Origin of the sequence: Negativicoccus succinicivorans, assembly GCF_014207605.1 — a bacterium.
Classification (GTDB): domain Bacteria; phylum Bacillota; class Negativicutes; order Veillonellales; family Negativicoccaceae; genus Negativicoccus; species Negativicoccus succinicivorans.
Genome location: NZ_JACHHI010000004.1, coordinates 87,384 through 142,714, shown reverse-complemented (window position 1 = coordinate 142,714; position 55,331 = coordinate 87,384). Strand labels below are relative to the sequence as shown.

At 50.0% G+C, this 55,331-nt stretch carries 50 protein-coding genes, 1 tRNA gene and 2 riboswitches; of the genes, 9 read left to right on the top strand and 42 right to left on the bottom strand.

The window, feature by feature from the left end; genetic code table 11:
* The 12 genes from HNR45_RS05460 to HNR45_RS07410 form a co-directional block, all read right to left on the bottom strand.
* Positions 1–635: PriCT-2 domain-containing protein (locus HNR45_RS05460; RefSeq protein WP_184327569.1), on the bottom strand; the 635-nt coding region annotated here is incomplete at its 3' end.
* A complete protein-coding gene (locus HNR45_RS05455) occupies positions 632–2,215 on the bottom strand; it encodes a DEAD/DEAH box helicase (protein ID WP_159822206.1) in 1,584 nt (527 codons plus the stop codon). The genes HNR45_RS05460 and HNR45_RS05455, both read right to left, overlap by 4 nt.
* 2 nt (positions 2,216–2,217) lie before the next feature.
* Positions 2,218–2,733, bottom strand: coding sequence for a hypothetical protein (locus HNR45_RS05450; RefSeq protein WP_159822208.1), 516 nt, complete (start codon positions 2,731–2,733; stop codon positions 2,218–2,220).
* A gap of 3 nt (positions 2,734–2,736) precedes the next feature.
* Positions 2,737–3,681, bottom strand: coding sequence for an ATP-binding protein (locus HNR45_RS05445; RefSeq protein WP_159822210.1), 945 nt, complete (start codon positions 3,679–3,681; stop codon positions 2,737–2,739).
* Positions 3,682–3,726: 45 nt separating this feature from the next.
* Positions 3,727–4,215, bottom strand: coding sequence for a siphovirus Gp157 family protein (locus HNR45_RS05440; protein WP_159822212.1), 489 nt, complete (start codon positions 4,213–4,215; stop codon positions 3,727–3,729).
* Positions 4,212–4,508, bottom strand: a complete 297-nt coding sequence (locus HNR45_RS05435) for a hypothetical protein (RefSeq protein WP_159822214.1) — start codon at positions 4,506–4,508, stop codon at positions 4,212–4,214. The genes HNR45_RS05440 and HNR45_RS05435 overlap by 4 nt, the downstream gene beginning before the upstream one ends.
* A complete protein-coding gene (locus tag HNR45_RS05430; protein WP_159822216.1) occupies positions 4,501–4,743 on the bottom strand; it encodes a hypothetical protein in 243 nt (80 codons plus the stop codon). Before HNR45_RS05430 ends, HNR45_RS05435 begins: the two co-directional genes overlap by 8 nt.
* The gene (locus tag HNR45_RS05425) at positions 4,740–5,000 is read right to left on the bottom strand and encodes a hypothetical protein (protein WP_159822218.1); all 261 of its coding nucleotides are present in this window, start codon (positions 4,998–5,000) and stop codon (positions 4,740–4,742) included. Before HNR45_RS05425 ends, HNR45_RS05430 begins: the two co-directional genes overlap by 4 nt.
* Positions 4,997–5,149, bottom strand: coding sequence for a hypothetical protein (locus tag HNR45_RS05420; RefSeq protein WP_159822220.1), 153 nt, complete (start codon positions 5,147–5,149; stop codon positions 4,997–4,999). The genes HNR45_RS05425 and HNR45_RS05420 overlap by 4 nt, the downstream gene beginning before the upstream one ends.
* Positions 5,146–5,403 carry a hypothetical protein gene (locus HNR45_RS05415; RefSeq protein ID WP_159822222.1) on the bottom strand — a complete coding sequence of 86 codons (258 nt, stop codon included), beginning with the start codon at positions 5,401–5,403 and terminating at the stop codon, positions 5,146–5,148. Before HNR45_RS05415 ends, HNR45_RS05420 begins: the two co-directional genes overlap by 4 nt.
* Positions 5,404–5,406: 3 nt before the next feature.
* Positions 5,407–5,784 (bottom strand): hypothetical protein, encoded by a 378-nt coding sequence (locus HNR45_RS05410; protein ID WP_159822224.1) that lies wholly within the window; start codon positions 5,782–5,784, stop codon positions 5,407–5,409.
* Positions 5,785–5,799: 15 nt separating this feature from the next.
* The gene (locus tag HNR45_RS07410; RefSeq protein WP_420892096.1) at positions 5,800–5,976 is read right to left on the bottom strand and encodes a helix-turn-helix domain-containing protein; all 177 of its coding nucleotides are present in this window, start codon (positions 5,974–5,976) and stop codon (positions 5,800–5,802) included.
* A gap of 137 nt (positions 5,977–6,113) precedes the next feature.
* On the opposite strand from HNR45_RS07410, the gene HNR45_RS05400 reads away from it, so the two are divergent.
* Positions 6,114–6,488 (top strand): DUF6173 family protein, encoded by a 375-nt coding sequence (locus HNR45_RS05400; RefSeq protein ID WP_159822227.1) that lies wholly within the window; start codon positions 6,114–6,116, stop codon positions 6,486–6,488.
* Positions 6,489–6,607: 119 nt separating this feature from the next.
* Here the strand turns inward: HNR45_RS05400 and HNR45_RS05395 are convergent, their stop codons facing one another.
* Entirely contained in the window at positions 6,608–6,823 is a 216-nt protein-coding gene (locus HNR45_RS05395; protein WP_060803343.1) for a helix-turn-helix domain-containing protein, read from the bottom strand.
* Positions 6,824–6,966: 143 nt separating this feature from the next.
* On the opposite strand from HNR45_RS05395, the gene HNR45_RS05390 reads away from it, so the two are divergent.
* From HNR45_RS05390 to HNR45_RS05380, 3 genes are all read left to right on the top strand, one after another.
* The gene (locus tag HNR45_RS05390) at positions 6,967–7,614 is read left to right on the top strand and encodes an XRE family transcriptional regulator (RefSeq protein WP_159822229.1); all 648 of its coding nucleotides are present in this window, start codon (positions 6,967–6,969) and stop codon (positions 7,612–7,614) included.
* 214 nt (positions 7,615–7,828) lie between these two features.
* Positions 7,829–8,803: an Abi family protein gene (locus HNR45_RS05385; protein ID WP_200841484.1), complete on the top strand. Its 975-nt coding sequence runs from the start codon at positions 7,829–7,831 to the stop codon at positions 8,801–8,803.
* A 206-nt stretch (positions 8,804–9,009) separates the two neighbouring features.
* On the top strand, positions 9,010–10,152 hold the full coding sequence (locus tag HNR45_RS05380) for a tyrosine-type recombinase/integrase (protein ID WP_159822233.1): 1,143 nt from the start codon (positions 9,010–9,012) through the stop codon (positions 10,150–10,152).
* Between the two features lie 639 nt (positions 10,153–10,791).
* On the opposite strand, the gene HNR45_RS05375 is transcribed toward HNR45_RS05380, so the two are convergent.
* The 14 genes from HNR45_RS05375 to HNR45_RS05310 all read right to left on the bottom strand — a co-directional run bounded on the left by HNR45_RS05375 (position 10,792) and on the right by HNR45_RS05310 (position 23,921).
* Positions 10,792–11,910 carry a metal ABC transporter permease gene (locus HNR45_RS05375; protein ID WP_159822235.1) on the bottom strand — a complete coding sequence of 373 codons (1,119 nt, stop codon included), beginning with the start codon at positions 11,908–11,910 and terminating at the stop codon, positions 10,792–10,794.
* On the bottom strand, positions 11,894–12,799 hold the full coding sequence (locus HNR45_RS05370; protein ID WP_159822427.1) for a metal ABC transporter permease: 906 nt from the start codon (positions 12,797–12,799) through the stop codon (positions 11,894–11,896). The genes HNR45_RS05375 and HNR45_RS05370 overlap by 17 nt, the downstream gene beginning before the upstream one ends.
* Positions 12,783–13,547: a metal ABC transporter ATP-binding protein gene (locus HNR45_RS05365; RefSeq protein ID WP_052098525.1), complete on the bottom strand. Its 765-nt coding sequence runs from the start codon at positions 13,545–13,547 to the stop codon at positions 12,783–12,785. Before HNR45_RS05365 ends, HNR45_RS05370 begins: the two co-directional genes overlap by 17 nt.
* A gap of 66 nt (positions 13,548–13,613) precedes the next feature.
* Positions 13,614–14,564 (bottom strand): metal ABC transporter solute-binding protein, Zn/Mn family, encoded by a 951-nt coding sequence (locus HNR45_RS05360; protein ID WP_184327565.1) that lies wholly within the window; start codon positions 14,562–14,564, stop codon positions 13,614–13,616.
* Between the two features lie 675 nt (positions 14,565–15,239).
* The gene (locus HNR45_RS05355) at positions 15,240–15,980 is read right to left on the bottom strand and encodes a YebC/PmpR family DNA-binding transcriptional regulator (RefSeq protein ID WP_159822237.1); all 741 of its coding nucleotides are present in this window, start codon (positions 15,978–15,980) and stop codon (positions 15,240–15,242) included.
* 12 nt (positions 15,981–15,992) lie between these two features.
* Positions 15,993–16,565: an RNA methyltransferase gene (locus HNR45_RS05350; protein WP_024048660.1), complete on the bottom strand. Its 573-nt coding sequence runs from the start codon at positions 16,563–16,565 to the stop codon at positions 15,993–15,995.
* Positions 16,565–17,293 carry a tRNA (guanosine(37)-N1)-methyltransferase TrmD gene (gene trmD, locus HNR45_RS05345; RefSeq protein WP_159822239.1) on the bottom strand — a complete coding sequence of 243 codons (729 nt, stop codon included), beginning with the start codon at positions 17,291–17,293 and terminating at the stop codon, positions 16,565–16,567. Before trmD ends, HNR45_RS05350 begins: the two co-directional genes overlap by 1 nt.
* Entirely contained in the window at positions 17,283–17,789 is a 507-nt protein-coding gene (gene rimM / locus HNR45_RS05340; RefSeq protein WP_159822241.1) for a ribosome maturation factor RimM, read from the bottom strand. Before rimM ends, trmD begins: the two co-directional genes overlap by 11 nt.
* Positions 17,789–18,196, bottom strand: coding sequence for a YlqD family protein (locus tag HNR45_RS05335; RefSeq protein WP_024048657.1), 408 nt, complete (start codon positions 18,194–18,196; stop codon positions 17,789–17,791). Before HNR45_RS05335 ends, rimM begins: the two co-directional genes overlap by 1 nt.
* Before the next feature lie 8 nt (positions 18,197–18,204).
* Positions 18,205–18,432, bottom strand: coding sequence for a KH domain-containing protein (locus HNR45_RS05330; RefSeq protein ID WP_024048656.1), 228 nt, complete (start codon positions 18,430–18,432; stop codon positions 18,205–18,207).
* Positions 18,433–18,446: 14 nt separating this feature from the next.
* Complete coding sequence (gene rpsP, locus HNR45_RS05325) at positions 18,447–18,710, bottom strand: 30S ribosomal protein S16 (protein WP_159822243.1); 264 nt, start codon at positions 18,708–18,710, stop codon at positions 18,447–18,449.
* 29 nt (positions 18,711–18,739) lie between these two features.
* Positions 18,740–20,095: a signal recognition particle protein gene (gene ffh, locus HNR45_RS05320; protein WP_075938602.1), complete on the bottom strand. Its 1,356-nt coding sequence runs from the start codon at positions 20,093–20,095 to the stop codon at positions 18,740–18,742.
* Complete coding sequence (gene ylxM / locus HNR45_RS05315) at positions 20,077–20,427, bottom strand: YlxM family DNA-binding protein (protein WP_159822245.1); 351 nt, start codon at positions 20,425–20,427, stop codon at positions 20,077–20,079. Before ylxM ends, ffh begins: the two co-directional genes overlap by 19 nt.
* A 74-nt stretch (positions 20,428–20,501) precedes the next feature.
* Complete coding sequence (locus tag HNR45_RS05310) at positions 20,502–23,921, bottom strand: pyruvate carboxylase (RefSeq protein WP_159822431.1); 3,420 nt, start codon at positions 23,919–23,921, stop codon at positions 20,502–20,504.
* A 270-nt stretch (positions 23,922–24,191) separates the two neighbouring features.
* Between HNR45_RS05310 and HNR45_RS05305 the strand changes: the two genes are divergently transcribed.
* Positions 24,192–24,653 carry a hypothetical protein gene (locus tag HNR45_RS05305; RefSeq protein WP_159822247.1) on the top strand — a complete coding sequence of 154 codons (462 nt, stop codon included), beginning with the start codon at positions 24,192–24,194 and terminating at the stop codon, positions 24,651–24,653.
* A 226-nt stretch (positions 24,654–24,879) separates the two neighbouring features.
* Here the strand turns inward: HNR45_RS05305 and HNR45_RS05300 are convergent, their stop codons facing one another.
* On the bottom strand, positions 24,880–25,065 hold the full coding sequence (locus HNR45_RS05300; RefSeq protein WP_159822249.1) for a helix-turn-helix domain-containing protein: 186 nt from the start codon (positions 25,063–25,065) through the stop codon (positions 24,880–24,882).
* 152 nt (positions 25,066–25,217) lie between these two features.
* Between HNR45_RS05300 and HNR45_RS05295 the strand changes: the two genes are divergently transcribed.
* The 4 genes from HNR45_RS05295 to HNR45_RS05280 all read left to right on the top strand — a co-directional run bounded on the left by HNR45_RS05295 (position 25,218) and on the right by HNR45_RS05280 (position 29,361).
* A complete protein-coding gene (locus tag HNR45_RS05295; protein ID WP_159822251.1) occupies positions 25,218–25,640 on the top strand; it encodes a helix-turn-helix domain-containing protein in 423 nt (140 codons plus the stop codon).
* Positions 25,618–26,421 (top strand): ImmA/IrrE family metallo-endopeptidase, encoded by an 804-nt coding sequence (locus tag HNR45_RS05290; RefSeq protein ID WP_159822253.1) that lies wholly within the window; start codon positions 25,618–25,620, stop codon positions 26,419–26,421. Before HNR45_RS05295 ends, HNR45_RS05290 begins: the two co-directional genes overlap by 23 nt.
* Before the next feature lie 49 nt (positions 26,422–26,470).
* The gene (locus HNR45_RS05285) at positions 26,471–27,901 is read left to right on the top strand and encodes an ATP-binding protein (protein ID WP_159822255.1); all 1,431 of its coding nucleotides are present in this window, start codon (positions 26,471–26,473) and stop codon (positions 27,899–27,901) included.
* Positions 27,902–28,203: 302 nt separating this feature from the next.
* Positions 28,204–29,361 (top strand): tyrosine-type recombinase/integrase, encoded by a 1,158-nt coding sequence (locus HNR45_RS05280; protein ID WP_159822257.1) that lies wholly within the window; start codon positions 28,204–28,206, stop codon positions 29,359–29,361.
* 187 nt (positions 29,362–29,548) lie between these two features.
* Here the strand turns inward: HNR45_RS05280 and HNR45_RS05275 are convergent.
* From HNR45_RS05275 to HNR45_RS05175, 14 genes are all read right to left on the bottom strand, one after another.
* Positions 29,549–29,632, bottom strand: a tRNA-Leu gene (locus HNR45_RS05275).
* A gap of 448 nt (positions 29,633–30,080) precedes the next feature.
* Positions 30,081–30,249: riboswitch (cobalamin riboswitch) on the bottom strand.
* A 75-nt stretch (positions 30,250–30,324) separates the two neighbouring features.
* Positions 30,325–30,494: riboswitch (cobalamin riboswitch) on the bottom strand.
* A 159-nt stretch (positions 30,495–30,653) separates the two neighbouring features.
* Positions 30,654–30,959, bottom strand: a complete 306-nt coding sequence (locus tag HNR45_RS05270; protein WP_024048012.1) for an HU family DNA-binding protein — start codon at positions 30,957–30,959, stop codon at positions 30,654–30,656.
* Between the two features lie 38 nt (positions 30,960–30,997).
* A complete protein-coding gene (gene mazG / locus HNR45_RS05265) occupies positions 30,998–32,041 on the bottom strand; it encodes a nucleoside triphosphate pyrophosphohydrolase (RefSeq protein WP_159822259.1) in 1,044 nt (347 codons plus the stop codon).
* Positions 32,041–33,639, bottom strand: coding sequence for a putative polysaccharide biosynthesis protein (locus HNR45_RS05260; protein WP_159822261.1), 1,599 nt, complete (start codon positions 33,637–33,639; stop codon positions 32,041–32,043). The genes mazG and HNR45_RS05260 overlap by 1 nt, the downstream gene beginning before the upstream one ends.
* Positions 33,640–33,642: 3 nt before the next feature.
* The gene (gene mfd / locus HNR45_RS05255; RefSeq protein ID WP_159822263.1) at positions 33,643–36,921 is read right to left on the bottom strand and encodes a transcription-repair coupling factor; all 3,279 of its coding nucleotides are present in this window, start codon (positions 36,919–36,921) and stop codon (positions 33,643–33,645) included.
* A gap of 70 nt (positions 36,922–36,991) precedes the next feature.
* Positions 36,992–37,474: a 2-amino-4-hydroxy-6-hydroxymethyldihydropteridine diphosphokinase gene (gene folK / locus HNR45_RS05250; protein ID WP_159822265.1), complete on the bottom strand. Its 483-nt coding sequence runs from the start codon at positions 37,472–37,474 to the stop codon at positions 36,992–36,994.
* Entirely contained in the window at positions 37,471–37,830 is a 360-nt protein-coding gene (gene folB / locus HNR45_RS05245; RefSeq protein ID WP_159822267.1) for a dihydroneopterin aldolase, read from the bottom strand. Before folB ends, folK begins: the two co-directional genes overlap by 4 nt.
* A complete protein-coding gene (folP, locus tag HNR45_RS05240; protein ID WP_159822269.1) occupies positions 37,817–38,668 on the bottom strand; it encodes a dihydropteroate synthase in 852 nt (283 codons plus the stop codon). The genes folB and folP overlap by 14 nt, the downstream gene beginning before the upstream one ends.
* Positions 38,634–39,224: a GTP cyclohydrolase I gene (gene folE, locus HNR45_RS05235; RefSeq protein WP_159822271.1), complete on the bottom strand. Its 591-nt coding sequence runs from the start codon at positions 39,222–39,224 to the stop codon at positions 38,634–38,636. Before folE ends, folP begins: the two co-directional genes overlap by 35 nt.
* A gap of 531 nt (positions 39,225–39,755) precedes the next feature.
* The gene (locus HNR45_RS05230) at positions 39,756–42,143 is read right to left on the bottom strand and encodes an ESPR-type extended signal peptide-containing protein (RefSeq protein WP_159822273.1); all 2,388 of its coding nucleotides are present in this window, start codon (positions 42,141–42,143) and stop codon (positions 39,756–39,758) included.
* A gap of 574 nt (positions 42,144–42,717) precedes the next feature.
* A complete protein-coding gene (locus HNR45_RS07310; RefSeq protein ID WP_235020580.1) occupies positions 42,718–49,482 on the bottom strand; it encodes an ESPR-type extended signal peptide-containing protein in 6,765 nt (2,254 codons plus the stop codon).
* Positions 49,483–49,589: 107 nt separating this feature from the next.
* Positions 49,590–49,751 carry a hypothetical protein gene (locus HNR45_RS05185; RefSeq protein WP_159822275.1) on the bottom strand — a complete coding sequence of 54 codons (162 nt, stop codon included), beginning with the start codon at positions 49,749–49,751 and terminating at the stop codon, positions 49,590–49,592.
* Positions 49,752–50,092: 341 nt separating this feature from the next.
* A complete protein-coding gene (locus HNR45_RS05180) occupies positions 50,093–54,331 on the bottom strand; it encodes an ESPR-type extended signal peptide-containing protein (RefSeq protein WP_159822277.1) in 4,239 nt (1,412 codons plus the stop codon).
* Between the two features lie 354 nt (positions 54,332–54,685).
* On the bottom strand, positions 54,686–55,331 hold a 646-nt coding region (locus HNR45_RS05175), incomplete at its 5' end, for a YadA-like family protein (RefSeq protein ID WP_184327564.1).

Genomic DNA, 55,331 nt, shown 5'->3' with positions numbered 1-55,331 from the left:
GTAACGTTGGCGTTCTTGCAGCCTTGTCCGTCCAGCGGATTAAATCGAATCCACGCGCCCGCTTCCGTGTTGTACGTTCCGATGGTGTCCGTGATATCGTCCGGGCTTCGGCGCAACGATTCAATCAGTTGTCCTGCCGTTCTGTCCCAAAATCCCATGCTTGGCAAATATCGGCCGTTTTTCGCATGGTAGCTTTCCGACACGTAGCCGACATGTTCGTCCGCCTCAAATAACGTTTCAAGGTAGGTAATTAATTGTTGCGCCGGATCCCAAGTGGAAGGCTCAACCAGTTCCCGCCCTTCCAGCCATTCTGTTTGGATGATCTTGTAGTCTTGCGTTATTTCGGCGTCCCATGCCAATTCATGTACATCTTTAGCCGCCGGCTTCCAGCCGTGTTGTTTGGCAAGCATGAACACAGTCCCCGCCGTGACGGGTGTCGCGTTGCCGTTAAATCCCGCCCACTTGCGCGCGCATTCTCCTTCATGGAAACGCGCCGTGTCGTTCCGGCTCCAATCTTCCCAAATATGCACGGGGTAACCTTCCAACTTTAACGCCATGCCGACATTCAGCCATTCTTGGTAATCAAGCGCGGCGGGGTCGATGCAGTCAAGCGCCTGTAATAAGTCACGGTTCATGCTCGAATCCCCCTAATCTGCTCTTTTACTGTGGCGCTCATTTTCCATTTGTTTTGGGCAATGAAACCGATCGCCCGTGTCGCTTGGTCTTTTGTCCAGTCGCCGACGTCTTCCATGCCGTATCGTTCCAGCGTCCGCATCTGTAACGGCGTTGCCAGTCCTGCTTTCCTACGCTTTAATAAGCGACTAATAATAATGACTGCCGCGCCCTTACATGAAATACTATCCGGATCAACGCCCATTTTTCGTAATGTCTGTGCCTGCTTTTCCGTAACCGGCTCACGTTCCCATGCAAAGTCGGGTTCATAATCGAGCAGCATGCCGCCGCCGATAGAAAATTCAAATTGCATAACATTGACCGTCTTGCCTTTTTTTGTGCTGTTTTTTTTCAGCAGATCTTTCATTGCCTGCTCGCGCTCTTTGACAATATCGCGGTCAACTTCATCGGCAAGTTCCAACAGGTCAAGCTGTTCTCCGTCCGCATCGGTAAGTTTTTGCGTGATTCGCGCCAGTTTTTCTTCTTTGTCGGCGACAATGTCAGCCGGTCGGCATAGTTCCATTCGCCCCGACTGCCACAAAAAGTCCAGCAATAATAAATCTTTTTTACCTTCTGCCGGACGTGTTCCCCGGCCTACCATTTGCACGTAAAGGCTTCGGACTTTAGTCGGTCGCAAAATGACGATACAATCCACGGCCGGACAGTCCCAACCTTCCGTCAATAACATGGCGTTACAAAGTACGGAATATTTGCCGCGTTCAAAATCGCGGATAATCTCCGCACGGTCAGCCGATTCGCCGTTCACTTCCGCCGCGGATATGCCGATGTCCTGTAATGCTTTTACCATCTTTCGGCTGGTATCAATGAGTGGCAAAAACATGACTATTTTGCGGTCAGGGCAAAGCGGTTTGACTTCCCGCGCAATCTCCGATAAATACGGTTCAATCGCATGTCCGCTATCGCCGGCCGCATAATCGCCGCCGGATCTGCCAACTTGACTGATGTCAATTTTTAGCGGTATTTGTTTTGCGATAATCGGCACGAGATAACCTTGATTGATCGCCGTAATGGTCGAATATTCAAAGGCTAACGAATCAAATATTTCGCCCAATTTCTTTTTGTCGCCGCGGTCAGGTGTCGCCGTTACGCCTAAATATTTCGCTTGGAAATGGTCAATAATACGTCGATATGTGGGACTTAGCGCATGATGCGCTTCATCAATAATGACCGTGTCGAAATGGTCGGGTTCAAATGCTTGCAAACGGCTTTCTCTTGATAGCGTCTGCACGCTTGCAATGGTGATCGGCGCCATACTGTGAAGGCTGGTTTGCGTGCCTTTTTCGAGCGCCGTCATGCATCCGGTCAGCGTTTCAATCTTTTCCGCCGCTTGGTTCAATAATTCTTCACGATGCGCAAGTACCAGCACCCGCTTGCCGGCTGTTACAATGCGCCGTACAATTTCGGAAAAGATGACTGTTTTGCCTGTTCCGGTCGGGCAAACGAGCAACGTTTTCTGTCGCCCGTCTGCCCACTCCGCGAACACTGCTTTCACCGCTTGTTCTTGGTAGTCGCGTAGTTGCATAATCAGAACGGCGTGTTATCGGTGGCCGCCTTAACAAACGCCAATAATTCCTTGTCGTTCGGCGCGAGATAGCGGGTAATCTCATTGCGATACCGTGTTTGTCCGTCGCGGTTTGTGTATGCCTTTTTCTCTACCTTCACATAGCCGCTTTTACCAATCGCACCGTCAAAATCAATGCGCGCCCGTTCGTTTTCTTTCTTCATGCCGATAGACAGGAAGAATTGCCCGATTTTCCACTCTAAATCGTTACGCAACACGAGATTATCGAAGGCGCGCACGTTGCGTTGCCCGTCGGATAATTCGAGTGTTAATTTAGCCATGTTGCATGGCGGAAATTTTTCATTGCCGCGCGTCCGCGTCTTTTCGTATTCTTTGACGGTGAACATGTAAATACCGTTTTCAAACGGATCAAAATTATTGCTGTCTTGCGTGATTTCATCTCCCCAACCTAACTCACGTACTTGCGGTTCTCCGTTCGGAGTGTTGGCGAATTGTTTCCAGTTAGCTGCTTGTTCCATTTGTTATTCTCCTTTGGCTTCTTTAATGACGGACACAACGCCGTCCCAATTTTTAATCAAGTTGTTTTCTACAAATTCGGTCGGATATATTTCCAGCCGTTTTGATGCCGGATAATATCCTGCTTTTTCAACGGCCGCACGTACCTGCTCATCGGTTACATCAAAGTCGATCATCAGCTTTACCAGCCGCGGGTCGATTTCCCGCTTAAATCGGTTCGGAATAATGTTCTCCAGCGGTTCATATGAAAGCGGGAATGATGGCGGTAAATCGTGCCGATTTTTCGCGTCATAGGCAGGTGTGTGTGTGGTATACACGGTTCGTTTTCCGCCGGTCGCTCTGTACTTTTCCGTACCATTTACGTTGTACACTTTTGTTTCATAGTTAATGAATAAAAGCATGTCCGCCCATTCTTTGATGATTGGCGCTGTTTGTGATGCGGTACGTTTGCCCAGCTTCAATTCGTAACGATCATACGCGCCCGCCTCTCCCGGTTGCTCGAATTTACGAATTTGCGCGTGCGCCGTGAGTACCACATTCAGACCGGCCGCAATAATCTCGTTTAGCGACTTAATAAATTGTTCAAATTCTTCCCGGACATAGGTGTAGCCGGTACCGTAGCCAAACGATTCAATGTTGGTTTTATCGTGCTTTTTGCATACGTACTCAATGCATAGCATTTCCGCCCAGTCGACGGTATCAATAACGATGGTGCTAAAGTCATCAATAGCCGGATCTTTCGGTATGCGCGCAATCATTTCTTTCAGCTCTTCCCATGTGTCCGGTACGGGCAAACGCGCGACATCCATGTGCGCCGTGCCGCCCTCCGTGTCAATGAACAAAGGCGCGGGAAATTGCGACGCTAATGTGGATTTGCCGATGCCTTCAATACCGTAAATCACAATGCGCTGCGCCCGTTCTTGTTTGCCGCGTGTAATTTGAAATGACAAGTTGTTTTCTCCCTTCTTAAATACCTAACGCGTCTCTTATTTTGTTTACTCAAACACCACGCTCTCCCCCTGTTCCAGAAATGCGCCGGTAACGGCTTGTCCTGCGTTCAGTGCTTTTTTGATGGCCGTTTTGTCGACGCTCGTCGTAACTTCCTCTCGAATAAATTCACGCGGAATAGCCGTCTCATCACTTACGATGACGCACGCGGGATTCTTCCGGCGCTTAATGGTGAATAAATCACCTGCCGCTTGTCGCTTGTCGGTTAAGGTTAAATACGTTAAACACAAACCTTTCAGCCGTTCCATCGCGCGTTCTTTGCGCTTGCGCATTTGCGCAAATTCAGCTTCTTGCGCTTTTAGTGCTTCCGCCATGCGCATTTGGTTACGGAAAAGCCAACCGATAGCGTCAATTTTTGCCCCCGCCGCATCTTCAATCGCGGTGAATGTGTCGGCGACTTCTTCCGGTGTTACTTCTTCACTTTCAAGAAGTTCCGCCAATGCGCGGTAATTTTCGCCGATTTCATATAGTGTCATATATGCACCTCTACATTTCTGTCGATTATCTTTTGGATAATCTCTTTCATGCCGTCAACTACTTTCAACATGCCTTCGCCTTGCCCGTGAATATAATCCAGTGAACGTTCGTCAAGAATATCCGTCTCATCAATGAAATTGGCAAGATGTTCGCCGATGGCTTCAAACGCTCTCAATTCGCTTGTAACCGATTTCCCCATCACTTTTTGATGGAAGAGACTTGTCGTGCTATAATTTATGTGTATAGTTCTTTGTGCGTCCGTTGCCGCGGACGCATTTTTTATTTCAGTCATAATATTCTTCCTCCGCGTCTTCAACACTTATTACTTCCCAGTCATCTATTTCGCAGTTGTCCATCTCCGCTATGACGCTATCCGTATAATCGTCGATGATGAGGTCGATATACTCTTCATCATCTGCCGTGACTTCAATAGTAGCCTCAACAGTAGCCGTCACTTTCAGCTTGTAAACGTGCGGAGTTGGAATTGTCGGACGGTCAATGACCATTGGGTTCTCGGCTTCTTTCATCTCGTTACCTCCTCAAAGTCAACGCATAGGCTCATCAGCACGCCGCCACCGATTATTGCGCCCCAACTCTTGGCTAAATACTTCAGCGCCACCGAATAATCAACATATAACTCCACGTCGGCCGTGATTAAGTTTGCCGCACCTATTAACATAAGCGCCCCGCCGATAGCCGCGCCAATAGTCCGCCAATGCTCATGAATGAAAATCAGCGCTAATACCAGCCTTTGAACGGCGGTCAGTTTTCTGCGCCTTTTCATTTCTTTTCACCTCTTTCATCGCTTTTATACGTGATCCCCCGGCGCTCGCATTCGCTTTTTATTACCAGCATTACAGAAGTCACCGCGCCGATGAAAAACGCGCCGAACAGAAGCAGGATAAAAATCAGATCCAGTAATGACAGCGTCATTTTTCCAACCTCTTTTTCGCCTTGAGGCTTTGCGTCGCTACAAGATAATCAATGAACGCGCCCGCGTTGATAAGCCGCATGCCCGGATAGCTGATGATTTTATCGTCATATTTTCCGCTGGCTTCCATCATTGCCGCATGTTCGCGGATCTTTGTGTCGCCAAGGCCTACGAATTTTTTTAGCCCGCTTGTTTTGCACCATGTATCGCCGGCGCAAATGAGTACCGGACCGTCTATCAGTTGAACGTCTGCCATGTTTTACGCCTCCTTTCTATCGCGAATGTACGCGCCGATCACCTTTGAAAAGTAATCGGAAAGACGGATTGCAAATCTCCACCCACCGTGCGCGTGATATAATCCCACCCCGTCGAACAGACTTTGAACAGTAAGCCAGTTTAGGGCGCTAATATCAACATTTCCCAACTCGATCAAAAAACGCCGATTTTCGAGCGGGAAATATTCTCCCCCGCGCAAATCGTTCACATGGTCATTAAAAACAACAACTTCTGCGAGCGTAACTCCCGGTTCCGTGTTCGCCGCGCGCCCCTCAATTTCTGATAGTACGTTTTGTTGATCCGGCTCGAGCGACGCTTTCACGGCTTGATACATCTTCCATTGTTCGGCTGCTGCCGTCATTTGTTTTTCGCCCCCTCAACTCTTTTTCTTAAACACAATCTCAATCCCCAGTGCTGAACATATCCGCTCTACCGTGCTGATCATAGGAGAGTGCATTTCCAGCTCCAACTTTGAAATCATCTCCCTTGATAGGCCGCATTCTTTCGCCAGCCTGTACTGTGTCCACCCTTTTTCATTTCGCGTCTTTTTCATCACGTCTACAAAATGTTGACCCATATACACCCCTACCTCCTATATCTTGTGAAATATGTTTGACCCATAAACTGTTTGGCGCTATAATCGCCTTGGATAGATTTACAAATCATTTTTTCAGAAAGGGTGCGCAAACTATGAGTGAAAATGTTGAAAAATCGCCCGTTGACCTATTCGCACGGATTCGTGACTATCAATTAGCTGATTGGACTTATGAATGCTTAGTTAAGACCATCAATGAATTTGAAGCAGAATTGAATGATGATGAAATTTCAGCCTTAACAGTTGCCATGTTTTCAAATAAACCTATCATCGTAGACTCTATAGGATTTAAAAATCCAAACATCATTGTTTTTTATGGGCATTTTGAAAACGGCTCAAAAGTTGATCTCGTTGTGCATCAATCTCAGCTAAATCTTTGTTTAATCCCGGTAAAGCGCCAGGATACATCTGTTCCACGACGTAAAATAGGATTCGTTCCAGACACAAGTTCGCCGCAAGATTCTGTATGAGTAGTTTCTCTATTTGAGCCCCGTTATCGCGTGGCTCTTTTTTAATGAGTTCTTTCCATTCCTCGACTGTACACTTGATCTTCATGTTTGCCTCACCCCCCCTTTTGCTTTGTTACTTGTTAAGTGACAAGTTGCGGAAAAAAAATATTTGCCGCATCTGATTTGTTAAGATTCAAAATCACAGATAGTTGCAACATTTCGTCTGAATCAAACTTACCGCGCTTCATCTTGTTATAAAAAGTCTTCGGCGTAATGCCCAATTCATCAGCAACATCTTTTTGCGTCAAATTATGCTCAGCGATTTTGCCGCGCAACGCGTTTGTATTGATTGCCATGTGTTCACCCCCCTTCTCGCTCTTGTTACTTGTTATGTTACAACAGTTGCTGGTACTTGTCAAGTAACTTTTTACTATTTTTGTGAATTTTATGTTGCTTAACATGTAATTTGATGGTACAATGAGCCCACAAGGAGGATTATATGATGATTAATGAAAATATCCGCCGCATTCGACAGCAGCGACAAATGACATTGCAGGAAGTGGCTGATGCCGTTAATGTTAGTCGACAAACAATCCAGCGTTATGAATCAGGCGTAATTGGAAATATTCCATATGACAATATAAAAAAGATTGCCGGTGCACTGAATGTGTCGCCTGCCGACATCATGGGTTGGAGCGAAGAAGAAAACAACATGCCGTCACTTTCCGCCTTTTCGTATTCCTATGTTCCTGAGCCTATATCGGCGGGTTTACCGATTGAAGTTTCCGCTCTTAGTGAATTACCGCAAGTCACTGTGCCAGACGCACTGTTAGGCAAATACGCTCGCAACAAGGATATTATTATCATGCCCATTAATGGCCGATCCATGGACAAGATCATACCTGACGGTTCATATATCGCCGTTAAAACAAATATAGAAATTCTCGACTTGGCCAACAAGGATATTGTTGTATTCGCCCACAACGGGGAGTACGCCGTCAAGCAGTTTTTTAACATTGACGGAAAGCTCGTTTTCCGTCCCGCAAGCACTGATCCCTCCTTTCTTGACTTAGTCATTCCGAAAGCTGATGCCGACAACGTGCTGATCATCGGAAAAGTGATCATGTATAACATCATCTTAGATTAAGCCCCACTGCGGATAAATTTACATAAATTAAAAGCGGAGCGCTACCAACGCCCCGCAGAGAGACGCGCCAACCGTGGCAACAAACTTCCATGTACTGTACTTGACAACAGCATCTTATAATTCTATAATGGAGACACTTAAGTAAGAGTGCTGCCATCTCTACGGGGACCAGCGCGGCTAAGAGCCTCTCCATTATATGGGGAGGTTCTTTTCTTTGAACGATAAAAAATTTACGACACTAGATGAGCAAGTTGCATTATTAAAAACACGAAAACTTATTATTTCTGATGAGCAGAATGCTAAACGGTATCTTCTGACAAATAATTACTACAATATTATTAATGGATATAGTAAATTTTTCCCACATAAAGGAGATGAATACACGAAACACACGACATTTGAGGAGATTACTCGATTATATTTATTTGATAAAGAATTAAAACAAGCCTTTTTAAAAGCGATTTTAGAAATTGAAGCCCATTTGAAAGCAGTATTCGCATATAGGTTCGCTGAAGCCTATCCTAATATCCCTTATGCATATCTCCACACCTCAAGTTATGATTCAACAAAAATATTAATCGTTGGGGAAATGATATCACGCCTATCCAAAACGATTAAAAAACAAAAGCGTTTCACAAATACAAGTATTTGTCATTATATTAAAAAATATAATGATGTACCCATTTGGGTTTTAGTCAATTATTTAAACTTCGGGGAATTGCGACATATGATTTTATGTTCTCCGGTAAGTATTCAAAATAAAATTGCGAAAGATATGTTCCGTTTTATAAAACCGCAGATTCCGAAAGCAAGTATATTCCCACCAGAAACAATGTTAAGTTTTCTTGCGAATATAAATGATGTGCGAAATGTGTGCGCACATAATAACAGACTTATAAATTTTAATTGTCGCGCGCCGGTAAAATACTGGCCGGAATTGCATGATACTTTTAATATCAATCTTTTAGTCAAGCAACCCCGCCGTGATGTATACACCGTTTTTTTATCTACCAAATGCTTCTTAAGCGTCATGGAACATGCTGCGCTTCACAATAAAATCAGGAAATTAATAAATGGTCACTTAAGAAATCATTTGTATTCCGTGCAGGTAAACGACATATTAGCGACACTCGGGTTCCCGCCGAATTGGAATTTACATACGCCTAAAATAGACACTACGAAAGCATAAGAGAAGGTCTTGCTTGTAAAACGTCGTATTGATATTTGTATATTAAAAACAAACGCATATTAAAAGCGGGACGCTACCAACGCCCCGCAGAGAGACGCGCTCGTCGTGCATTAGGAGATGCCATAGCGACGGCGCGGACAGTAAAACGCGCCCGAAAAGGGCTGTTTTCTGTATGTTTAATTATATCATAATAAGGAGGAAAAGCCATGTATATCGAGGAACGGAAGTCAAAAAGCGGCCGGATCTCTTATCGCGCCATTGAAACGTACGTCGACCGCCTAACCGGGAAGCGTCGGCGCGTGTCGGTTACGATGGATAAAAAGACGAACGCGACCATGAAATGGGCAACCGCCGAATTGCAGCGGAAGATTGACGAGGCGCAAGAGACGAAAACGGCAAAGAATATCACGCTTGCGGAGTTATTAAAAGAGCATGCGGAGTACCGCCGCCCCGATGTTAGACCGTCAACACAGCGCGCGCATGCGGATTCGATTAAGCGGCTTGTTAAGATATTTCCGGATGGTCTTTTAATATCAGCCATTACCCTGCCCGTTGTGCAAAGGTCTTTTCTTAAAATGCGCGACCTGTCCGGCGTCACTGTCAGCATGACCGCCTCATTTTTTAAGCAGTCCATGAAGTACGCTAAGCGAATGAAATATATTGAAGACATAAGTTTTATCCATGAAATGACGGTTTCCGGACGCGCTAAAACCGTTGACGATGTAAAGCGCGCGCGCGAAAAGTTTTTGACACGCGAAGAGCTGGCGGAAGTCCTTCAAAAAGTACACGAAATAAAGCCGAGATACGCCCTCATGCTTGAATTTATAGCGCTTACCGGCTTACGCGCCGGCGAATGTTCCGGTTTGCGTTATCAAGATTTTGACGGACAAAACATTGATATTAACGGCACGATCACCCACTCCGTCCCGTTTTCTGCCAAAGAAATAAAAACGCCGCCGAAAACACTGTCATCTTTCCGGACGGTAGCGCTCAACAGTCGCGCTATTGAAATTTTGAACCAGATCCGGATTGAAAACATGAAGGACGCCGCATGGAATAAGGGCAAATATACGGAAAAAGGCTACTTCTTTACATCGTCGACGGGCAACCCTATCCGCTTTTCCGACATAAATCACACGCTTCGCTCGCTTAAATTGCCGCGCCACATCACGACGCACGTATTTCGCCATACTCATATATTTTTACTTGCGGAGTTAGGCGTTCCACTAAAAACGATCATGGAACGCGTCGGGCATATCAATCCGAAAACGACGCTAGCCGTTTATTCGCACGCAAGCGAACAGATGCATCGTGACGCTGCCGATAAACTCGATGAGATATCAATGTAAGCCGTGGGGGAACGATGGGGGAAAATTTAACGATGAAAACGAAAACGCTACGATGAAAGCGAAAACACAAAATCCTATAACGGCGGGCTTTGCGACGGTTATAGATCTTGTACGATGAGAACAAAAACGGTAGTGTTTATATATTAAATATAGCATACGGAATCATTAGATTCCAGATGTAAAAAGCGTCGCAATGCGTTATGCGCTAAAATGATCGCATTAAATTTTATGGATGATTTTCGAGTGAAATAAACTTGACAGGATGATTTTTAAGCGCTACTATATGGGCAGGATATGCACTACGAGTTCAAATAAAGATTTATCCACATCGCCCTTCGGGGCTCTACCTATGTAGACTAAAAGCACTCTTCGGAGTGTTTTTTTAGTGGCGACATTTTATTTTTCATATCTTAATGCGCTTTATTATGGTTACCAATTTATTTTGTTAAATAAAAAAGACGATGCGTTCGCATCGTCTTTTTTGTCTTCCTTTCGGAAGCGGAAACACCGCCAACATCTCCGGGCGGTCCGCGTACAGGTTCAGTCGTACCTCACGGCACACTCCATGCGTTCCATCTCACATGACTAACACAATTCACACAAGAAAGATTTCTCCTATGAGAGATTTTTCAATCATTATTACTCCGCAAAAAGCGTTTCTGAAACGCGATAAGCACGTGCGCGCCCGCTCTCGGTCAAGTGCACCATGCCACGATGAATACGTACAAAATGCCCCGCTTCGAGACGACGACAAATGAGATCGGCAAATTCCGGTTTCCAGCGCAAATGCTCATAAAGTGTACCGACTCCCGCCTCTTGCGCCTGTACAGCCGTGCCTTCATGAGTCAACAAATGGAACAAAACCGTTTCTTCTCCATACTGTAAGCGCAGACGTTTTAAACGCCGATACCGGGCAATAATACCCGATTTGGGTGTCGCGATCACCGTCAATAAAAATACTCCTCCTATTGTTCCCGCAATCGCGCCTGCAATCGAAACATCCAGCCAAAAAGCAATCTCCGTACCGAGCCACGCGGATAGGGCGCCGATGCTCGCCGCCAAAACAAGCATTTTCCGCAAATCTTTGGTAAGCAAGTAGGCCGTCGCGGCCGGTCCGATCATCAATCCGATAACGAGGATGGCGCCGACCGCTTGGAATGAAGCAACAACGGTCACGGAGACGAGCGTCATCAGCAAATAGTGCATCCATATCGGCGAAAATCCGTACATGGCCGCCAATAACGCATCAAAGGTAACCAGCTTCCATTCTTTGAATGCCGCCACAATGACTACGGTATTAAGCAGGCAAATTCCTGCCAACACCCACATGGACACAGCGCCCCAATCGGCACCATTCACACGCACGCGGTCAAAGGGCGCAAAGGCGAGTTCCCCGAGCAGGACGGAGTCCGTATCCAGATGAACATTACTGCCGTACAGGTTGACCAAGATCAAACCGATAGAGAATAACAACGGAAACACAATCCCGATGGATGCATCTTCACTGACCAGCCGGGTTCGTTGCAGGCTTTCAGTACACCACACGGTAAAGCATCCCATGAGCGTTGCTCCGATGAGCAGCCAGGGCGAGTTTAAATTTTCCGTTGCAAGAAATGCAATGACGATTCCCAAGAATACGGTATGTGTGATAGCGTCGGCGACCATGGACATTTTGCGCAGTACCAGAAACACCCCCGGCAAAGCGCACGCGAATGCCGCCAACATCGCGATAAGAATAATCTCAGTTTGGGCGGACATTGATATCGCCCTCCTTCCAACGCCGGCGTGCCTCCCGATGCACCCGGTAACGTGCAATGATGCCCCTTCCGGGCGCAAACAGCAAGCTGAGCAGTACCACGATTGAGGCGGTAACGACGATCGCCGGCCCCGTCGGTAAACCTTTAACGATCGCGCTGGCATACGTACCGATGCCGCAAGACAGCGCCCCGATCCCCCCTGCCAGTACCGCCATAGTGCCGAGATTATCCGTCCATTGCCGTGCCGCCACCGCCGGAGCGATGAGCAACGAACTCATCAAAATAGCACCGACAGACTGTAAGCCGATGATAATCGAGGCCACCAGCATCAAACCGTACACCAATTGCGTCATTCTGACGGGCAGCTGTAAACTGCGCGCGAAATCGGCATCAAACGCCACCAGTTTTAATTCTTTCCAAAAAATGACTGCCAGCAGTAAAATCATTGCCGCCACCGCCGCGGTAATTTCCACGTCGCGCGCCAGCATAGTGGCCGCCTGTCCGAAAATAAACTTCGACAACCCCGCCTGATTGGGGTTGTCCGTATGCTTCACATACGTCATCAGCATCATGCCGACACCGAAAAAAGCGGCAAGAAATGTCGCCAATGCGGCATCAAACTTGACCTTAGTATACCGTACCGTCAAGGCAATCGCCGCCATGCACAGCAAGGATGCGACCGCCGCACCGGTCAGCAACACTTCCAAATCTTTCACCGCCAAAAACATGAAGGCCGCTACCACGCCCGGAAACGACGCATGCGACAATCCGTCTCCGATGAGACTTTCCTTGCGCAATACGGCAAACGTTCCCGTAACGCCGCTCGCTAATCCCAACAGCATGGTCCCCGCCGCCACGATCCGGAAGGTATAATCACTCAGCGGCGACAGCATGGAGCCCCTCCCGCCGCAACGGATTGCGGGCATTATAAGCCGCTTCGATGTGCTCGCTCGTAAACACTTCTTCCACGGGCCCCATCGCAATACGACGCAAGTTAATCATCGTAACCCAGTCAAAATATTCCGCCACCGTCGCCAAATCGTGATGCACAACAATGACCGTTTTGCCGCGTGATTTCATCTCTTGCAACAAAGCGACAATCGCCTTTTCCGTTTTGGCGTCGACCCCCTTAAACGGCTCGTCCATAAAATAAATATCCGCTTCCTGAATCAATGCGCGCGCTAAAAACACACGCTGCTGCTGGCCGCCCGATAGACGACTGATTTGGCGGTCAACGTAAGCTTCCATGCCCGTTTTCCGCAACACATCCATCGCCATCTCCCGCTCCGCCGCACCCGGTCGTTTAAACCAGCCGAGATGACCGTAACGTCCCATTAGTACGACATCCAGTACCGTCGTCGGGAAATCCCAGTCTACACTGCCGCTCTGCGGCACATAGGCAATCCGCTTGAAATCATCGCGCGACACGGCCAACCGACCGTCTAAATAAAATTTGACCGAACCGGAAATTTTAGTCAACAATCCCAATATCGCCTTGATCAACGTCGATTTTCCCGCACCGTTCGGCCCGACAATCGCCGCAAGCGATCCTTTTGGAATCTGCATATCCACATCCCAAAGAACCGGTCGTTCATCATAGGCAACGGTCATGTCCTCGACTTCTACCGCCCACTCCATATGAATCCCCCTTCATGTATCTTAATAACAAAAAGGCGGGCGCTCTCTCCGCACCCGCCGTCGATATTATTTCAGGCCCGTAACAATAGTATCGATATTTTCTTTGACCATACCGATATAATCGCCACCCGGCGTACCCGGCGCGCCGCACGAATCAGAATACAATTCGCCGCCGATCTTTACGTCCCAACCTTTTGCCTTGCAAGCTTCCTGCACCGCCTCAATGGTTTTATGCGGAACGGATGATTCGACGAAAATCGAACGGATCTGGTGCGCCACGATGAAGTCGGACAATTCACGAACGTCAATCGCGCCTGCTTCCGCTTCCGTGCTGACCCCCTGTAAACCTTTGACCGTAAATCCGTACGCCCGAGCAAAGTATTGGAATGCGTCATGTGCCGTGACGAGAACGCGACGCTCCTGCGGGATTTCCGCGGCACGTTTGGCCACATATTCGTCCGCTTTTTTCAGCTCTGCCAAATATTTTTCATAATTGGCTTTGTACAAATCTTTGTGTGCCGGATCTTTCGCGGCCAATCCTTTGCACACTTCTTCCGCCGCCAGCATCCAGTTCTTCACGTCAAACCAGATATGCGGGTCGGTAGCCTGCACTCCGTCATCATCTTCATATTGAAGCAATGTCGACGGATCTAAGTTGTTTGCTACACAAATAGTAGCCTTTTTATCCTGTTTCAGCTTACTGAAGATTTCACCCATCTTACCTTCCAAATGCAAGCCGTTATATACAACGACGTCGGCATCCGTCATCACTTTGACATCCCCGGCGCTGGCTTGATACAAATGCGGATCCACCCCCGGCCCCATTAAGCCGGTTACTTCTACCGCATCGCCACCGATCTGACGGCTCAAATCCGCGAGCATCGTCGTCGTCGCTACCACTTTTAATTTGCCCGGAGCGGCCGCATGCGTATCATCTTTGGTACCGCCACAACCGACCAACACCAACATCATCACCGCAAGCATACCTGTCGCGATCTGTTTCCAACTAATTTTCATACATGTCCTCCTTTATTTTCCCGAACGTCAGAGCAAAGTCCGCCCCGCCTTGCGGCGATAGTTTGAGAGAGGTAAGGATATAATACAACCGACCTTTGCTCGAGTACAGAACTGATTCTTGCATATTATACCATTTATGAAAATGATTTTCAATAGCGTTTGCATGCTTTTATTTCCAAACTCAATTGTATTCTCGTCAAAGCTGCACACGAAATCGGTTGCGAGCGGAACAAGCAATACTCGACATATGCTATTACCAACTACCTGCATAGTACGGTATTGTCAAAACGTCCCTTTGAAGTGTACGCCCCGGGCAGATAGGGTACGTAGCGCAGATGCTATTGTCGGTATCACACAATAAGGAAAGTTGGTCGATAGATTTTCCCGTGTACATACATTTTCTCATCTGATAAAGTGAAGATACTTTTCTTCCTGACCAGCATCTTCATTTTTTTGCCTTTCAACTGTTTTATATGCATGGTACTATGAGTACAAATAAAAATTTATCCACATCGCCCTTCGGGGCTCTGCCTATGTAGGCTAAAAGCACTCTTCGGAGTGTTTTTTTAGTGGCTGCATTTTATGTTTCATATCTTGACGCGCTTTATTATAATTGCCAATCTATTTTGTAAAATAAAAAAGACGATGCGCTCGCATCGTCTTTTTTTGCTTCTATTATTCTTCCTCTTCGTCGTCGGGCAGTTCCGCGTTGCTGTAAACGTCTTTGACATCGTCAAGATCATCCAACGCGTCCAGCAGATTTTGCATTTTGCGGGCGTCATCGCCGTCTAAGGCGATGGTGGTGTCGGGCACCATGGTGATTTTGCTGATCGTCATTTCAATATCGGCGTCTTGAAATGCCTTTTCGACGGCATCGTAATTTTCCGGAGTCGTTAATACTTCATAGTCGTCTTCATCATTTTTGAAGTCTTCCGCGCCGGCGTCAAGCGCCATCATCATGAGTTCTTCCTCATCACCGGCATCGCCCGGGAGAACGAACACGCCTTTACGTTTAAACATCCAGGTGACGCTGCCGGATTCACCGAGGTTGCCGCCGTGCTTGGAGAAGGCATGGCGTACGTCAGCCGCCGCGCGGTTGCGATTATCGGTCATGACTTCGACCACAAGAGCGACGCCGGACGGGCCGTAACCTTCGTAGGTAATTTCTTCGTAGTCGCCGCCGTCGGTGGCGCCGATCCCTTTCTGGATGGCGCGCTGAATGTTGTCTTTCGGAACGTTGTTTTCACGCGCCTTCTGCAAGGCGAGTTTCAAACGCATGTTACCGGTCGGATCGGCGCCGCCCAAGCGAGCGGCTACGGTAATTTCCTTACCGATTTTCGTCGTAATTTTAGCGCGAATGGCGTCGTTTTTACCTTTTTTATGTTTAATGTTGGACCATTTAGAGTGTCCGGACATGAAAATTCCCCCTTATGCTTGCCACCATTCGGTTCCGCAAAGGCGGTCCAACATGATGGCGGCCGCGGACCGTACGCTCAAATGATTGTAAGCGCCGGCGCCGTAAATCGGCTCTAAAATATAATCGAACGATTGCATGGCTTCTTTCGTCATGCCGTACCCCGTACCGAAAAGCAGCAAGTATGAGTTGTCGGTGGTTTGCAACCATTCCCGTACCTGCCGGTATGTGACGGTATTGGGGTAAGTACGCGCATCCGTGGTAATGATTTGCGGCGGATGCCCCGTTTCGCGATGAATTTCTTCCCGTACTTGCGCGAGATTTTCACGAAGCTTAACATGGGCGAAGGCGTCTTTGCGATCCGGATTATAGGTACTGCCGAACCCGGTCTGCCAATGCTCCATGATTTCCTCGGCCAGCTTGCGCTGGGCAAAGTTCGGATGGATAATATAATAATTTTCCACGCCGTAAGTCGTCGCTGACCGCGCCAAGTCGTGAATATCATAGTTGGTCAGCGCCGTTGTGATGATGTCGCCGTGTTTATTATAAATAGGATAATGGACAAGTCCGATAGAAAAATGCGCCATCAAGTATCTTCCTCTGCCAGTAATTTTCGGTCGGTATCGCTTAATACCAGTTTTCGCCATAAATCGGGACGGCGCTCACGCGTGCGCAACAATGATTGCTTGCGACGCCACCGCGCGATATTGGCGTGATGACCCGACAGCAATATTTCCGGTACTTTATACCCGCGAAATTCCGCCGGCTTCGTATACTGCGGATATTCCAATGTGCCCTCGATGAACGATTCATCAAACGCGCTGGCGTGCGTGCCGAGAACTCCCGGCAGCAAACGCGCCACGGCGTCCGCCACAATGAACGCGGGCAATTCTCCGCCCGTGAGCACGTAGTCGCCGATGGAAATGCTTTCGTCGACCAGATGATCTTCCACGCGCGCGTCAATGCCCTCATAATGACCGCAGACGAGTACCAAGTGCTCGTATCTCGTCAGCTCGCTCGCCTTTTTTTGCGTAAAAGGCGAGCCGGTCGGACTGAGTAAAATCACGCGGGCGTCAGGCGTTTTTTGCGGCAAAACGCTCTCGACCGCTTTAAAGATCGGCTCGGCTTGCAGCAGCATGCCGTTGCCGCCGCCGTATGGCGTATCATCGACGTGCCGGAATTTATTATCCGTAAAATCGCGCGGATTGACTGTACCTAACGTCAAATAGCCCGCTTGGCGGGCTCGCGAAATAATGCTATGAGAAAAAAAAGCATCGGCAAATTCCGGAAAGAGCGTGACAATATCAATTTTCATGATAGTTCGCCCAGAACTCGTCGGTCACCGTGAGTCGTTTGGCATCGAGATCGATGTCACTCACAACACGTTTCAGCGCCGGAACGAGAATTTCTTCGCATTCACCGCGCACGACAAACACATCGTTGGCTCCCGGCTGTAAAACATCCTGCAAGGTACCGAGCACGGTGCCGCTTTCGGTGACGACTTCCATGCCGACCAAATCGACAATATAAAATTGTCCTTGCGCGCGCGGCGGCAGTTCTTCGCGAGGAAGTTCCGCCCAAAGGCCGATTAACGCATCCGCCGCGTTGCGGTCAGTGATGCCTTTGAACTGCACAATCAGCATTTGTTTATGAAAACGCGCACTTTGGATTTGGTAACGGTTGCCGCCCAAGTAAAGATGCGGCAACGCCGTCAACATCTCCGGTCGGTCCGTGTCCGGTTTCAGCCGTACCTCACCGCGCACTCCATGCGCGGCGACGATCCGGCCGACCACCAGCATATCCGTAGACATCAGTTGCGAAACGCGATAATTTTGCCGTCTTCCAGCAAAATTTCTGCTCCCATGTACTTATTCAAGTCGTCGCCGACTTTGACAGTAACGGTCTGCTCCATTTGGCCGCGCGGAATTTCCGCGCCCATTTCGAGCTCGCTGATGCGTTTTTGCTCTTCGGTAAGCTTCGCTTTCATCTGCATCAGTTTGTCTTTATTCTGTTCAATCTGCGCACGCAAATTGATCAGACCCTGTGCATCAATGCGAGCCTGCTCGGTTAACAGGCGTTTGGCCTGAAATTCGATCTGCTGCAATTCTTGTTCGACCTGGCCCAAGTTGGTTTGCACTTCGCGCAGCATGTTGTCTTTCAATGCCTGCGTGACCTTGGACTTGATCAAAACGGGGCAGCGAAGAATCATTTCTTCCATATTGCCTCCTAGACGATATCGACTGTAACTTTTTTGTTTTCCTTAATGGCACCTGCGCGCACTACCGTGCGCAGCGCCTTGGCAATCCGACCCTGACGACCGATGACTTTGCCCATATCTTCCGGAGCGACGTGCAATTTATACACTTCGAGATCTCCTTTGGTGACAACGTCAACGCGCACAGCGTCGGGATTGCGGACCAGCGCTTTGGCAATTACCGTGACCAATTCTTGCATGCTAATCGCCTCGCTTACTTTTTCAGTTCGGCAAATTTAGCCATGATGCCTTGTTGCCGGAACAATGTGCGTACGGTATCCGTCGGCTGGGCGCCTTTAGCAAGCCATACCAACGCTTTTTCTTCGTCAATTTTGAGCTCCGCCGGTTGTTTGACCGAGTCGTAGTAACCGATCGTGTCGGCCGGACGACCACTCTGCGGGAGCGAAGATTCCATGACTACAATACGGTAGAACGGGACTTTTTTCGCGCCGCGACGGGTTAAACGAATTTTTAACATCTGTTCTTTCACCTCCTTATGAAGTAATCTTATTTAGGCATAAAAGGCAAGTTGAACCCGCCTTTTGTATTCTTATTTTTATTGAAACGCTTCATCCGCTTCATCATCTTGCGCATTTCCATGAACTGCTTGACGAAACGATTGACATCTTGCACACGCGTTCCCGAGCCTTGCGCGATGCGTTTACGGCGGCTGCCGTTCAAAATGCCCGGTTCCTGTCGTTCTTTCAATGTCATGGACTGAATGATGGCTTCGATCTTTTTAATCTCGCCGCCTTCCAAATCCACATCTTTCAGTTGGTCTTTGAATTTCCCCATGCCCGGGATCATGCCGAGAATACTCTGGAACGAGCCGAGACGCCGAATCTGATTCAGCTGATTGAGGAAATCATCCATCGTGAACTGGCCGGCGACCATTTGTTCCTGCATGCGTTTGGCTTCGTCTTCATCGAATTCGCGTTGCGCTTTTTCGAGCAGACTCTGCAAATCGCCGAGGTCCAAAATGCGTCCCGCCATGCGATCCGGATAAAATTCTTCCAAACCGTCGGCGAGTTTTTCGCTGACGCCGATCAATTTGATCGGTTTGCCGGTGACCGCCTTGATAGACAACGCCGCGCCGCCGCGCGCATCGCCGTCCATCTTCGTCAGAATGGTGCCGTCGATGCCGAGCGTTTCATCGAACGCCTGCGCCGTCGTGACCGCGTCTTGACCAGTCATGGAGTCGAGCACGAGCAAAATTTCGTGCGGATGTACTTCCGCTTTAATATTTTGCAGCTCGGCCATCAATTTTTCATCAATATGTAAGCGGCCCGCCGTATCCAAAATCAATACGTCCTGACCGTACGATTTCGCCGTTTGCAAAGCGTACTTGGCAATCCGTACGGGATCGACTTTCTCATCCATGCGGAAAACCGGGATATCGATTTGTTCACCGAGTACCTGCAGCTGTTTGATCGCGGCCGGACGGTACACGTCACAGGCGGCCAATAACGGCTTGCGCCCTTTTTTCTTGAGCATGAGCGCGAGCTTACCGGCGGTCGTCGTCTTACCGGCGCCTTGCAAGCCGACAAGCATGATGACCGTCACGCCGTTGGAACTCAACATCAGCTTACTGCTGGTGCCGCCCAAAAGCTCGGTCAATTCATCGCGAACGATTTTGATCACCGTCTGATCCGGCTTCAAACTGCCGAATACTTCCTCACCCATCGCTTTGGTGCGAACGTTGGCGATAAAATCTTTAGCGACTTTGAAATTGACGTCCGCTTCCAAGAGGGCACGTCGTATCTCACGCAGAGCCGCGTCGATATCGCGTTCGGAAAGTTTTCCCTTGCCGCGCAAATCCGCAAATGCCTGTTGCAGCTTTTCGCCTAAACCTTCAAATGCCATGTGCTCTCCTTTCCGCTCAATATCTTCCACTCCGTCTGCCATTTTTGCAGAAACGCCGGGGGTAAATCACCTTCCATGCGCGCCATGACTTCGCGCCGCCGCTTTTGGTCTTCGACCAGTTTCAGCGCCGCTTCGTATTGCTCCAAATCGCGCAACGCGCGCTGCAAATTATCATGCACCGCCTGCCGCGACACGCCTAAACGGTCCGCAATCTCAGCCAGCGTATAGTCATCGTTATAATATAATTCCATACATTGACGGGGACGTTCGGCGAGCAATGCGCCGTAAGTGGCAAGTAATTCCCCATGCCAAACGAGTTTTTTGAGTTCCATCGCAGCCCTCTCTTACCCGCTTATTATAGCAAGAGAGAAAAAGAGTGTCAAGCTTTTTGCTTGACACTCTTTCATTATTCAATCACGATCAGCAAATCGCCGGATTCGATACGCGAACCCGCTTTGACGAGGATATCGCCCACATTGCCGCTGATCGGCGCGGTAATGCTCGTTTCCATCTTCATCGCTTCGGTAACGACTAAAGGATCGCCTTTTTCCACGGCATCACCCAAGTTCACAAGAACTTTAACAACCGAACCGGAAAGCGTCGCGCCGACTTCGCCCGGATTGGATTTTTCGGCTTTGCGCCCGCCCGTCATTGTCGTTTCCAGATTATTATCATGAACGACGACTTCACGCGGCATGCCGTTCAACTCAAACTGCACCACGCGATTGCCTTTTTCGTCCGGTTGATGAATACTCATCAGCCGAATGACCAGCGTCTTGCCTTTTTCAATCGTCGTGCGAATTTCTTCGCCGCGGGTCATGCCGAAGAAGAACGTCGGCGTATCCAAAACGGACAAATCACCGTATTTTTCATAGCGATCGGCGTATTGGCTGAAGACATCGGGATAAATGGTATAAGCCGAGACATCTTCCGGTCGCGTCGGCAAACCTTTTTCCGTCATCTCTTCCTTGACTTTCGCCAAATCGACCGGAGCCGGCACCGGTTCGCCTTCCGGCACGCGACCGCGCAGAATCACGTTGCGTAATTTTTCCGGAAAACCGCCGTACGGCGTGCCCAACTTGCCTTCGAAAAATTCGATAACCGACTTCGGATAACTCAACGTATTGCCGCGCTCATAGATATCCCGTTCATGCAAACCGTTCTGCACCATGAACAACGCCATATCACCGACGACTTTCGACGACGGCGTGACTTTGATGATATCGCCGAACATCATATTCACTTCGGCGTACCGTTCACAAACCTCGTTCCAGCGATCACCGAGACCGACGGCCGCCGCCTGCTGCCGCAAGTTCGAGAACTGTCCGCCCGGCATTTCATGCATGTAAACCGTGGTGTTCGGATACGACGAGGTATGATCGACACCGCGATAGTACGGTCGTACGCCTTCCCAATACTGGTTCAATTCTTCCACCGCGCGAATATCCAACTTCGGCTGCCGCGGATGATCGGACAGCGCGTACCACATGGTGGACATCGAAGGCTGACTCGTGCCGTTGGAAAATGCCGGCATCGCGAGATCGATGATATCAATGCCCGCGTCAACCGCTTTCGCGTAGGAATAAATCATATTTCCCGCGCCCTCATGCGAGTGCAGATGCAGCGGTAAATCGACCGCATCTTTGATCGCCGCCGTCAACGCGTAGGCGGCTTCCGGCTTAATGAGCCCCGCCATATCTTTAATGGCGATCATGTGAGCGCCGGCGGCCGCGCATTCTTTCGCCATTTTCACATAGTAAGCGAGATCGTATTTCTGCCGTTTTTTATCAAGCAGGTCGCCCGTGTAGCAAAGCGCCACTTCCGCGAGTTTATTTTGCTTGCGCACCTCATCAATCGTAATCGTCATATGATCCAGATTGTTCAGGCAGTCAAAGATACGGAAAACATCGACGCCGTGTTCCGCCGCCTGCGCGATGAAGTGGCGAATAACGGTTTCGTCATAATTCGTATAGCCTACCGTATTCGCGCCGCGTGTAAGCATCTGGAACAAAATATTCGGCGCCGCTTCGCGCATGCGACGCAAACGATCCCAGGGACTTTCATCCAAGAAACGATACGCCACATCAAACGTCGCGCCGCCCCAATTCTCAAAGGAAAACAGTTGCGGTAAACGACGCGCCGTCGCGCCGATCGCGCCTAAAATATCGTAGCTGCGCAAACGCGTCGCGAACAGCGACTGGTGCGCGTCACGATACGTGGTATCCGTAAAGAATACTTCCTTTTGCTCCTGTACCCATTTAGCGAATTTCTCGGGTCCCATTTCATCGAGCAGCTGCTTTGTGCCGCGCGGCGCAGGCCCGTTCGCTTCCGGAAACGCGAGTTCGGGGAAATCCGGTTTGTTTTGCGGTCCTTCATGCGCGTAACCGTTGACCGTCGTATCCGCGATGTAGCGCAACAATTTCGTGCCGCGATCTTTCGGTTTCGGCAACTCGAACAGTTCCGGATGAGAATCAAGGAAATTCACATCATACGTTCCGTCTAAAAATTCCGGAGCCGCCAGCAAATTCAGCAGGAAATAAATATTCGTTTTCACACCGCGCACGCGGAACTCCCGCAGTACGCGCGCCATCTTTTTCACCGCCAGCGCATGCGTCAGCGCATGCGTGGTCGCTTTCACCAACAAGGAATCATAGTACGGAGTGATGACCGCGCCGGTGTATGCCGTGCCGGCATCCAGCCGAATGCCGAAGCCGCCGCCGCTGCGGTAAGCGATAACTTTCCCCGTATCCGGGAAGAAATGATTTTCCGGATCTTCCGTCGTGATCCGGCATTGAATGGCATTACCGTGATGCTCGATTTTATCCTGCTCGGGAATCCCGATTTCCGGATCGGCGAAATTGTATCCTTCCGCAATCATAATTTGCGTCTGAACGATGTCGATATCCGTGATCATTTCCGTCACGGTATGCTCGACCTGGATACGCGGATTGACTTCGATGAAATAAAATTCACCTTCGGGCGCGACCAAAAATTCCACCGTGCCTGAATTGACGTAATTGACATTTTTCATCAACCGCACGGCCGCTTCGCAGATCTTCTCGCGTAACTCCAACGGCAACGCGAAGGCCGGAGCGATTTCCACCACTTTCTGGTGGCGGCGCTGGATCGAGCAGTCACGTTCAAACAAATGCACGACATTACCTTTGTTGTCGCCCAAAATTTGAACCTCAATATGCTTCGGATTGCGAATGTACTTTTCGAGATACACCGCGCCGTTACCGAAGCTGATTTGCGCCTCCGACGTTGAGCGTTCAAACGCTTCCTCAATATCTTCCAAACGTTCGACAACGCGCATGCCGCGCCCGCCGCCGCCGTAGACCGCTTTGATGATGATCGGCAAACCGACTTTTTCCGCGAACGCCTTGACGTCCTCCGCGCTTTCTACCGGGCCGTCGCTCCCCGGCACCATTTTGATACCGGCGTCTTCGGCCTGCTTGCGCGCATTGATCTTATCACCGAACATTTCCAAATGTTCCGGACGCGGACCGATAAAACGAATCCCTTCCGCCTCGCAACGCCGTGCGAATTCAGGATTTTCCGCTAAAAAGCCGTAGCCCGGATGAATCGCGTCGACTTCCTGCTCTTTAGCGACGCGAATAATATCTTCGATATCCAAATACGCGTCAATCGCTGATTTATCTTTCCCTACCAAGTACGCCTCATCGGCGCGATTGCGATGCAGGGAAAGCGAGTCCTCTTTCGAGTAGACCGCGACCGTGCGAATGCCCAGCTCATTACATGCGCGAAAGACACGAATCGCAATTTCACCGCGATTGGCGACCAGTACGCTTTTAAATTTACGAATCGTCTCTTGCTGTTGCGTCATATCGTTCCCTCCTCTAAGTCATTACGTCCATTGTAAATAATCTTCCCCCAAAACACAACCGTCAGCGCTATGTGTAATGTATACATGCGCTTCCGTTGGCCGCTATGGTAGCGCGACATGTCCCGCGCCTTACGCAGACAACCTTACCGCATAAAATGGGGAGAAATGCTGCTATAATACACGTATGGAAATATCCGACATCATTCGCTCTGTTTTTACATCATTACTGTTCTCGTAAGGGAGACTGCCATGAACCAAGACAATCTGACCGAACTCGCTCGCAGGTATTTACAAGACACCGTTCCCGAACACGACCTCACCGTCGACGAAGCCAACCTGACGAAAGCGCTTTTCGCCTACCGTGAAACGCATAAGAATCGTTTGTCGGAAACGCTGCTCACCGATGACCGCCTGCTCGCCGAATGGCTCGCCTACCTGCACATCTATCCCGATGAGGATATGGACCCCGCCGAAGCGGATGACATGATGGTCACATGTCTTTTCGATTTCTTCTACAAAAGCACTTTAGACGGCGCCGCGTACAATATTTTACAGAAAATGCCAAAAACATCCTTGGTGAAAGATCCCGAGGACAAAGAAACCTTGGAGTATGTGTACAAACATTTTGATTATGATCGCTACGCGACCGAAGTGCTGGACACCGACGTCTATAAAGAAACGCCGTTCGGCGTCTTAGTCAAACCGCAATAAAATAAAAAGAGGCAGCAGATGCTGCCTCTTTTTTTGTTGGCCAAAATGTTATACCTAAAGGCTTTCTCATGTTTTGACCTGCAAAAACGGATAAAAATCAGCGAAAAACAAAAAAGGGCAAGCTCGTGCAAACTTACGAAAACTAAAGGAAATTAAAAAAACGCCGCAAACGTTATTGTTACGGCGATTATACCCATTTTGAACACGTATGAAAACCTACGGAAACCTATATAAAAAGATATGGTGTAGTGTCGGTTGCCGCTTGATATTTCTGAATCTCTTTTCTCGTAAACTCAGAACCCCCCGATAACTTCTTGCTTAACGTGGCCGGATGCATATCCATCTCCTCTGCAAGATCGTGCAAAGTAATGCCTTTTGATGCGGCAAAATATTTGAATTTGTTTTTATCCATTCCGCACCTCCTTTCTGCCTTTTTGCGTTTCCGTAATTTTATGTTATCTTACCTTTTCGCAAATGTCAAGCGGTAATTACGAATATATTTGCGTAAAAGCAAAATAAGTGCTACACTATGAACACAACATACTAATAAGGGCGGTGTGCTTAATGAAAATAAAAGATATTCTAAAAGCTAGGCGACTCAGTCTAGGCTTGACCCTAGAAGATGTCGCAGCAAAAGTCGGCGTATCCGCGGCAACGATCTCACGGTGGGAATCGGGAGATATTGCCAACATGCGCCGCGACCGTATTGTGGCCCTATCCAAGGCACTAAAAATCAGCCCCGCAGTTATTATGGGTTGGGACGATCCTGAAGATAAACCCGTTGCTCCCTCCGACCGCATTGACCCGGAAGTTACTAAAATGGCAGAAGAAGTGCAAAACATTTCGGATGAGAAAGCAAAGAACAACGTCATACGGCTAAATAGGCTTGCGATTAAGTCCCCGGATAAAGTAGCGGCATTACTAAAAATATTTGAACCTGCAGAACCCACGGAGGATATGCCTGATGATGACGATTTCAACGAATAAACGCCCCATACGCCAGCCACGCTATTATTTAATTGATCAAGAAGTCGCTCGACTTCGACTCGCCCTTTCTCCGAATTTAATTATTTCACCGCGTGAGCTTTTTCAATTCTTGCGCGACCAATATGGTTTAATCACCAATACTTATCGGCAATTTAGTCAGGATAATAATATTAGCCCGTTGTTAGTTCCGACATATGTCGGCTCTATGGAGGCCGCCTTGTATTATAAGAAAGACACAGAAAGGGCCTATCTTTATTACAACGAGCGAACCTATCCCCCCAGAAAAAAATTTGGTATTTTTCACGAAATCGGGCACTTTATAATGCAACACCCGCAGCTTCACGACTTCTGGTCCACTAGTGATAAAAAAATCTTTGAAGAGGAAGCTAACTACTTTGCTAAGGAGCTTGCGGCACCAAGGGCGCTGATTGACTACTTTGCGTGGCAGCTTGAGCTCCCCATAAACTATCTAAATATTTATTCCTTATATCGATCCTTTGATCTTTCCAAGGAATCTGCCGGGTACGCAACGGAAGCTTACCTGCACTATAAACATGTAAAAGTCTACCCGAAATACAACTCTCACTATGACACTGAACTTGCTAACGCTCTGACGGATATGCGGGAGTATAAATGGCAAGCACTCCAGGCTCGTAGCAAGATAGAATTAAAAGGCGGAGATGCTAGACCCCGCCTCCCCTCTCAGATTGGGGACATTATATCCAGGGAGCATCATACTGTTTGGCTGCAGGCGCAGAAAAGTGATGTCGAATACAGTTAATTATTGCTCATATAAAAAACAACATTTGATTTTACGAAAGGTGAATCCAATGCGCGAATACAAAATAAGCGATCTTTTGTGCCAACCGGAAAGCCAGTACTTTGAGCGAAAGAGCGCCCGAATCAAGCCAAAGGATATTTTGCCGCATGTAATCGCATTCGCAAACGCGGAGGGTGGCATACTAGCTATCGGCATTGAAGACGACGGAAGCTTATCAGAAAACACTCCTTTTCTCAATCATAGCGTAGACGAATATCGACTTGCCGTCTTAGAAGGAATTAGCCCGCAACCTGAAATTTATTATGAAACTATAGACCAGGAAATTAACGGCATTAAGCACACGATTATTCTGCTTCATATAGATGTATCAACAGACACCGTCATAAAAAGCAGAAATGAAGATGTCTATTTGCGTATCGGGGATAAAAGCGTCAAACAATCATTCAGTAAAATAAAGCAATTAGAATATGCAAAAGGCGAGCGTATATTTGAAGATCGCATCCTTAGGGATACATCATTAGCCGACTTAGATGAAAGTTTGATTGAAGAATACAAGAATCATATTGCTTCCCCATCACATATAAGTACTGCACAAGTTCTGGAAGCTCGAGGATTTCTTAAAAAAGGATGTTTAACAGTCGCCGGCGCGTTGCTGTTTGCTAAAAATGCTTCCCTATACTTACCTCAATCCCGGCTGCGTTTTTTACGTTATAATGGCACCAAGCCAGAAACCGGAGTAAGATTGAACATCGTAAAAGATCAAGATTTTGAAGGCCCCATCCCCCATATTATTCGACAATCCAAGCCTGCCATCGCCGCACAGCTGAGAGAGTTCCAATCTCTGGGCAGTGACGGGCGGTTTAGTATTGTTCCAGAATACCCAGAATTTGCCTGGTTTGAAGGCATTGTCAACGCTCTTGTTCACCGTGACTATTCAATCCGCGGAGACTATGTTCGAGTAAAAATGTACGATGACCGCCTTGAAATTTTTAGCCCCGGCGCATTGCCCAACATTGTTACGTTGGCTAATATGCGATACACGCGATATTCACGGAACCCGCGCTTGGCGCGAGCACTCACCGAATTTGGTTGGGTACGCGAGCTTAATGAAGGGGTAAACCGTATTTATGATGAAATGCAAGATTTATACTTAAAAGCCCCTGAATACAGTGAGCCTCACCACCAAGCAGTACAATTAACGCTCGAAAATAATCATATTGCCCGCCAGTTGCGAATAGATGATCGCGTAAGCAGGTTGGAAGAATTGTTAGAGTTTGAAGAGTTCAGCGAAAATGAAAGAAAAATACTCTCCTACCTTTATAGTAACGAACAAATAAACACTCAAACAGCACAAAGAGTTACCCAGGTGAGTGCGGTCACTGCCAGAAAAATATTAAAAGCACTTGTAAATAAGCGAGCCATTGCTTGGCACGGTAATTCAGTAACAGACCCAAAGCAATATTATACAATAATTCGCTAGCTTTCTTTCGAGTAGCTTTCGAGTAGCTTTCGAGTAGCTTTCGAGTAGCTTTCGAGTAACTTTCGAGTAACTTTCGAGTAAGCCTTCAAATAGCCGTCGAGTAAGCTTTCGAGTAGCTTTCGAGTAACTTTCGAGTAACTTTCAAGTAGCTTTCAAGTAATGTCCCATAAACTAAAACAAAAAAACACCCGTCACCGTGCTACCAACACGATGACGGGCAAGTAAGCCCGGAGGCCTACCAAGAACACTGTTATTATACCACACCTCCCGGCTTAGTTTCTCGTGCCAAAGGAGGTATTTTTATGTGGATAGAAGAACAAACACTACAAGACGGTACCGCCGCATATCGCTACTGTGAACGGTATGTCGACCCGAACACGGGTAAGCGCCGTAAAACATCTGTCACACTGCCTACTTGTTCACGGCCTGCTATTAAACACGCAACCGCAATGTTGGCGGCTAAAATAAACGCGAAACTTTCTGATACATCGTACACCCGCGTCACTTTTGAACAAGCCGCGCGTGAGTATGAAAAGTACAGGGCTCCCGCTCTTAAGATCTCCACCCGCCGCAACATCAACGGTATAATCAACCGGCTTATTCGTATGCTTCCGCCGGACGTACTGGTAAGCGAGATCAAGCTGCCTATGATCCAACAAGGCATTAACGACTTGCAAGGGCGCGGGCTTAAACGCGCGTATATCGCCAAGCACGCCGATACATTCCGGTCAATCATCCGGTTCGCGCGTAAAATGGGCTACGTGAAGGATATCGCCTATTTAGAAGATATTGAGGTACAACGACAGCCAAACACGCCGGAAGACGCCGCCAAGCAAAAATATAAATTTCTGGATGCCGACCAACTCAAAGCCGTATTAGACGAGCTAAAATCGATGCATTATCGTATGGGAATGGCGATAGAGTTTATGTCGCTAACGGGTCTGCGTTTCGGCGAGCTTGCCGCCCTGCGCGTGCAGGACTACGACCGAGAAGGGGCTAAAATCAACATAAACGGCACAATTCTCCCCTTTTTACCGAACGGGCACCCAAAACAGCGCGGCACGCCGAAAACGAGCGCGTCTTACCGAGATGTAGCACTAGACAGCCGCGCCGTTACGATTATCGAATATTTCATCGCCGATAATACCCGCTTATATCGCTGGTGGAAAGGTTATGAAAACTACGGATATATTTTTACCACTGCCCGCGGCACTCCGTTTAGCCTTCGTGAAGCAAACCGCTACCTGCAAAAAATCAGCTGCGCCGACAACTTATCCACTCACGTCTTCCGGCATACACACGTCAGTTTACTTCTGGCGGCTGGCGTTCCGATAAAAGCCGTCATGGAACGCGTCGGGCACTCTTCCATGAAAACGACCATGGAAATATATACTCACGTCACTAAGACGCAAAAAGAAGTTGTCATCAACGCGATAGAAAAAATAAGAGCCGGCATGTAACCGGCTCTCTTTTATTATCCATTTTTTATGAAAAGGGGCACGACTGAAAAAAGGGGCAAAAAATGGGCACAGCCTCGCAACCGTCTGAAACTCTACAAAACTGTAAAACGCCCAAACAAAAGGCTCCCGACGGTCAATCATGAGCATTTAAAACACTGTGAAATCGTAGAAAACCCTAAAAAAGAGATGGTGCGAGAGAAGGGACTTGAACCCCCACGCCCGAAGGCGCCAGATCCTAAATCTGGTGCGTCTGCCATTCCGCCACTCTCGCAAGCGTTCCGCGGAAATAAACCGCGTTCAAAGGGTATGCGATTATTGTATACTACGAATTCATCATCCGTCAATATTTGGCGTTATTGAGCCGTTTAATCTTCGTGCGTATCTTCCGCATTTGCTTTTTATATCGCATAGCAATAAAAGCATCTCTTTTATTTGTCTATAATATGACAAAAAAAGAGGCAGAGTTTCCTCTGCCGGGTGGGGGGATGAATCATTATTATTACACATGACATGATTAACAAAGGAGGGAAGAGAATACTGTTCCCTGTCAGTATCCTCTTCACAAGGAGATGGATGTAACAAAACATAGGCCAATATATCTTGTTACCGGATCCTGAGATCCTTTTATATAACTGCCCCTAAGAGCAAGTTACCAAGAAAAAAATGTTCTCTCACAACGCGAAGAGAACAAATCTCCCCTTCTCATCGCTCGTGAGTCTGACGGGTGCTGCATATGGACAGGTCTCCTGACTTCGCATCATCGCTTGCTCCGCCTTCCCGGTTTCCCAGTGGCTTTTGGAACTCGCTCCGCTTCACAGTGGCGGGACCGCGCCGGATTCGCACCGGCTTCCCTCATGGCCTTTCGGCATCCATACGGAAATATGCAATTAAAAAAGCTCTTTGCGTAGGCAAAGAGACACGGCGTGATCGCTCGTATTCTCCTTCCCTATCGCTCGTAGGTCAAACGGAAACTTCCCATAGGCAGGTCTCCTGACTTCGCTTCATCGCTTGCTCCGCCTTCCCGGTTTCCCAGTGGCTTTTGGAACTCGCTCCGCTTTACAGTGGCGGGACCGTGCCGGATTCGCACCGGCTTCCCTCTATGGCCTTTCGGCACCTATAGATCAATCTGAACTTGTGTATATAGTAGCACAGGTAAAATCGGGTGTCAAATGTAAATCCTATTGATTTGCATTTTAATCATTATTTTTTATATAGTCACGGACTTTATATACTAAAATAACTCCCCAAGCATTGCCGGGGAGTTATTTTATACGTTATTTTATGAACGTATCTTATTTTCTGCGAGCTTTTTTAGCCGGTTTTACGTTAACGCGTTCTTTGAGCTGTTTACCAGCTTTGAAAGCCGGGCTCTTGGAAGCCGGAATTTTAATTTTCTGTTTCGGGTTAGACGGGTTGTGGCCTTCACGAGCTTTGCGTTCGCGAACTTCGAACGTACCGAAACCGATGATCTGTACTTTTTCGCCTTTAGCCAAGGTTTCGCTGATGCATTCGAACATCGCTTTTACGACTTTTTCGGCATCCTTTTTCGTAATCTCCGACATCTCGGCAACATTAGCAATCAATTCTGTTTTGTTCATAATGAACCCTCCTCTTGATTAGAGTCCGCGTTGCGAACTCACTCGAACGGTGAACCCGTTACGCCACGCCGCGCCAGTTGCGCTTTAGCGTCATTCCAGTACGTATTCAACTCTTCCGGAGTCGTTGTGTCCCAAGATTTGTTCATCCTACGGAGCCGCTCTTCGATGAAATGAAAGCGTTCAACATATTTGGCGTTCGCCCGCCGCAACGCGGTTTCGGGCTCTACTCCCAGATGACGGAGAACATTGACAGTCGCAAAGAGGACATCGCCGCACTCTTCTTCTAAATGAGTTGGGCTTTCTTCAGAAAGAGCTTCACGGACTTCCTGCCATTCTTCTGTCAACTTTTCCAATGCGGGACCAACCGACGACCAATCAAAGCCGACGCGTGCTGTTTTCTCTTGTATTTTACATGCTAATAAGAGACTTGGCAAGCCTTTAGGCACGCCGTCAAGGATATTTTGCCGTTTTTTATGGACTTTTTTCTGTTTTTCCCAGTCAAAATCGGAAAAATCGACTTTTCGCCCGTCCGAATCGCCAAAAACATGCGGATGACGAATCGTCATTTTATGCGCGATGCCACGCGCGACGTCGGCGAAATTAAATTGTCCGCGTTCCGCCGCCAGTTCGCTGTGAAAAACGACCTGCAACAAAACGTCCCCCAATTCCTCTTGCAACAGTTCCATATCGCGCCGATCGATAGCGTCCAACACTTCATGCGTTTCTTCGATCAAGTAACGGCGCAGGCTCGCGTGCGTCTGCTTGCGATCCCAAGGGCAACCCGTTTCGCCGCGCAATGTTTTCATGATGCGGTAAAGAGCGAGCACTTCCGCCGCGACGGCCGCCCGCGGCGCCAATACCACCGCTTCACTCTCTGCCGGCAGCGTGGCGTCAACATGTTTTTCCCACACGCCGCTGCGATACGCGCGGAACTCGCCGTCAATGCGCGCGCCGGCGAATTTTGAAATCGCTTCCTCTGTCAATATAATCGGCACTACGCGTTCAGCGGGAATCTCATTGCAAATGCGATACCCGTCAGCGGGGTTCCAGCCCAGTTCCCGCAGCCATTGCTCGTGTCGCATCAGCGATGCTCCCAGCGGGCGATGATCGGCGCCAATTTCGGGCCGATTTTCGGCAGCATGGCGACATCTTTAGACGAGATGCCTTTCGCCAAAATCAAACCGACCGTATAGACGATCATGCCGATGATGATCGCGCCCAACGTCGCCAGCGTATTGCTGTGCACGGCCGCCGCGAGGCTCGTATAGCCGAAATACGTAAAGACGCCCATACCGATGGCGGCGGCGAAAATACGCGCGGTATGCTGCCAATCCATGCGGTAATCAAGATATTTATGCAGGAAGTAGAGATTTAACAACGCCGCCACGCCGAAATCGGCGTTGGTCGCCCATGCGGCGCCTTCAATACCGAGCGCCGGTATCGCCGTCAATGTCCAGTTTAAAATAAATTTTACGGCGGCGCTCACGACCATATTGATGAGCGGGATCGCCGTCCGCCCCATGCCTTGTAAAATGCCTGTCGTTACCTGCTGTACCCCCAGCAGAAAGATGCCGAAACTCATGATTTGAATCGACGATCCCGCGTTCGGTGTAGCGTAGAGCATGAGCGAAATCGGCGTCGCGATGACGCAAAGTCCGACAAACGAAGGAATGGTTAAAATATTGGCGATCCGCATGGCGACATCCGTGCGGCGAAAAATCTGCGCGCGATCATGCACCATGTACGCTGCCGAAATCGCCGGCACAAGGCTCGCGGCGAGCGATGCCGTTAAAATGGTCGGCAAGTTCACGAGCGATGTCGCCATCCCCGTCAAGTATCCGAAAAGTTCGGTTGATTCCTCGACCGAATACCCCGCCACCGCCAAGCGATGCGGCACGACAAATAAATCGATGTTGGCCACTACCGGCAGCATAATATTCGCCAAGGAAACTGGCAACGCCAGCACCAATAAACGTTTCAAAATCGTTTTGAGCGATTCGCGCGGCAATGTCGTATCCTGATCGGCCAGCATGCGCCGGCGTTCATGGCGATCGCGGTAATAGAATATTCCCAGCGCCACGAGTGCGATCAACGCGCCCGGGAACGCGCCGAACGTCGCCCCCGCCGCCGCGTATTCCAAACCGTACGGCAACAGTAAAACGGCGAACGCGATCATGGTCACGACGCGGAACAACTGTTCCAAAATTTGACTGATCGCGGTCGGTTTCATTTCCTGCAAGCCTTGGAAGTAGCCGCGCAGACAGGAAACAATCGTAACGATAAAAATCGCCGGCGAAAGCGCGACCAGTGCCCAGTACGCGCGCGGATCCCGCACCAGTCCCGTATCGACCAGCCAATGCGCGCCCGCGTATAAAAGCAGACTGAAAACAAAGCCCGTGACGGTCAGCGCCAACGACGAGATCCTAAATACTCGTTGCGCGCCGATATAGTCGCGGATCGCGTTCTTTTCCGCCACCATGATCGAGATCGCTACCGGCAAGCCCGCCGATGAAATACTTAAGGCCAATAAATAAATCGGATAGGCCATCTGGTATAAGCCGATGCCTTCGCCGCCCAGTAAGCGGGATAGCAAAATGCGGTTGACCGCGCCGATGATTTTCACGATGATGCCCGCGATCGTTAAAATCATCGCCCCGCGAATAAATGTATCTTTACTCACACATTACTCCTTGCTTTGCGCAATATCTTCCTGTAAAAAAGCCGCTAATATTTCCGGCAGAAAATCCACCGCGGAATGACTCCACTGTAACTTATTTATTGTAGCACGCGGCACCTCGCCTGGCAAAAAGCGTAAACTTTTCATCACTTTCGCGGGCACCTTGGACACATCCCAAGTCGCCATCGCTTCCGGTCGGTTCCACGTGATTTCCACCGTATTTTGCAGTTCGCGAATACTGCCGATGCCGGCTTTCGCCGCGAGCACGCGCAACTGCGCCACGCGCAGTAATTGTTCCACCGGCGTGGGCGGCGTGCCGAACCGGTCCACCAATTCGTCGATCAGGTCGGACACTTCGACCGCCGTATCCACTTCCGCCAAACGACGGTACATTTCGAGTTTTTGCGTCGGATCTTCAATGTAACGGTCCGGAATATACGCTTCCGCGGTCAGTTCCAAGAGCGGCGCCGCCACCGATTTACGCGGCGCGCGTTCGCCCTGTCGGGCGGCGATCGCCTCATCGAGCATCGTCGTATACGTGGTGAAACCGACGCCGACCATATTGCCGTGCTGTTCACTACCGAGCAAATTCCCCGCGCCGCGAATTTCTAAATCACGCATCGCGATTTTGAACCCGGCGCCGAGTTCGGTAAATTCGCGAATCGCGTACAGACGTTTTTCCGCCGCCTCATTCATAATCTGATCCGGCCGATACAGAAAATACGCGAACGCGTTGCGCTCCGAACGCCCCACGCGCCCGCGCATCTGGTACAGCTGCGAGAGGCCGAGCCGATCCGCGTCGTACACGATAATGGTATTGGCGTTCGGCTGGTCCAGTCCGTTTTCAATCAGGCTGGTGCAGACGAGCACATCAAAATCGCCCGCGTAAAAATCTGCCATGACCCGTTCCAGCTCTTCGCCGGACATCGCGCCGTGCGCGATATCAAACGTGACCGACGGTCCGACGATTCTTTCCAGCTTGCGCACCATGTCGCGAATCGTCGCGATCCGATTGTACACAAAATAGACCTGCCCGCCGCGCTGCACTTCCGCCAAAATCGCGTCACGCAAAATCGCGTCTGAGGTTTCCGCCACATACGTTTGCACCGGCTGACGATCCGCCGGCGCCGTATACATCACCGAAAGCTCGCGCACGCCGGCAAGCGACATATGCAGCGTGCGCGGGATCGGCGTCGCCGAAAGCGTAAGCACATCGACCATCGTGTTGCGCGCTTTCCACTTTTCTTTCTGCGCGACGCCGAACCGTTGCTCTTCATCGACTACCAACAGTCCCAAATCGCGGAATTGCACCGCTTTATTCAACAGCGCGTGCGTGCCGATCAACACATCAATCGTGCCATTTTTCACGCCGCGCAAAATTTCTTTTTTCTCCGCCGCGCTGCGGAACCGGTTCAACACCGCCACATTGACGCCGAACGGGCCCAAACGCGCGCTAAACGTGCGATAATGCTGCTGCGAAAGCACGGTCGTAGGTACTAAGACGGCGACCTGCTTATTCGCCATAACCGCCTTAAAAACGGCCCGCATCGCGACTTCCGTCTTGCCGAAGCCGACATCGCCGCAAAGCAATCGATCCATCGGCTGCGGCTTTTCCATTGACGCTTTGATCTCGGCCGCGGCCTGCAACTGATCGGGCGTTTCTTCATACATAAAGGCGTCTTCAAATTCACGTTGCCAGGGCGTGTCCGGCGGAAACGCGAAACCCGGCTCCACTTCGCGCTCGGCGTACAGCGCCACCAGTTTATCCGCCAAATCGTCAATCGATTTCTGCGCGCGGGCCTTCGTTTTCGTCCATTGCGCGCCGCCCATTTTGTGCAGCGTCGGCACCGTTCCATCCGGCGCGATATATTTTTCCAGCTGCTGAATACGCTCGACCGGCAAAAACAGCCGATCCTCGCCCGCGTATTCGATCCGCAAATAATCGCGGTTCGCGCCGTTCAGCGTAATCGTTTCCAGACCCGTATAGCGACCGATGCCGTGCACCTGGTGCACCACGTAATCGCCTTCCGTCAGATCGGAGAAATAGCGGATCTCGTTGCCGTGACGAACCTGTCTGCGCCGCCGTTTTTTCTGCGTGCCGAAAATATCCGCGGTGGCGAGCACAACCACTTTTTCCTGCGGCCAAATAAAACCGGTATCGACATTTTCCGCAACAATCGTGACCATGCCCGCCGCCACTTCATCCGTCGGGAAAATGCCCGCCTCGCGCAGGGTCGTTTCCAGTGTCGCCCGCTTCGTTTCATCCGCCGCCGCGATAATCGTCGCGTAGCCTTGCCGCGACCATTTTTGCACCGACTGCACAAAATGCGGCCATTGGTTACGAAATGTGGGCGCCGGTCGGCCGTCCAGCGGATAGCGCGCATGAACCTCCGCCCCCGGCACACGCAACGAAATCAGCGCGAAGAAAACCGTACTGCGCGCTTGGGAATCGCGTAAAAGTTCCGTCCACGACCAATGCCGCTTGCTTTTCTCTGCGTCTTCTTTGCGCAGCGCGCGCAACGCTTCCGCCGTGCGGCTCGGTTCATCGCAAATCAGCGCCCCGTCCGCCAAGTACGCCAGCAAACTGCTCGCGCCTTCGGGCAGCGCGAACGGCGCCAGCGTCACTGTCTCGTAGGTACTGACGGAACGTTGCGTCACCGGATCAAAACTGCGAATGCTGTCAATTTCATCGCCGAAAAATTCCAACCGCAACGGATACTCGTAATTCGGCGCGTAAATATCGACAATATCGCCGCGTACCGCGAATTCGCCGCAACTTTCCACCTGTTCCTCACGCGCGTAGCCTTGCGCCACCAAACGCGCGAACCAGGTTTCCCGATCCCGCGCGTCGCCTAAAGAAAGCGTCGTCATTTGCTTGGCGAGATCTGGCGGCGCGGCGATTTTAGCGCTCGCTTCACGAATCGTCGCGATGACCGCGGCCGGCTCGTCAGCTTGCAATGCCGCGAGCGCGCGCGTCCGTAAGGCCCGCGTCTCCGTGCTTTGCGCCGCCACATGCTGCGGCGCGGGTTCAACCCACGGAAATTCGTAAACGGGAATTTCGGGCGCGAAAAAGCGCAAATCATCTTCCCATTTCTGTCGCGTCGCCGCGTCTTCCACGATGATCACCGCGTGCCGCAAGCCGCCTTGCATAGCGGCCGCCACCAGCGCCGCTTCCTGCGCCGTGCTCCCGCCGTGGATCAGTTGCGCGCCGCGCGTCTGAAACGCGGTCAAAAGTTCCTGCAAACGCGCGGAGTTTTTTATTTTTTGCCAAAATCCGGATTTCATAGTATCACTCACGCAAAAAGGGCTTCGCCACGCGAAGCCGAGGTATTCAAATTAAGTTTATTATACCACATCACAAGGTCGCCACTTCGCGTATCGCCGCCGCATCGGGCAGCGCCGCGATACGGTGCGCGATCGTTTCGCCCCGATAGCTGAAATCCGCCGCCACATCGCGCAGCGGCACCAGCACGAAAGCGCGCTCCCAAAAATAAGGATGAGGCAAAGTCAAATACGCCGAATCACATTGCACGCCCTCGGCGTAAATAATATCCAAATCCAACGTGCGCGGGCCCCAATGCACCTCGCGTGTGCGCTCGTTAGCCGCTTCAATCGTCTGCAACAACGCCAAAAAATCCGCCGGCTCGAGATCGCTCTCCACCAACGCCACCGCATTCAAAAACGCTGGTTGATCCGTCTTGCCCCAGGGCGGCGTTTCGTAGACCGCCGAGGCGCGTACCACCGTCGCGCCGCTTTCCTTCAGTTCGCGCAACGCCGCGCGCAAATATGCCAGACGATCCCCCATATTGGAACCGAGCGCGACATAGTAGCGACTCATCGTTCCTCCCGCCGCGTCACCGCCACATGCGTCAGCGGTCCCGGCACCGGCGCCGACGGCTTGTACACCGTCGTTGTGACCGCGCTGACCAATGGGTACGCGCGCAAAATCGCCGCGTTGATGTTCGTCACCAGCGCTTCCAAAGTGTTGACCGGCGCGCCCATCAAAATCTTTTGCGCCGTCTGATACACTTCCGCGTAATTCACGCCGTCCGCGATCTCGTCGCTCCGTCCGATCGCCGTCATATCCGTTTCGAGCGTAATATCGGCATAAAAACGCTGGCCGAGCTCCCGTTCCTGCGGCAACACGCCGTGGTAGCCGAATGCCGCGATGCCTTTCATTTCAATTTGATCCATACGGTCGCTTCCCTATAATCATGTCCATCATCTTCGTCATGCGCACGATCGGCAACACATCATGCACGCGCAAAATCTTGCACCCCGCCATTTGTCCGTAAAGGCAGGTCGCCGCCGTGCCTTCCATCCGTTCCGTCACCGGCAAATCCAGCGCCTGACCGATGAAGCCTTTGCGGCTCGTGCCCAAAAGCCACGGATACGGCAACCGTTCAATCAGTTCCGGTAAACGGCGCAACACTTCCATATTTTGGAGCGCCGTCTTGCCGAACCCGATGCCCGGATCGAGAATCATATTTTCTTCTTTTACGCCCGCGTTTTGCGCGAGGCTCAGAGAATGTTCAAAAAATGCCGTCATCGCGTCCAGAATATCGCCTTCATAGTCCGTGCCGTCTTGGTTATGCATCACGATCACCGGACACTGGTGGTACGCCGCCACCGCCGCCATTTCCGGATCGTACTGCAGTCCCCAAATATCATTGATCATATCCACGCCTTGACGCAGCGCCCAATCCGCCGTTTTCGCCTTGAACGTGTCAATCGACGTCGGCACCGTCGCGCATGCCAACACCGGTGCGAGAAACGGCTCCAAACGCGCGATCTCTTCGTCCGCGCCTACCGGCACGAAACCCGGGTGCGATGATTCGCCGCCGATGTCGATCAGATCCGCGCCCGCTTCTTCCATTTCCGTCACATGCGCCAACGCCCGCTCCACGTCGAACCATTGTCCGCCGTCGGAAAATGAATCCGGCGTCAAATTCAAGATACCCATTACCTGTGTCGCGTCGCCGAGCGTCCAGCTGCGATTATTCTTCAGTACATACGTCCGTTGTTCCGCCATCTATTCCTCCCAAAAGCGCTAAAACGCGCGCTTCATTCTGACCGCCCGGCGCCAATGTGCCCAAGCCGCGCACGGTGGTAATCTTCGTATCGGGCGAACTGTCGCCCTTCATCGTCATGCATAAATGCGCCGCGCTAACGCGGACAAATACGCCCCGCGCGCGCAGATCGTCCATCACCGCGCGGGCGATTTCTTCCGTCAACCGTTCCTGCAACTGCGGACGACGCGACAACATCTGCACCAATTTTTCCATTTTGGAAAGGCCCGCCACCATACCGTCGCGCGGGTCGTAAATAATATCCGCCGTTCCGAAAAACGGCAGCATATGATGCTCGCAAAGCGAATGAAAACGCAAACCCGTCACCGTCAAAAGTCCGTGGTAGTCCGACGCGAAAACTTCGCCCCAAATCTCTTTGGTTCCTCGCCCGACACCGGATAACAACACCTCATACAGTTCCGCTACCCGCGCCGGCGTTTTTTCCATTCCGAGCGCTTGCAGATCCAACCCGTACGCTTCCAAAAACGCGCGATACGCTCGCGCCGCCTTTTCATTCATCCCTTGCCTCCGTCATCTGATTTAATCACTTTCCATTTATTATACACGTTAGCGCGCGCGTGCGGGTACTTTTGAGCATGGAAAAGCAATTCCACTCGTTCTTTCTTCGATACCGCGAGGATTTTGCCCTATGCGAAAAATCTTTCAATAAAATAAACTCCATAACGATCCGCCTCTTCCGCCTTGCTTTTTAATCGCATGTAAATCAAAATGCTGTTTTTGTCGCTTTTATTTTTGTTTTATCGATTTCCACTCGTATTGATTGCTTCGGACACGACCGCTGACAGACGAAAGCAAATAGATACGATGCATCGTCATCATGTTTTCTTTTTTATTTTCATGCTATCCGTTTTCCGACGTCATTCACCTTTTTCACACGCGTTGCCGACCGATCCCCCGTCAATACGTCGCGGGCCGATAGGTTTTTCCCATGCGAAAAAGGTCACGGCGTATGCCGTGACCTTTTTCTGTTTCGAAAGAATGACTCTTCCGGTGATGATTCTTTATTTTGCTGCCTGTATCGCTGATCGTTTAGGCATTCAAGCCGGCATGCTTCATGAGCATTTCCACCTGCCGCTTGATTTCCTGATTTTCTTCCTTCAGCGATTGATTTTCCGCTCGCAATGCCGCCATTTCATCCTGCATCACATAAACGGAGCTGATCGGACCATCCGCATACTGCGGCAAACGTTCCGCGCGTTTCGCCCGCGCGTCGCGATCGTCCTTGTTGCCGAAGCGCCAGCTGATGCCCGCGTTCGCCATCAGATCCGAACTGCCGCCGTAAGCGATACCCGCATGTACGAGCGTGTCTTCGTTCGAGTAGTGCGCCAAGCCGACTGCGACCGCCTGTTTGCCTTTGTAGGTCGATACACCGGCCATGACCTGACTGCGATTGTACGGGTCGAAGTCGAGCGGTTTGAGCGCTGCCAGCGCCGCGTTCATCGCATCACCTTCGCGGCTTTCATCCCGCACTTCATTGACCTGACCGACTGTCGCCGCGTCATTGGCCGCCGTACCCGGTGCCAGGTTTTCAATCTTTTTGCCGTTCATGTTGATGCCGTCGCCGTCAATCTTCACGCCCGGCTTGCCGTCTTTGCTGCCGACTTCCACGGAGTCAACCTTGATGTCTTTGTTCAACGCCACTTTTACGGTGTTGTCTTTTTCAATCGACGTGGTGATATTCGTCTTGTCACCGACGATGTTCAGTTGTGCATGATCCGCTTCCACTTTGAACTTAGAGTCCGCTTTCGGGCCGTCCGCCGTCACCGTAAAGTCCGTACCGCCTTTACCTTTCAAGGAATCAAGGAAGTCTTTTTCCGATTTGTCCTTGTTCGGTTGACTGCCGTCATCTTCGGTGTGATTTTTCCAAACTTCATAAGCCGACTTGCCGTCAGGTCCTTGCGGTCCTACTGCACCGTCTTCACCCTTAGGTCCTTGCGGTCCTTTTTCACCTTTGTCGCCTTTGAAATCAGGGTCACCTTTCAAGCTGTCTTTATTGAGCGTGACGAGAGTGTATTTCTTGCCGTCTTGGTCGGTCACTTGTTCCGCTTTCAGACCGTCGCCGAAATCCATACGGAATTCATTGAGCGGCATGCTCCAGTTTGTCTTCCCCGGCGTGTAGGTATTGTTCTTATCCTTAGAACCGCCGAAGTAGAAATTCATCGGCGCCGTGGCAAGACTCTTCAGCTGCGCCACGTTTACCGCATCGGTGTCTTTTGTACCTGCGGCTACATTGGTAATCTGGCGGCTCTTGATAATTCTGTTTCCTGCCTTATTTACTCTGTCCGCGCCTACACTGACTGCCGCTTCGGTTGCTTTCCATGTCGCTTCGAGTTTCTCCTTCGCCGTCAAAGCTTCTACGAAGTCCGTATGTTCAGTTTTCCATTTCTCAAGAGCTTGCTTCGCTTCCTCTTTTTTACCTTTAGGAGCATCTTTAAACGCCTTCGTTAAGTTATCATATTCCGCTTTTGATGCGTTAATCGTAGCTGTCCACTTATCGTAGTCTTCTTTTTTATCCAGCGTTGCTAAAGCTTCTTCAAAGGTCGCACTGCCCCCTGTCGCGATGTAACCGACTGCGCCTGCTTTCGTATCCGCCACAGCGCCTGCGCCTAAAGCGACGCTTCCATTTACCAGGGCTTTTGACCTTCTACCAATTGCCACACTGTTATTTGCTGCTGCTTGTGCTAAATATCCTAATGCCGTGGAATAGTGCCCTTGTGCTTTGGCTATACCTCCTAATGCCGTGGAATATATCCCTTGTGCTTCTGCATTACTTCCTAATGCCGTGGAATAGGTCCAGTCTGCTTGTGCTCCATATCCTAATGCCGTGGAATAGTGCCCACCTGCTATTGCTGTACTTCCTATAGCCGTGGAACGGTTCGAGTCTGTTTGTGCTCCATATCCTAATACCGTGGCATGGTGCCCACCTGCTAGTGCTGTACTTCCTATAGCCGTGGAATAGTCCTGGTATGCTTCCGCTTGACTTCCTATGGCAGTAGATCCTTGTCTTTCTGATACGGCATTTTTACCAATCGCAATCGTATCTTGTCCTTCTGATACGGCATTTTTACCAATCGCGATCGCATCTTGTCCTGTCGCTCCGTCATTATTCCAGTTGGTCCCGGCAGGTTTTGCAGGTTCACCACTGTTCACCGAGAAATAGTGTACTATTTTCTTTTCTGTTTCCAGTTTTTGCAGGACAGCATCATAGACAGCCTTCTGGTCCGAGGTCAGTTCCGCAGCAACAGGTGACGTACCTGCTGTCACGAAGCACCCGAGAAGTGCCATGAGAACTAAAGATTTCAGAAGTTTTCCGTTTCCCTCCGGCGAAGAGCTTTTCCCGTGTCCCTTGGCAATTTCAGAAGCCACCACCCAGGTGTTCCTTACTTTGCTCCAAACCAGTTTGTAAATCTTGTTCATACATACTCTCCCTTTCCTTAACACCGAAATACCCCATCAAAACAAAATACTTTACTGTTTCTATTAATGTTGCTTCGCTTCATTTTAACACAATTTATAATTAAATAAAGTTCTGTCACCGACTAATTTTTTCGCCAAGTTACATGGATTTGCTTGTCGTTTAGTCGTTCTATTTCTTTGTTTCCATGTAAATTATTTCATTCACGGGGCTTTTTAATTGTTACATGTTCGTTCTTGACTATTCCTCCTGTTTCCACGGTTTTCATCCGTTTTGCGATGTAATTTCATTTTCGCGCTTGCTCTAGTTTACTTTTTTGACACGCGCGCTTATATTTTTTTTTGATTATTTTCTCCTTTTTCATCAAATCTTTATGTTTCGCTCATGCTTGCTCGTTCCGTCGCGCTGCCGTTTCCGACGCGAAAAGACGTAATTTTTGCCGTGAGTGATTTCTTTCATCTGAGAGACATCAGCAAGATTTGTTGCGGTTTATGTTCCAATATAACGCATGAAAAAAGCCGAGGCTTAGCGCCTCGGCTTTTTCTTAGTTCATCGGTCGTGCCGTTTTATGAAGTTTCAGTTGGCTTTCTGCTGATTGACACGGACTCTTTCGATGACCGGATTTCCGTCTTTGTCTTGGGAGATGACATCAATGCGGAAACGTTCCAGTTCCGGTTCAAATTCCTGAATCAGTTTTTCGTTTACTTTGAGGCCTTTTTGCATGGCGCGGTAAACGACTTCCGCGAATTCATAGCGGGTCATCATGCGATCACCGCTGAAGGTGCCGTCCGGATAGCCTTCCAGCAATCCCTGTTTCGCGAGTTCTTCGACCGCTTCATAGGCCCAGTGGTTTTTCTCGATGTCCGGGAAGAGTTTCATCTTCATCGGATCGAGTTCCTGTCCCTGACCGACACCGACGATCGCCTGTCGCAATACTTCGACTTCGGCGCGGAGATCTTTGATCTCTTTCGCCATAGCGATTTTGGAGGTCGTGACGTTGTTACCCTGGCCGAGTTTGACGGAAACGCCCGCGTTCACCATGTTTTCTCCGCCGCCGAACGAACCGCCGACGCTGAACATGGTGTCTTCATTCGGACGGTAGTACGCGCCGATCGCGACGGCGTTCGCGCCGCTGTAGTTGCCATAGCCGGCCGCGAAGTCCCATTTGTCATCCGGATCAAAGTCCAGCGGATGGAGAGCGGCAAGCGCAGCCGCGCCCGCGCCGACTCGGTTCACACGTCCGTCCAGTTCACTCACTTTGCCGCCGAGAATGGCCAGATTCTGATTGCCCGCGTTCGCAATAGCATTGAGCTGTCTTACGTTGACCGCGTCGGTATCGGCTTTGCCGTCAGCCACATTGGCGATTGTCTTACCGCCGGCATCAATGCCGTCTTTTTTGACGGACGGGCCGTCTTTGATGGTAAGACCTTCGTTGTTGATCGTTACCTTATCGCCGCCGACCGTGATTTTTTCACTCGCATTGACGGTCTTGGCGGAGACAGAGTTCAAGTCCTTGAGGTCTTTCGCGAGAGTGATGGTGTATTCGTTTTTATTGTCTGTTTTGACAACCGAAATATTTTTCTCGCCATCTCCTGCTTTGACCGTAGTCTTGCTGTTTTCGATATCCTTCTCAAGTTTCTTGACAGTCTCGTTTTCTTTGATGTCAATCTTGCTTCCGTCGATGCCGTACTTGATGGTCGAGCCTTCTCTCGTGACGGTGAGGCCTTTTCTGTTATCCGCGGTTTCTACGTCAAAGGTGACTCCATTACCGTCTTTGATTTCCTCTTCCCCTGCAACGCCTTGGGCTTTCAGTTTCCACGAGGTCATCTTAGCGGCAATATCTTGCGTGTTCTTTTCAATAGCTTTCGTGTTCTTACCGATATTTTCGGTGTTGGTTTCGATAGCTTTCGTGTTCTTACCGATGGCTTCAGTGTTCTTACCGATGGCTTCGGTGTTCTTACCGATGGCTTCGGTGTTCTTACCGATGGCTTCAGTGTTCTTACCGATGGCTTCGGTGTTCTTACCGATGGCTTCAGTGTTCTTACCGATGTTCTCGGTGTTTTTACCGATGGCTTCGGTGTTCTTACCGATGGCTTCAGTGTTCTTACCGATGGCTTCGGTGTTCTTACCGATGTTCTCAGCGTTCTTGCTGATGTTTTCAGTGTTATCCGTTACCTGTTTCTTGAACTTCGGATCTAATCCTACCTTAACGGTCGGAGCAGTATCGGTGCCACCCACAGTAACGGTGGTTTCACCCGTCGTGCCGAGGAATTGGATGTTCGGTGCGGATGTATTGCTCAGGGTCAAATTCTTTTTAGCCGTAGTGTCTGCACCGCTAATCGAGAAGTTCGCGGAAATATTGGTGACTGCCTCGCCGCCGTTATTGATATTTTTCACCAGTTGAGCGTTATTCACACCGTATTGGATGTTCGCGCCGGTTCTCTTGACGGTAAGTCCCTGATCTTTTTCCACATCAAAGGTAACTTCATTATCCGTGTTATTGATTGTTTTGCCGTTTTTCTCTTCGTCTTTGTCCGAGGTCGCTTTGAGTACCCAGCCTTTGGTGATATTGTCCGCATTGGCCGTGACTTTGGTTTCCAAGGCTTTCAGCTGGAGTACGTTAACCGCGTCATTGTCGTCCGCACCGCCTGCGACATTGGTAATGCGGCGGTAGTTCTGCGCGATCGTTTCGTCGCCAATAGTATATGCTTTATTGCCGACAGATACGACGCCGTTTTCTTTCTTGAAGGCTTCCTTGGATAAGTAAGCTTCCGTGTCCACATCATCGGCGATACTCGCGAGAGAGTTATAGCCCAAAGCAAGAGAATTGTCAGTAGCGACACGGGCATGCGAGCCGAACGCTACCGAATGATTAACTTTTCCTGTGCCGTCCATGGTCGATGTAATCGCGTAATCACCTAAGGCCATGGAGCTTTCACCAAGCGCCCTTGCGAAATGACCGATGGCGGTAGAGTTTTCGCCTTCCGCTCTGGCTTGTTTGCCCAACGCATTGGCATAGTGACCGATGGCTTTGGACATGACGCCGACAGCCACTGTATTCGTATCAAATGCTTCCGCACCTGCTCCGACAGCGGTATTCTGATACCCGAAAGACTTCGCTCCAAATCCGACCGCCGTCGAGTTCTTCGTTTCTTTGCCGGCTTCCACAGCGGTGTCATCGTCAACAGGCGTGTAGTAGTTATTTGAAACACCGATGTTCGGCGTGGTTCCGTCCGCTGCCTGTTTGCCGATGTAGGCTCCTCTGCCGATAGCTGTGCCGTTCCATGCGGTGCTGTCCGTCGTCGCTTCGTATCCAAATACGGAAGAATGATTTCCCTCTGCTTTGGTCAGTGCCCCGACAGCGAGAGCGACATCGCCCAGCGCTTTCGCTCCACGACCGTACGCGGTGGAGTCATTGGTTTTCGCTTCCGACTGTATGCCGATCGCGAGCGAATTAGCGCCTTTCGCCTCGGCGGCGTACGCCATGGCAACAGCAGTCGACGCCTTCGCTTTCGCTGCCTGTCCGATAGCTACGCCCCAGCCGCCGGTCGCTTGCGCTTCCGTACCGATAGCGATATCACTGGTCCCTGTTGCACTAGCTTGTTTGCCGATAGCAATGCCGCCGTCTTTTTTTGCGCCATCATTATCGTAGTTCGAGCCTGCACCGGTTGCCGTACTCTTGACGGAGAAATAGTGGATCTTGCTCTTTTCGATTTCATTACTCAGATTGGTAATACTGGTATTACCGCTGAGGTCAATCTCGCTTCCTTTGATAGTGTATTTAATGGTCGAGTCTTTTCTTTCTACGGTGAGACCGTCGCCGGCAGCCTCAAAGGTAACCGTGTTGCCGTTTTTGATGTCCTGCGGTGTTGTTTCGTCCTTTACTTTCAGTTTCCACGAGCTCATGACGCCATCAGGACCGTCGGTAATGCCGAGGTCTTGTTTCAGCTGTTTCATGTTCAGCGTGTAGGTGACGTTTCTGCTCGTATCGACAGTTGAGGTCAGCGAGGACCCGTCCTCCGTTGCGTCCGTTGTTTTGTCTACCTTCGCTTTGAAGGTGACTTCCGGTTCTTTATCTCCGCCGAGTGTGACATTCGCCTTGCCTGCGCCTTCATCTTTCACGATGAAGCCTTTTTGCAGGTTACCGATGTTCGTTTTATTCGTTGTAATATTGCCTTCGTTGGCCTCAACTTTTGTTTTTACATCACTCAACTGTTTGAAGTTGACCGCGTCGCCGTCTGCCGCTCCGGCTGCCACGTTGGTGATTTTATTGCTATTCGCATTGATACCCTGGCTATTGATATATGTCTTATCACCAACTTTGAATGCTTCACTTGAAACGCTGGTAAGGCCTGTCAAATCTTTTTTCAGTTTGAGCTGGTAACCGACTTTCTTGTCACCGTCCATGATGTCATCGACAACAAGGTTTTTCTCGTCTTTAGCTACGGCGACTTTCGGTCCTTTGACGGTGTAGGTCGTTCCTTTTCCGTCTTCCGTTTTTTGCGTAACGGTCACATAGTCGCCCGCTTCGACGGTGGTCTTGCTATTTTTGAGCTGGGCTACGTTCACCGCGTCGGTGTCTGCTAAGCCTGCGGCAAGATTGGTAATCTGTCGTGTCGCATCAGCGTTACCGACAGATACAGCGCCATTGCCGGATTTCCATTTCGCATTGTCTGTTGTCGATGCTTTGTCCGTGGCGGGATCGTACCCGAAAGCACCCGCAGCGGTACTTGCTACGGAACCGGTACCCAAAGCCACGCCGCCTTCGACGCTGACGTTGGCGTCATTGCCGAGAATGGTGACGTTCGATTTTTCGGTTTTCGTTTTCGTTTTCTGCGAGCCGATAATGATGTTTCCGTTGACGTTTTCCAACTCGTGGTTGTCGCCCAGTATCAGGTTATGACTGGAATCGGTCAATTTATTTCTGTTGCCTGTAATGATATTGTAGGACAATCTGGACTTGCCTTCTGTATTAGAAAGGTCGTTGCTCACGCCGGAAACACGGGTATAGATTGCACCTGCTACCGAGTTACCGTCACCGTCGACAGTGACATGGCTTCTTTCTTTTTCAAAGAGGCCGATCGGGCTTTCCGGCGCATCCTCATCTTTACGTAAATAGCCTTCCAGTTGTTTCTTTTCATCAGCGGTCATGACTTCATCATTGTACGCATCATATACCGTATTGCCTACACCGCGGACAAAGGTGCCGTGAGATTCTGTAATTTCGTTTTTACTTCCTAAAATAGTGTCTTCGCGTCCGCCCAAGTCTTTTTCCAGCGCATAGATTTCGTTCTGGCTGCCGACAATGATACTTTGCTCAAATTGTCCGTCTTTAATCGGTTTAGTTGCACTGGACATGTGCGTTGAAGTTTCACCGATGATGACACTGCTCTGTCCTCTGCTGAAAGAATTGTAGCCTAAAGTAACGGCATCTTCCCCGCGAGAATGTGCATTGACCCCGATTGCAATAGAACCTACTGCTTTTGCTCCGTCATTCTTGCGATTATCCGTCGTTTTATTGGTATTTCCTTCGTTAACGGAAACGTAGTGCATGAAAGGCATATTGTCATACAAGTATCTGATTCTTGTATCATTTGTACTTACATCCGTCTTAAGACGCCCGATATCTTGCGTGTTTGTGCGTACTTTCCCGGAAAGAGCGGTAATACTTGTGGTATTCGTAGCAATTCTCGCCCCCAGCTCGTCCTTTGCGGCAGCAAGGTCTTTCCATGCTTTGCGCCCGAGAGTTTTCAGCTGCGCCACGTTGACCGCGTCGGTGTTGTCCGTACCGGCAGCGACATTGACAATCTGCCGGGTAATGTCCTTTTGCTGATTACCGACAGAAACGGCCGCTTTTGTAGCCTTCCACGTGGAAGTTCCATCCGCATCGGTTCCCAACGGATCATAACCGACTTTACCCGCTTTGCCATAACTCGAATCGGCATAAGAGCCTACGTTGGACTCACTGCCCAACGCCACGCCACCATCGATATCCGCTCTGGTGTTCGCGCCGAGGGTCACCGCGTCCTTCGCATAGGCTATCGAATTATGTCCGATCGCCGTAGCGTTTTCCAAGGCCGCATTGGCACTGCTGCCGATCGCCGTACCGCCATCAGCTAATTGTTTTTGCCAGATATCACCTACATTGGCAGTTCCGCCCAATGCGATCGAGTTTTTGCCGTACGCTCTGGCTTCCCGTCCGATAGCGACGGTATTATATGTCGTTGCCGTATCATCTTCATTGCCGGCTTTCGCTCCGCGACCGATGGCAATCGTGTCCTCGCTGTATGCCTGCGCCCCACCGTTCGGCTGATCGTAGTTACCGCTGCCAATAGCAATCGCGCTGGTTCCTTTGGCGGTGGCACGACTACCGAAGGCAATGGAGCCGACCCCCGATGCTTCCGAAGAGTAACCGAAGCTCCATGCATAGCGTGACTTTGCTTTTGCGCCCACACCCATGGCAGTGGAGTGATTGCCATGTGCTTTGGCATCGATACCGATAGCAATGGCACCCATTTTATCCCTAAGGTCACTAGTCACGTAGGGCAATTTCGTTTTCGGGTCATACTGAATCGACTTACCCGGTTTCGGTGTAAAGCCGGGGCTGGTAGACCAGTCGGTCGTATTATCATTTTCGTCCAAGCCCGCTTCGGCTTGAATCCCGATGGCAATGCCTTTATGAACGGCACGCGCGTCATTTCCGATGGAAACCGCTTTATCCCCCAACGCCCAAGCCGTATTGCCGATAGCGACGCCGCCGTCACCGCCGTAATCGTTCTCTCCCCGCTTAGATCCCCCCGCCAAGGCGGAACGACCGATGGCAACGCCATGTTTGGCTTCCGAGAAGGCACGGTAGCCGAGCGCCATGGAGTGCGCACCGAATGCACCGTCGTTATCGACGTTGGTCCAGTCGGTTTTAGCATAGCGTTCCAAATAGTCGCGGGACGGTTCAATGTAGTCCGGACGTACGCCAAAATACCGGAGCGTCAGTCCGTCCTTTTTCAGCTTCTCGCCGATTTTATTCGAAATGTCATTATAGTAGAAAATACGATGCGCAATGGCATCAGGAAAATTCGTGGACCCGCGCGTCGCGTCCACACCGGGGATTTCTCCGCCGTGAGCAATCTTGTCAAGCAAATATTGGGCGACTTCCTCTTTTTCCTGTTGCGTCAGCGCCTGTACATCTGTCACGCCGCCCGCCAAAAGCGCCGCCGTCACAAAAGCGGCAAGCAGGCTGTTTTGAACGCGGGATTTATTTTTCCCATGTCCTTTTGCCATTTCCGAGGTGACAACCCAGCAGTTTTTGACCTTGCTCCAGATCAACTTATAAATTTTATTCATGCTTCCCTCCCACAACAAACGATTGCTCTAATCGGCAATTCAATAATTCAATCATTTTTCTATAATCTTTTCCATCTTATTTATTATATATCATGCATATAGCGATATCAAATACAGACATGTTTCACAGCACCGATACAGACATGTTTCATAGCACCGATACAGACATGCTTCATAGCACTGACCGATTTCCAGCCGTCACGCGCCGTTTTCGCCCGCTGCACGCGTTGATAGGTCGCGTATCTCCCAAGGAAACAAGCTGTCTTCACGGGAAAAGCATCCCACAGTAAAAAGAAATTCTATTATTCTTTGCGGAAGCTTTACAAAACAGAAAAAACATAATCTTTTTTAATCTTAATGCAAACGGTCGCAAGCGCGGAAAGCGACACGATTCGCGGTAAAATTTTTCGCGCTTACGCGGGATGATTTTATCGTCCCGGCGCACGCGCTTTCCATCCGTTTCGAGGATAATTCCCGATAAGCGAGCGCGGCTTTCGTTGCTACGCTAACGCGCCTTAAAGCGTAAATCTCCCATGCAAAAAAGATCACGACGCGTACGCGCCGTGATCTTTTTCTGTCGCGAAAGGATGATTCTTTTCGCTGCCGTTTTTTATTTTCCGGACCGCGCTTGGAGTGTCGCAAGCTTTTGCGTGATTGCCTTCATCTCGGCTTGCATGTCTCGGATCTGTTCGTCTTGCGCATCCAGTTTTTGCGTTTGCGCGTCCAGCTTTTGCGCTTGCTCATCCAGTTTTTTCGCTTGCGCGTCCAGTTGCTTCGCCATTTCGGAGCGGGAAAGTTTCATGTACTCATTGCCTCTTCCCACTTTCATGGAGAAGCCGATATTGAGCATGTTTTCGCCGCCGCCGAACGAGCCGCCGACGCTGAACATTTTGCTTTCGTTCGGTCGGTAGAAGGCGCCGATCGCTAATGCGTGAGCTCCTTTGTAGTTGCCATAGCTCGCGGCGAAGTCCCATTTGTCGTCCGGATCAAAGTCCAGCGGATGGAGTCCCGCCAACGCCGCCGCGCCCGCGCCGACGCGGTCAACACGGTTGCCCATGTCATATACGCGATTGTTCAACTCGGCAATGTTGGTCGTATTGGCACCTACCTGTTTGTCCAAGGCGATCAGGTTCTGCCCTGCCGTGTTTTCGGCTTTGATGTAGTTACCGTCTTTTTCAATTCTTGTTTCGTTGTAAACGGTTCCGCCGGTGACAATGCCTTTATCGTTTTTCGCGACCTTACCGTCCGTCTTGACATTCAGCTTGTAGTTGATGCTTCCGTCCGCGTTTTTATCGGTATCATCTACGGTTACGGTGTCACTGTTCGCAATCGTATTTCTCGTATCCGTCACGTTGCCTGCAAAATCGGCAAGGTTGACATCATAGGTTTGGTTGTCACTTCTCGTGAATGTGATTTTCTTATTCACCGCATCATACGTGCCGCCGGTCGTGTATGTATTGGTAGCCGAAATTTTGTAGCTGCCTTTCGCGCTTCCCGCTTCGACTTTGATATTGTCGCCCGCTTCGATAGTGGTCTTGGCCGCCGCGATTTCCTGTACCGCTTTCAGCTGCGCGACGTTGACGGCGTCGGTGTCTTCACTGCCTGCGGCTACGCCCGTGATCTGACGGGTAACATCATATTCTCCGCCACCGATAGAGAGAGCTCCTACATTGGATTTCCAAGCTTTTGATGTCTTATCTCCCGCTAAATAGCCGATGGCGCCCTTTGCCCTGTCGGCAACGCTGTATGAACCGAGAGCCACTCCGTTTATGGTTATTGCTTTAGTTTCCATTCCAATAGCGACTGAACCCTCTTTTTCCGCAATGGCTTCCTGTCCGATGGCTGTCGCCCAGTCCGCTGTCGCTTTTGATTCCGAGCCGACAGCGATCGACTGATAACCGTCCACAATCAGTTTGTTGCCTAACGCGAGGCCGTACTGCTCGCTGCTGATGATTGTATTGCCATGTCCGACAGAGGTACCCAACGACGTCACTTCCGAGCTGGTTCCGATGGCAATGCTGCCCCCGTTGACCGTATTTGTCAAACCGACGGCTACGTTCTGGTCACTTCCGGCGCTGTTCTTCGTATAAATCCATGCGTTTTGATCTGCCGGATCAACTTTCGCTGTATAGCCGACAAGGTTTCCTACGCCGATGACGGTATTCTGATCGCCTGCCACTTTGGTCAGCTTGTTATCCCCGTTTCTGTAATCCGTGCCAAATACCGCGTTATGTGTACCGTCTACTTCAATATTCTCTCCGACAACGATGCTGTTGTTTCTGCGGACGCCGTCGCTATCTCGCTTACCGCCCGTTAACGTGTTGTTGTTACCAATGACGGTACTGTTTACAGCTTCCGAAGTCGAGCCGATGCCGATAACCATGCTGTCAGCGGCTTTCGCTCCGTCGTTGTCAAAGTTGGAGCCCGCCGCTTTTTTGTCACTGGTTACGGAGTAGTAATGAACCGCGCCTTGGGCCAATTTCCGGTCGATGGCTTTCAACTGCGCGACGTTGACCGCGTCAGTATCGGCGGAGCCGGCCGCAACGCCCGTGATCTGTCTCGTTCTGCCCGTAGCTTCGTCACCTACGGAAAGAGCGGCCATCTGTCCCTGCCATGCGCCGACGAGAGCGCCTACTTTTTTCTGCGCTTCATGATAGGCTTCCAGCTTAGCATCAGCGTCCGCTTCCAACTTATCATATTCAGCCCCCCATTGTTGGTATTCCGCTTGATTTGCAAATTGCCCTGTTTGAATCTTATGCAACAAATCTTCCGCTTTTTCCATGGATTCCTGCCATGCGACGCGCGCAGCTTCCAGTTCTGCTCTGTATGTTCCTATGTTCGCATCGTCGGTAATATCCGTGTCGGTTACCGCTTTTCCCAGCGCGGGGTTATATCCGTAATCGCCCTTGTCTCTTGTCGTATTCGAGAAAGAGCCGATCGCCACGGCATCGGTTATCGTGCTTCTCGCTCTGTTTCCGATAGCCGCCGCGTATTTCACCTGATCTATCTTGGATGGATCTTCGCTGCCGGCGACAGCATAGTGCCCGATCGCCAAGGTTTCATACCCCATGGAATAGTTATTCATGCCTATGCCGGCCGACTTAGTACCGAAGGCGTAGTTACTGCTCCCGATCCCCATGGATTTACGACCTGCCGTCGTGTTGCTGATACCTAAAGCACTGGACAAATCACCTGTCTTGACAAAACCAAGCGCCTGGTATTGTTTTACAAAGTTCAGATTATTTTCCGAACCGATCGACACAGCCCCGTAACCGCTGACAAAGTTCTTGTAACCGACCGCCTGGCTTTTCTTTCCTTCCGCTTGGTTCCAGCCGCCTACGGCAGTGCTGTACTGTCCGCCTGCGTAGTTAACAGAACCGGCAGCAAAACCGTACGCTTCCGTTGCCTGGTTAGAATAGCCGAATGCGGAAGACTGCTTGCCTGCAGCTACATTGAGATACCCGAAAGAAGAGGATTTCTCTTCCAGCGTTTTATTCTTCACACCTACTGCACTGGATTCTGCGCCGGCAGAAATATTCTGGTATCCTACCGCATTAGACTCTTCTCCGGTAGAAATATTTTGGACACCCACAGCACTGGAAGAATCTCCGGAGTCAAAGCTTTTCCATCTCTGCCCCCTCGGATTATAAAAAGCATATTTGTTATTTAAAGAGCCGACCGCAACACTGCCGTATCCACTCGCCCGGTTCTCGCTGCCCATCGCGGCGGAATAATCACTTAATGCTTGCGCGGTGGAACCGACGGCGGTCGCTTTTTTCCCTTTTGATTCGGCTGTCACACCAAGCGCGACTCCGTAATTCCCTGTAACGATATTCCCATGTCCGACAGCGACAGGATTATAAATCGCGCGACCATCTTTATTCTTGACGAGATTTCCTGCATTGTCGATGCCCACTTTATTAGCGTTTCCGATCGCAATGCCGGAACCGAAGTAAACTTTATTGTTATCGCCGAATACATTGGCATTATTACTGTAGACGACATTGTCCGATCCGACAATATGTCCCGCGCTTACATACCATTCTTCACTTTTGGAAGAGCCTATAATATTATGCCGTCCGACCACATATAAATCAGCGCCCACCGTATTTGGGTTGCTGCCCGGTTCTTTGTAATCCGGAAGAGTATTGACCCTATTTTTATCGCCCATGTAGTACCCGGTCGCGTCGATCGTATTTTCTGTGCCGATAGCGAACGCCATATTCTGACTCGTATTATTGGGACGGCAACTGTTTTTTATTTCATTCTCATATCCGATGGCCCCCGTAAAAGATCCTTTGAGTGTGTTTTTCCACCCGTGAATAATCTGGTAAGCCGGGGTTCCCCCGCCCGCATCGTCTGCATTCCCTTGCAGAAGTTTATTATCATGACCGATAATAGCGGAGTCCCGGTAGGAAACAGGTTTTCCGTTCCGGTCCGATGTCGGTTGGAAATAGTTCCCGTGACCGACGACAAGAACCCTCTGCCCGTTAACGGATGTGACGCCTTTTTTCCCGCCCAGTTCTCCCGATCCGATAACGATATTGTCCTCGCCTGTCGTCTTGACGGAAGGACCGATCGCGATACTGTTTTCCGCCTGCGCGCCTTGATTATCATAGTTGGAATCTGTAGCCTTGTTAGTGCTATTTACCGAGACGTAGTGGGTGTCCTCGGCCGCGTACACGCCGAACGCGACAGGCGCCGCCACCATGGCCGCCAAAAGAGCCGCCGTGACGCTTCGCCGCAGTCCTTTACCCGACGGGCTCTTGGTGTGCGACTTAGCGAGCTCGGAAGTCACCACGTAGGCTCCTACCGCTTTACTCCAAATAATTTTATAAATTTTATTCACTTCTTGTGCTCCTCTCTAAATACCTTCCCCAATAAACCGCCCATGAGGTAATGCGCCACCTCCCAAATCCGGCATCCATCTCGTTTGATATTCTGATGCATTATCTGATGCCATGTATAATTATTCAATTTTATTATAGGTTAATTACAAGATGATTACCTCTTTAACTATATATAAATATCGCATGTCGAACAACTTCCATGACTTTATATCATGGTGATTTTCTCTTAGAGTTTAGTAAGATTTAAGGTACTTACCTTTATGACGATGAATATCCCGTATTTGCAAGCCCAAGAATAAAAAAGAAATAAAAAAGAAGGAACCCGTAACGGGTTCCTTCCTCCTGCGCCGCGCCTATTTTGTTGCCATGAGTTGCTGCACTTGTTGCTTCAAAATTTCGATTTCGTTCTTCATTTCTTTGTTTTCTTGCTGCATGAATTTATTTTCTTGCTGCATCTTCTCATTCGCGGTTTTCAGATCTCTGATTTCGTTCGCCATGGCGATTTTGGAAGTGCTGATGCCTGTTTCCTGTCCCACTTTCATGGAGAAGCCGACATTCAGCATGTTTTCGCCGCCGCCGAACGAGCCGCCGACGCTGAACATTCTGTTTGCGGTCGGCCGATAGAATGCGCCGATGGCTACCGCATTCGCGCCGTTATAGTTGCCATAGCTCGCCGCGAAGTCCCATTTGTTTTCGGGATCATAATCCAAGGGATGAAGTCCCGCCAACGCGGCCGCGCCCGCGCCGATTCTGTCCACTCTCGTGTCCAGTCGATCGACTCGTCCGTTTAAAACGGTAATTTTTTCAGTGTTCGCGGTAATGTTTTCAGTGTTCGTTGTGATGCGGGTATCTAACCCGGTCATTTGTTCGTTTACATTGCTGGCCAGTTTTTTCAGCTGAACCACGTTCACCGCGTCGGTATCTTCCGTGCCGGCGGCGACGCCCGTAACCTGACGGGTAAATCCTTCCTCTTCATTGCCGACGGCAACAGCCGCTACT

Bases quoted from the DNA above. Each gene is read 5' to 3' on its own strand.
- HNR45_RS05455 (WP_159822206.1), bottom strand. From the start codon at position 2,215: ATGCAACTACGCGACTACCAAGAACAAGCGGTGAAAGCAGTGTTCGCG.
- HNR45_RS05450 (WP_159822208.1), bottom strand. From the start codon at position 2,733: ATGGAACAAGCAGCTAACTGGAAACAATTCGCCAACACTCCGAACGGA.
- HNR45_RS05440 (WP_159822212.1), bottom strand. From the start codon at position 4,215: ATGACACTATATGAAATCGGCGAAAATTACCGCGCATTGGCGGAACTT.
- HNR45_RS05435 (WP_159822214.1), bottom strand. From the start codon at position 4,508: ATGACTGAAATAAAAAATGCGTCCGCGGCAACGGACGCACAAAGAACT.
- HNR45_RS05430 (WP_159822216.1), bottom strand. From the start codon at position 4,743: ATGAAAGAAGCCGAGAACCCAATGGTCATTGACCGTCCGACAATTCCA.
- HNR45_RS05425 (WP_159822218.1), bottom strand. From the start codon at position 5,000: ATGAAAAGGCGCAGAAAACTGACCGCCGTTCAAAGGCTGGTATTAGCG.
- HNR45_RS05420 (WP_159822220.1), bottom strand. From the start codon at position 5,149: ATGACGCTGTCATTACTGGATCTGATTTTTATCCTGCTTCTGTTCGGC.
- HNR45_RS05415 (WP_159822222.1), bottom strand. From the start codon at position 5,403: ATGGCAGACGTTCAACTGATAGACGGTCCGGTACTCATTTGCGCCGGC.
- HNR45_RS05410 (WP_159822224.1), bottom strand. From the start codon at position 5,784: ATGACGGCAGCAGCCGAACAATGGAAGATGTATCAAGCCGTGAAAGCG.
- HNR45_RS07410 (WP_420892096.1), bottom strand. From the start codon at position 5,976: ATGAAAAAGACGCGAAATGAAAAAGGGTGGACACAGTACAGGCTGGCG.
- HNR45_RS05400 (WP_159822227.1), top strand. From the start codon at position 6,114: ATGAGTGAAAATGTTGAAAAATCGCCCGTTGACCTATTCGCACGGATT.
- HNR45_RS05395 (WP_060803343.1), bottom strand. From the start codon at position 6,823: ATGGCAATCAATACAAACGCGTTGCGCGGCAAAATCGCTGAGCATAAT.
- HNR45_RS05390 (WP_159822229.1), top strand. From the start codon at position 6,967: ATGATGATTAATGAAAATATCCGCCGCATTCGACAGCAGCGACAAATG.
- HNR45_RS05380 (WP_159822233.1), top strand. From the start codon at position 9,010: ATGTATATCGAGGAACGGAAGTCAAAAAGCGGCCGGATCTCTTATCGC.
- HNR45_RS05375 (WP_159822235.1), bottom strand. From the start codon at position 11,910: ATGTCCGCCCAAACTGAGATTATTCTTATCGCGATGTTGGCGGCATTC.
- HNR45_RS05365 (WP_052098525.1), bottom strand. From the start codon at position 13,547: ATGGAGTGGGCGGTAGAAGTCGAGGACATGACCGTTGCCTATGATGAA.
- HNR45_RS05360 (WP_184327565.1), bottom strand. From the start codon at position 14,564: ATGAAAATTAGTTGGAAACAGATCGCGACAGGTATGCTTGCGGTGATG.
- HNR45_RS05355 (WP_159822237.1), bottom strand. From the start codon at position 15,980: ATGTCCGGACACTCTAAATGGTCCAACATTAAACATAAAAAAGGTAAA.
- HNR45_RS05350 (WP_024048660.1), bottom strand. From the start codon at position 16,565: ATGGCGCATTTTTCTATCGGACTTGTCCATTATCCTATTTATAATAAA.
- trmD (WP_159822239.1), bottom strand. From the start codon at position 17,293: ATGAAAATTGATATTGTCACGCTCTTTCCGGAATTTGCCGATGCTTTT.
- rimM (WP_159822241.1), bottom strand. From the start codon at position 17,789: ATGTCTACGGATATGCTGGTGGTCGGCCGGATCGTCGCCGCGCATGGA.
- HNR45_RS05335 (WP_024048657.1), bottom strand. From the start codon at position 18,196: ATGGAAGAAATGATTCTTCGCTGCCCCGTTTTGATCAAGTCCAAGGTC.
- HNR45_RS05330 (WP_024048656.1), bottom strand. From the start codon at position 18,432: ATGCAAGAATTGGTCACGGTAATTGCCAAAGCGCTGGTCCGCAATCCC.
- rpsP (WP_159822243.1), bottom strand. From the start codon at position 18,710: ATGTTAAAAATTCGTTTAACCCGTCGCGGCGCGAAAAAAGTCCCGTTC.
- ffh (WP_075938602.1), bottom strand. From the start codon at position 20,095: ATGGCATTTGAAGGTTTAGGCGAAAAGCTGCAACAGGCATTTGCGGAT.
- ylxM (WP_159822245.1), bottom strand. From the start codon at position 20,427: ATGGAACTCAAAAAACTCGTTTGGCATGGGGAATTACTTGCCACTTAC.
- HNR45_RS05305 (WP_159822247.1), top strand. From the start codon at position 24,192: ATGAACCAAGACAATCTGACCGAACTCGCTCGCAGGTATTTACAAGAC.
- HNR45_RS05300 (WP_159822249.1), bottom strand. From the start codon at position 25,065: ATGGATAAAAACAAATTCAAATATTTTGCCGCATCAAAAGGCATTACT.
- HNR45_RS05295 (WP_159822251.1), top strand. From the start codon at position 25,218: ATGAAAATAAAAGATATTCTAAAAGCTAGGCGACTCAGTCTAGGCTTG.
- HNR45_RS05290 (WP_159822253.1), top strand. From the start codon at position 25,618: ATGATGACGATTTCAACGAATAAACGCCCCATACGCCAGCCACGCTAT.
- HNR45_RS05285 (WP_159822255.1), top strand. From the start codon at position 26,471: ATGCGCGAATACAAAATAAGCGATCTTTTGTGCCAACCGGAAAGCCAG.
- HNR45_RS05280 (WP_159822257.1), top strand. From the start codon at position 28,204: ATGTGGATAGAAGAACAAACACTACAAGACGGTACCGCCGCATATCGC.
- HNR45_RS05270 (WP_024048012.1), bottom strand. From the start codon at position 30,959: ATGAACAAAACAGAATTGATTGCTAATGTTGCCGAGATGTCGGAGATT.
- mazG (WP_159822259.1), bottom strand. From the start codon at position 32,041: ATGCGACACGAGCAATGGCTGCGGGAACTGGGCTGGAACCCCGCTGAC.
- mfd (WP_159822263.1), bottom strand. From the start codon at position 36,921: ATGAAATCCGGATTTTGGCAAAAAATAAAAAACTCCGCGCGTTTGCAG.
- folK (WP_159822265.1), bottom strand. From the start codon at position 37,474: ATGAGTCGCTACTATGTCGCGCTCGGTTCCAATATGGGGGATCGTCTG.
- folB (WP_159822267.1), bottom strand. From the start codon at position 37,830: ATGGATCAAATTGAAATGAAAGGCATCGCGGCATTCGGCTACCACGGC.
- folP (WP_159822269.1), bottom strand. From the start codon at position 38,668: ATGGCGGAACAACGGACGTATGTACTGAAGAATAATCGCAGCTGGACG.
- folE (WP_159822271.1), bottom strand. From the start codon at position 39,224: ATGAATGAAAAGGCGGCGCGAGCGTATCGCGCGTTTTTGGAAGCGTAC.
- HNR45_RS05230 (WP_159822273.1), bottom strand. From the start codon at position 42,143: ATGAACAAGATTTACAAACTGGTTTGGAGCAAAGTAAGGAACACCTGG.
- HNR45_RS07310 (WP_235020580.1), bottom strand. From the start codon at position 49,482: ATGAATAAAATTTATAAGTTGATCTGGAGCAAGGTCAAAAACTGCTGG.